The 51,079-nt window shown below is 72.3% G+C and carries 38 protein-coding genes, 1 tRNA gene, 1 CRISPR repeat array and 1 riboswitch (1 of these 41 only partly in view); of the genes, 24 read left to right on the forward strand and 15 right to left on the reverse strand.

The window, feature by feature from the left end; genetic code table 11:
* Positions 1-288, reverse strand: partial view of an acyl-CoA desaturase gene (locus IE217_RS30215; protein WP_190181140.1) — the start only. 720 nt of this gene lie to the left of the window's left edge; 288 of the gene's 1,008 nt are visible here — the first part of the coding sequence; its start codon is at positions 286-288; its stop codon lies beyond the left edge, outside the window.
* A gap of 346 nt (positions 289-634) precedes the next feature.
* Here IE217_RS30215 and ppc point away from each other — a divergent pair, with 346 nt between their 5' ends.
* Positions 635-3,364 carry a phosphoenolpyruvate carboxylase gene (ppc, locus tag IE217_RS30220; RefSeq protein ID WP_190181141.1) on the forward strand — a complete coding sequence of 910 codons (2,730 nt, stop codon included), beginning with the start codon at positions 635-637 and terminating at the stop codon, positions 3,362-3,364.
* 87 nt (positions 3,365-3,451) lie between these two features.
* Here ppc and IE217_RS30225 read toward each other — a convergent pair whose 3' ends face one another.
* The 5 genes from IE217_RS30225 to glmU form a co-directional block, all read right to left on the reverse strand.
* On the reverse strand, positions 3,452-3,979 hold the full coding sequence (locus IE217_RS30225) for a hypothetical protein (protein WP_190181142.1): 528 nt from the start codon (positions 3,977-3,979) through the stop codon (positions 3,452-3,454).
* 53 nt (positions 3,980-4,032) lie between these two features.
* Entirely contained in the window at positions 4,033-4,629 is a 597-nt protein-coding gene (gene pth / locus IE217_RS30230) for an aminoacyl-tRNA hydrolase (RefSeq protein ID WP_190181143.1), read from the reverse strand.
* A 274-nt stretch (positions 4,630-4,903) separates the two neighbouring features.
* Positions 4,904-5,500, reverse strand: a complete 597-nt coding sequence (locus tag IE217_RS30235) for a 50S ribosomal protein L25/general stress protein Ctc (protein ID WP_190181144.1) — start codon at positions 5,498-5,500, stop codon at positions 4,904-4,906.
* A 201-nt stretch (positions 5,501-5,701) separates the two neighbouring features.
* Positions 5,702-6,676, reverse strand: a complete 975-nt coding sequence (locus IE217_RS30240; protein ID WP_190181145.1) for a ribose-phosphate diphosphokinase — start codon at positions 6,674-6,676, stop codon at positions 5,702-5,704.
* A 149-nt stretch (positions 6,677-6,825) separates the two neighbouring features.
* The gene (glmU, locus tag IE217_RS30245) at positions 6,826-8,274 is read right to left on the reverse strand and encodes a bifunctional UDP-N-acetylglucosamine diphosphorylase/glucosamine-1-phosphate N-acetyltransferase GlmU (RefSeq protein WP_190181146.1); all 1,449 of its coding nucleotides are present in this window, start codon (positions 8,272-8,274) and stop codon (positions 6,826-6,828) included.
* 431 nt (positions 8,275-8,705) lie between these two features.
* Between glmU and IE217_RS30250 the strand changes: the two genes are divergently transcribed.
* The gene (locus IE217_RS30250; protein WP_190181147.1) at positions 8,706-10,040 is read left to right on the forward strand and encodes a sensor histidine kinase; all 1,335 of its coding nucleotides are present in this window, start codon (positions 8,706-8,708) and stop codon (positions 10,038-10,040) included.
* Between the two features lie 44 nt (positions 10,041-10,084).
* On the opposite strand, the gene IE217_RS30255 is transcribed toward IE217_RS30250, so the two are convergent.
* Both IE217_RS30255 and IE217_RS30260 read right to left on the reverse strand, forming a co-directional pair.
* Positions 10,085-10,579 (reverse strand): SUKH-3 domain-containing protein, encoded by a 495-nt coding sequence (locus IE217_RS30255; RefSeq protein WP_190181148.1) that lies wholly within the window; start codon positions 10,577-10,579, stop codon positions 10,085-10,087.
* A 70-nt stretch (positions 10,580-10,649) separates the two neighbouring features.
* Complete coding sequence (locus tag IE217_RS30260; RefSeq protein WP_190181149.1) at positions 10,650-11,165, reverse strand: YwqJ-related putative deaminase; 516 nt, start codon at positions 11,163-11,165, stop codon at positions 10,650-10,652.
* A gap of 334 nt (positions 11,166-11,499) precedes the next feature.
* Here IE217_RS30260 and IE217_RS30265 point away from each other — a divergent pair, with 334 nt between their 5' ends.
* From IE217_RS30265 to IE217_RS30275, 3 genes are all read left to right on the forward strand, one after another.
* Positions 11,500-12,528 (forward strand): SMI1/KNR4 family protein, encoded by a 1,029-nt coding sequence (locus tag IE217_RS30265; RefSeq protein WP_190181150.1) that lies wholly within the window; start codon positions 11,500-11,502, stop codon positions 12,526-12,528.
* Between the two features lie 10 nt (positions 12,529-12,538).
* Positions 12,539-15,820, forward strand: a complete 3,282-nt coding sequence (locus tag IE217_RS30270) for an SUKH-4 family immunity protein (protein ID WP_190181151.1) — start codon at positions 12,539-12,541, stop codon at positions 15,818-15,820.
* Between the two features lie 210 nt (positions 15,821-16,030).
* Entirely contained in the window at positions 16,031-16,918 is an 888-nt protein-coding gene (locus tag IE217_RS30275) for a cellulose-binding protein (protein ID WP_190181152.1), read from the forward strand.
* Positions 16,919-16,950: 32 nt separating this feature from the next.
* On the opposite strand, the gene IE217_RS30280 is transcribed toward IE217_RS30275, so the two are convergent.
* Together IE217_RS30280 and IE217_RS30285 are read right to left on the reverse strand one after the other, a co-directional pair.
* A complete protein-coding gene (locus tag IE217_RS30280) occupies positions 16,951-18,531 on the reverse strand; it encodes a sodium/solute symporter (protein WP_190181180.1) in 1,581 nt (526 codons plus the stop codon).
* A 29-nt stretch (positions 18,532-18,560) separates the two neighbouring features.
* A complete protein-coding gene (locus IE217_RS30285; protein ID WP_190181153.1) occupies positions 18,561-19,097 on the reverse strand; it encodes a DUF485 domain-containing protein in 537 nt (178 codons plus the stop codon).
* 507 nt (positions 19,098-19,604) lie between these two features.
* Here IE217_RS30285 and IE217_RS30290 point away from each other — a divergent pair.
* The 4 genes from IE217_RS30290 (at position 19,605) to IE217_RS30305 (ending at position 27,703) form a co-directional block, all read left to right on the forward strand.
* On the forward strand, positions 19,605-20,393 hold the full coding sequence (locus IE217_RS30290; RefSeq protein WP_190181154.1) for an ABC transporter ATP-binding protein: 789 nt from the start codon (positions 19,605-19,607) through the stop codon (positions 20,391-20,393).
* On the forward strand, positions 20,390-22,960 hold the full coding sequence (locus IE217_RS30295) for an ABC transporter permease (protein WP_190181155.1): 2,571 nt from the start codon (positions 20,390-20,392) through the stop codon (positions 22,958-22,960). The genes IE217_RS30290 and IE217_RS30295 overlap by 4 nt, the downstream gene beginning before the upstream one ends.
* Before the next feature lie 294 nt (positions 22,961-23,254).
* Positions 23,255-26,806: a transcription-repair coupling factor gene (gene mfd / locus IE217_RS30300; protein ID WP_190181156.1), complete on the forward strand. Its 3,552-nt coding sequence runs from the start codon at positions 23,255-23,257 to the stop codon at positions 26,804-26,806.
* A 132-nt stretch (positions 26,807-26,938) separates the two neighbouring features.
* Positions 26,939-27,703 carry an HNH endonuclease family protein gene (locus IE217_RS30305; protein ID WP_190181157.1) on the forward strand — a complete coding sequence of 255 codons (765 nt, stop codon included), beginning with the start codon at positions 26,939-26,941 and terminating at the stop codon, positions 27,701-27,703.
* Positions 27,704-27,705: 2 nt separating this feature from the next.
* On the opposite strand, the gene IE217_RS30310 is transcribed toward IE217_RS30305, so the two are convergent.
* The 3 genes from IE217_RS30310 to IE217_RS30320 form a co-directional block, all read right to left on the reverse strand.
* Entirely contained in the window at positions 27,706-28,149 is a 444-nt protein-coding gene (locus tag IE217_RS30310; protein WP_190181158.1) for a hypothetical protein, read from the reverse strand.
* 99 nt (positions 28,150-28,248) lie between these two features.
* Positions 28,249-28,620: a hypothetical protein gene (locus tag IE217_RS30315; RefSeq protein ID WP_190181159.1), complete on the reverse strand. Its 372-nt coding sequence runs from the start codon at positions 28,618-28,620 to the stop codon at positions 28,249-28,251.
* 151 nt (positions 28,621-28,771) lie between these two features.
* Positions 28,772-29,485: a hypothetical protein gene (locus IE217_RS30320; RefSeq protein ID WP_190181160.1), complete on the reverse strand. Its 714-nt coding sequence runs from the start codon at positions 29,483-29,485 to the stop codon at positions 28,772-28,774.
* A gap of 220 nt (positions 29,486-29,705) precedes the next feature.
* Between IE217_RS30320 and IE217_RS30325 the strand changes: the two genes are divergently transcribed.
* From IE217_RS30325 to IE217_RS30385, 13 genes are all read left to right on the forward strand, one after another.
* Entirely contained in the window at positions 29,706-30,533 is an 828-nt protein-coding gene (locus IE217_RS30325; protein WP_190181161.1) for a glycoside hydrolase domain-containing protein, read from the forward strand.
* Positions 30,534-30,676: 143 nt separating this feature from the next.
* Positions 30,677-31,324, forward strand: a complete 648-nt coding sequence (locus IE217_RS30330; RefSeq protein WP_190181162.1) for a SurA N-terminal domain-containing protein — start codon at positions 30,677-30,679, stop codon at positions 31,322-31,324.
* Between the two features lie 63 nt (positions 31,325-31,387).
* Complete coding sequence (locus IE217_RS30335; protein WP_190181163.1) at positions 31,388-32,389, forward strand: nucleoside triphosphate pyrophosphohydrolase; 1,002 nt, start codon at positions 31,388-31,390, stop codon at positions 32,387-32,389.
* Between the two features lie 633 nt (positions 32,390-33,022).
* Positions 33,023-34,312: a cytochrome P450 family protein gene (locus IE217_RS30340; protein ID WP_190181164.1), complete on the forward strand. Its 1,290-nt coding sequence runs from the start codon at positions 33,023-33,025 to the stop codon at positions 34,310-34,312.
* A gap of 210 nt (positions 34,313-34,522) precedes the next feature.
* Positions 34,523-35,632: a LysM peptidoglycan-binding domain-containing protein gene (locus IE217_RS30345; protein ID WP_190181165.1), complete on the forward strand. Its 1,110-nt coding sequence runs from the start codon at positions 34,523-34,525 to the stop codon at positions 35,630-35,632.
* Positions 35,633-35,814: 182 nt separating this feature from the next.
* Positions 35,815-35,982: riboswitch (cyclic di-AMP (ydaO/yuaA leader) on the forward strand.
* Between the two features lie 4 nt (positions 35,983-35,986).
* Positions 35,987-36,688 carry a LysM peptidoglycan-binding domain-containing protein gene (locus IE217_RS30350; RefSeq protein ID WP_190181166.1) on the forward strand — a complete coding sequence of 234 codons (702 nt, stop codon included), beginning with the start codon at positions 35,987-35,989 and terminating at the stop codon, positions 36,686-36,688.
* A 315-nt stretch (positions 36,689-37,003) separates the two neighbouring features.
* On the forward strand, positions 37,004-38,284 hold the full coding sequence (eno, locus tag IE217_RS30355; RefSeq protein ID WP_444545575.1) for a phosphopyruvate hydratase: 1,281 nt from the start codon (positions 37,004-37,006) through the stop codon (positions 38,282-38,284).
* A gap of 129 nt (positions 38,285-38,413) precedes the next feature.
* A complete protein-coding gene (locus tag IE217_RS30360; protein WP_190181168.1) occupies positions 38,414-38,890 on the forward strand; it encodes an FtsB family cell division protein in 477 nt (158 codons plus the stop codon).
* Positions 38,891-38,916: 26 nt separating this feature from the next.
* Positions 38,917-39,465, forward strand: a complete 549-nt coding sequence (locus tag IE217_RS30365; RefSeq protein WP_190181169.1) for a DUF501 domain-containing protein — start codon at positions 38,917-38,919, stop codon at positions 39,463-39,465.
* Positions 39,462-40,403, forward strand: a complete 942-nt coding sequence (locus tag IE217_RS30370) for a Ppx/GppA phosphatase family protein (protein ID WP_190181170.1) — start codon at positions 39,462-39,464, stop codon at positions 40,401-40,403. The genes IE217_RS30365 and IE217_RS30370 overlap by 4 nt, the downstream gene beginning before the upstream one ends.
* A 115-nt stretch (positions 40,404-40,518) precedes the next feature.
* The gene (locus tag IE217_RS30375) at positions 40,519-41,529 is read left to right on the forward strand and encodes a DUF2382 domain-containing protein (RefSeq protein WP_190181171.1); all 1,011 of its coding nucleotides are present in this window, start codon (positions 40,519-40,521) and stop codon (positions 41,527-41,529) included.
* A gap of 524 nt (positions 41,530-42,053) precedes the next feature.
* Positions 42,054-43,436: an NAD(P)/FAD-dependent oxidoreductase gene (locus IE217_RS30380; RefSeq protein WP_190181172.1), complete on the forward strand. Its 1,383-nt coding sequence runs from the start codon at positions 42,054-42,056 to the stop codon at positions 43,434-43,436.
* Between the two features lie 306 nt (positions 43,437-43,742).
* Positions 43,743-45,050, forward strand: coding sequence for an SAM-dependent methyltransferase (locus IE217_RS30385; RefSeq protein WP_190181181.1), 1,308 nt, complete (start codon positions 43,743-43,745; stop codon positions 45,048-45,050).
* 70 nt (positions 45,051-45,120) lie between these two features.
* Here the strand turns inward: IE217_RS30385 and IE217_RS30390 are convergent, their stop codons facing one another.
* Both IE217_RS30390 and IE217_RS30395 read right to left on the reverse strand, forming a co-directional pair.
* Complete coding sequence (locus tag IE217_RS30390) at positions 45,121-47,649, reverse strand: ABC transporter permease (RefSeq protein ID WP_190181173.1); 2,529 nt, start codon at positions 47,647-47,649, stop codon at positions 45,121-45,123.
* 132 nt (positions 47,650-47,781) lie between these two features.
* Entirely contained in the window at positions 47,782-48,552 is a 771-nt protein-coding gene (locus tag IE217_RS30395; protein WP_189708068.1) for an ABC transporter ATP-binding protein, read from the reverse strand.
* Positions 48,553-48,976: 424 nt separating this feature from the next.
* Between IE217_RS30395 and IE217_RS30400 the strand changes: the two genes are divergently transcribed.
* Both IE217_RS30400 and IE217_RS30405 read left to right on the forward strand, forming a co-directional pair.
* Positions 48,977-49,062, forward strand: a tRNA-Leu gene (locus IE217_RS30400).
* 806 nt (positions 49,063-49,868) lie between these two features.
* Positions 49,869-50,357 carry a hypothetical protein gene (locus tag IE217_RS30405; RefSeq protein WP_190181174.1) on the forward strand — a complete coding sequence of 163 codons (489 nt, stop codon included), beginning with the start codon at positions 49,869-49,871 and terminating at the stop codon, positions 50,355-50,357.
* Positions 50,358-50,420: 63 nt separating this feature from the next.
* A CRISPR array of direct repeats spans positions 50,421-51,007; the repeat unit is 29 nt; unit sequence GGGACCATCCCCGCGGGTGCGGGGAGCAG.
* Positions 51,008-51,079: the final 72 nt, after the last annotated feature.

Genomic DNA, 51,079 nt, shown 5'->3' on the forward strand with positions numbered 1-51,079 from the left:
CCGCCTGGCCTTGAACGAACCATGGGTGAAGTGCCGGTGGAAACCGATCGTGATGCCGTGACAGCCGAGGTAGTAGAAGAAGACCAGCAGGCCGAGGTCCAGCCAGCTCACTCCCCAGCCCCAGGCCAGCGGCACCGCCGCGAGCAGGGCGAGGAACGGGACGGTGATGAACAGCAGCAGCGTGATCTGTTCGATCGAACGCTTCTGCTCGCCACCCAGCGTGGCGGAGGGTGCAGCGGTGTCGGTCGCCTTCGGGGCGTCGTCGATCACATCGGAGCTTGTGGTCATGGGCGTCCCCTGTGGGGTCGAGGGTCGAGGCAGACGCCGCGGGTTCCGGAGACCGACCAGCTCCCTACGGTTCCGTAACCTACGGCGTCGTAAGTATGGCAGTGCGTCGCCGCGCGGCAAGAGCCCGTGGCCTGCGCGCGCCGCCCGCCACCTAGACTTGGTGTCGGTCGGACAGCGCGGTCCGCTGAAGAAGATTCCTTCCCGGATGCCCGGCCCGTATGCGGCAGCCGCCGCGCGGCACTCGTCCGGGTTCCCTCTCAGACGATCCCTACCCGTCGCCCGCCACGACCCTTCCAGGGAGACGCCGGCGCGACACACCTTCTGATCACTGCAAGGAGCCGCACCTGTGAGCAGTGCCGACGACCAGACGACGACCAGCAGCGAGCTGCGCGCCGACATCCGCCGACTGGGCGACCTCCTCGGGGAGACCCTGGTGAGGCAGGAGGGCCCCGAACTCCTCGACCTGGTCGAGAAGGTCCGCCGCCTCACCCGCGAGGACGGTGAGGCCGCCGCCGAACTCCTGCGCGGCACCGAACTGGAGACCGCGGCCAAGCTGGTCCGCGCCTTCTCCACCTACTTCCACCTCGCCAACGTCACCGAGCAGGTCCACCGCGGCCGCGAACTGCGCGCCCGCCGCGCCGCCGAGGGCGGCCTCATCTCCCGCACCGCCGACCGGCTCAAGGACGCCGACCCCGAGCACCTGCGCCAGACGGTCAGGCACCTCAACGTCCGCCCGGTCTTCACCGCCCACCCCACCGAGGCCGCCCGCCGCTCGGTCCTCAACAAGCTCCGGCGCATCGCCGCCCTGCTGGAGGCCCCGGTCATCGAGTCCGACCGCCGCCGCCACGACACCCGGCTCGCCGAGAACATCGACCTCGTCTGGCAGACCGACGAGCTGCGCGTCGTACGCCCCGAGCCCGCCGACGAGGCCCGCAACGCCATCTACTACCTCGACGAACTCCACGCCGGCGCCGTCGGCGACGTCCTGGAGGACCTGACCGCCGAGCTCGAGCGCGTCGGCGTGAAGCTGCCCGACGACACCCGCCCGGTCACCTTCGGCACCTGGATCGGCGGCGACCGCGACGGCAACCCCAACGTGACCCCGCAGGTCACCTGGGACGTGCTGATCCTCCAGCACGAGCACGGCATCAACGACGCCCTCGACATGATCGACGAGCTGCGCGGCTTCCTGTCGAACTCCATCCGCTACACCGGCGCGACCGACGAACTCCTCGCCTCCCTCCAGGCCGACCTCGACAAGCTCCCCGAGATCAGCCCGCGCTACAAGCGGCTCAACGCCGAGGAGCCCTACCGGCTCAAGGCCACCTGCATCCGGCAGAAGCTCGTCAACACCAAGCGGCGCCTGGCCACCGGCACCCCGCACGAGCCCGGCCACGACTACCTCGGCACCGCCGAACTCCTCGCCGACCTGCGGCTCGTGCAGGACTCCCTGCGCGCCCACCGCGGCGGGCTGTTCGCCGACGGACGGCTCAACCGCACCATCCGCACCCTGGCCGCCTTCGGCCTCCAGCTGGCCACCATGGACGTACGCGAACACGCCGACGCCCACCACCACGCCCTCGGCCAGCTGTTCGACCGGCTCGGCGAGGAGTCCTGGCGCTACGCCGACATGCCCCGCGAATACCGCGCCAAGCTGCTCGCCAAGGAGCTGAGGTCCAGAAGGCCGCTCGCCCCGACCCCCGCCCCCGTCGACGAGGCCGGCGCCAAGACCCTCGGCGTCTTCGAGACGGTGGGACGCGCCCTGAACGTCTTCGGGCCCGAGGTCATCGAGTCGTACATCATCTCCATGTGCCAGGGCGCCGACGACGTCTTCGCCGCCACCGTCCTCGCCCGCGAGGCCGGACTGCTCGACCTGCACGCCGGCTGGGCGAAGATCGGCATCGTGCCGCTGCTGGAGACCACCGACGAGCTCAAGGCCGCCGACACCATCCTCGAGGACATGCTCTCCGACCCGTCCTACCGGCGGCTCGTCGCCCTGCGCGGCGACGTGCAGGAGGTCATGCTCGGCTACTCCGACTCCTCCAAGTTCGGCGGCATCACCACCAGCCAGTGGGAGATCCACCGCGCCCAGCGCCGGCTGCGCGACGTCGCCCACCGCTACGGCGTACGGCTGCGCCTCTTCCACGGCCGCGGCGGCACCGTCGGCCGCGGCGGCGGCCCCACCCACGACGCGATCCTCGCCCAGCCGTGGGGCACCCTGGAGGGCGAGATCAAGGTCACCGAGCAGGGCGAGGTCATCTCCGACAAGTACCTCATCCCGTCCCTGGCCCGGGAGAACCTGGAACTGACCGTCGCGGCCACCCTCCAGGCCTCCGCCCTGCACACCGCGCCCCGCCAGTCCGGCGAGGCCCTCGCCCGCTGGGACGCGGCCATGGACGTCGTCTCCGAGGCCGCCCACACCGCCTACCGCAAGCTGGTGGAGGACCCCGACCTGCCGACGTACTTCCTGGCCTCCACGCCGGTCGACCAGCTCGCCGACCTGCACCTGGGCTCGCGGCCCTCCCGCCGCCCCGGCTCGGGCGTCTCGCTCGACGGACTGCGCGCCATCCCGTGGGTGTTCGGCTGGACCCAGTCGCGGCAGATCGTGCCCGGCTGGTTCGGCGTCGGCTCCGGCCTCAAGGCGCTGCGCGAGGCAGGCCTGGACACCGTGCTCGAAGAGATGCACCAGCAGTGGCACTTCTTCCGCAACTTCATCTCCAACGTCGAGATGACGCTCGCCAAGACCGACCTGCGCATCGCCCGGCACTACGTCGACACGCTCGTCCCGGACGACCTCAGGCACATCTTCGACACCATCCGCGCCGAGCACGAACTCACCGTCAGCGAGGTCCTGCGCGTCACCGGGGAGAGCGAACTCCTCGACGCCCAGCCGGTGCTGAAGCAGACGTTCGCGATCCGCGACGCCTACCTCGACCCGATCTCCTACCTCCAGGTCGCCCTGCTCAAGCGCCAGCGCGACGCGGTGGCCGCCGGTGAGGAGCCCGACCCGCTGCTCTCCCGCGCCCTGCTCCTCACGGTCAACGGCGTGGCGGCCGGCCTGCGCAACACCGGCTGACCGGACGGAACAAGGGTGCCCCCGGCCCAGTGGGAGATCACCGGTCTCCCACGGACCGGGGGCACCCCCGTGTCCCTTCCGGGCCGCTCACAGTGCCAGGAACGCGGCCGTCAGCAGGGCCAGTCCCGAGCCGGCGAGCGCCCACGCGGCCCGGGCGCGGCGCAGCCCGCCCGCCACCACCACCGAGGCCAGCAGCAGCGCGCCGCCCAGCGGGGCCCACGCGTACAGGATCCCGGCGGGGCCCGAGCGCAGCACCTCGTCGGTGCCGGGCTTGACGACCACGCTGTAGGTGCGCCCCTTCTTCACGGCCACCGTGTGCGCGATCACCACCCGGTCGCGGGCCGCCGACCCCGTCGTCACGGGGGTGTACGGACCCGTGCAGGTGTCCTCGCCGCAGCGCGTCACCACGACCGTGCCCTGCTCGCGGCCCTTGGTCAGCATCACGTAGGGCGCCCTCTCCCAGGACGCCCACACGCCCGCGACGACGATGAGCACGGCGACCGTCCCCATCAGCGCGACCCGTCCGAACCGGAGCGCGGCGGACGAGGCCTGGCGGGGCTGTCCCTTCCGGCGGGGGCGGCGGGCGGCGGCAGCGGCAGGCATGGCCGGGATCATTGGCCATACCCGCACAGCCGGTCAACTCGGCGGCCGTCCGGCCGGGCGACAAGTCAGGAGTTGTACGAGCTTTGCGCCCGCTCCAGCCCCTCCGCCAGCAGACACTCCACCGAGTCCGCGGCCCGGTCCACGAAGTAGTCGAGCTCCTTGCGCTCGGTGGGGGAGAAGTCCTTCAGCACGAAGTCCGCCACCTGCATACGGCCCGGCGGGCGCCCGATCCCGAAGCGCACCCGGTGGTAGTCCGGGCCCATCGCCTTCGTCATCGACTTCAGCCCGTTGTGCCCGTTGTCGCCGCCGCCCAGCTTCAGCCGCAGCACCCCGTAGTCGATGTCCAGTTCGTCGTGCACCGCCACGATGTTGGCGAGCGGCACCTTGTAGAAGTCGCGCAGCGCGTTCACCGGGCCGCCCGACAGGTTCATGTACGACATCGGCTTGACCAGCACCACCCGCCGGCTGTCCGGTCCGGGCGGGCCGATCCGCCCCTCCACCACCTGGGCCTGCGCCTTGCCCGCCCGCTTGAACCGGCCCCCGATCCGGTCGGCCAGCAGATCCACCACCATGAACCCGACGTTGTGCCGGTTCATGGCGTACTCCGGTCCGGGGTTGCCGAGGCCGACGATCAGCCAGGGGGCGTTCGCGGGGGTGCTCACGGCGGTGTCTCCTCGATGTCCTCGATACGCGCCGGCCGCCGCCCCCGTGCGTAGGGCCTGTCTGACCATTCGCGTCGTCGCCCGAAGGGCGGCCGCGTGGCGTCAGGTGCGTGCTCTCGGCGTGCCGGCTCCAGACCCTCGTACTGGACGTACTTGGGTCTGGGGCCGGTGCGGCGAGAGTGCGTGCATGGCGTCTCGTGGCAGACGGGAATGGTCAGACAGGCCCTGACACGGGGACAGCGGCCGGCGAAACGACGTACGGCAGATGCGGCGATCAGGCCTCGGCGGCCTCTTCGCCCTCGCCTTCCTCGCCCTCCGGGGCCTCCTCGGCCTGGGCGGCCAGGACCTGGAGGACGACCGCGTCCTCGTCGACGGCCAGCGAGATGCCGTTCGGCAGGGTGATGTCCTTGGCGTGGACCGAGGCGCCGGCCGCGAGACCCTCGACGGACACGGTGACCTGCTCCGGGATGTGGGTGGCCTCGGCCTCGACCGGCAGCGCGGCCAGGACGTGCTCCAGCAGGTTGCCGCCCGGGGCCAGCTCGCCCTCGGCGTGCACCGGGATCTCGACGGTGACCTTCTCGCCGCGCTTCACCAACTGCAGGTCGACGTGCTCCAGGAAGCCCTTCAGCGGGTCGCGCTGCACGGACTTCGGGATCGCCAGCTCGTTGGTCTTGCCGTCGATGTCCAGCGAGATCAGGACGTTCGGCGTACGCAGCGCCAGCAGCAGGTCGTGGCCCGGCAGGGTCAGGTGCAGCGGGTCCGAACCGTGGCCGTACAGCACACCGGGGACCTTGTTGTCACGGCGGATGCGGCGGGCGGCGCCCTTGCCGAACTCGGTGCGCGTCGCGGCGGCGATCTTCACCTCGGACATGCTCTTCACTCCTCGCAGTAGTAAGGGGACTGGTCACCCGGCCACACGAACGGCCTGCTACGAAGAGCGCGTCGATTACGGACCGCCGCATCCGTCCCCGAAAGAACGGCCACGGCCTCCCTCGCCGAGCAACTGGTGCAGTCTACTCGGCAGGGGAGGCCGAACCCAAAACGATCTACCTGGCGGCCGGAGCCCGTCCGCCTACTGCTCGTCGAACAGGCTCGTCACCGAGCCGTCCCGGAACACCTCGCGCACCGCGGACGCGATCGTCGGCGCGATCGACAGCACCGTGATCTTGTCCATCTCCAGCTCGCCCGGCGTCGGCAGCGTGTCCGTGAACACGAACTCGCTCACCTTGGAGTTCTTAAGCCGGTCCGCCGCCGGACCCGACAGCACACCGTGCGTCGCCGTCACGATGACGTCCTCCGCGCCGTGCGCGAACAGCGCGTCCGCGGCCGCGCAGATGGTGCCACCGGTGTCGATCATGTCGTCCACCAGGACGCAGATACGTCCCTTCACGTCACCGACGACCTCGTGCACCGTGACCTGGTTCGCCACGTCCTTGTCGCGCCGCTTGTGCACGATCGCCAGCGGGGCGCCCAGCCGGTCGCACCAGCGGTCCGCCACCCGCACCCGGCCGGCGTCCGGCGACACCACGGTCAGCTTGGCACGGTCCACCTTGCTGCCCACGTAGTCCGCGAGCAGCGGCAGCGCGAACAGGTGGTCCACCGGGCCGTCGAAGAAGCCCTGGATCTGGTCCGTGTGCAGATCCACCGCGAGGATCCGGTCCGCACCCGCCGTCTTCATCAGGTCCGCGATCAGACGCGCCGAGATGGGTTCACGGCCCCGGTGCTTCTTGTCCTGCCGCGCGTAACCGTAGAACGGCACGATGACCGTGATGGAGCGGGCCGACGCGCGCTTGAGCGCGTCGATCATGATCAGCTGCTCCATGATCCACTTGTTGATCGGAGCGGTGTGGCTCTGGATCAGGAAGCAGTCCGCGCCGCGGGCCGACTCCTGGTAGCGGACGTAGATCTCGCCGTTGGCGAAGTCGAAGGCCTTGGTCGGGACGACCCCGACACCCAGCTCGTGGGCGATCGCCTCGGCAAGCTCGGGGTGGGCGCGGCCGGAGAAGAACATCATCTTCTTCTCGCCGGTCGTCTTGATCCCGGTCACAGCACAGTCTCCTCAGAGGGGGTGTTCGCAGCTGGGTGTGGAGATGCCCCGCCAACCGCGCCAAAACCGGGCGCGCGAGGCCGTCTCAGCTGATGGGGTGCGGATGTGCACTTATCACGGTACGCCGTGTTCGGCGCACCCGTTTCCTGTCAGGCCTCCTCGCCCGGCTCCCGGGACGCCGCCTCGGCCGCCTTCGCCGCCGCGCTCCCCGGGCGCTTGCGAGCCACCCAGCCCTCGATATTCCGTTGCTGGCCGCGGGCCACGGCCAGCGAACCGGGCGGCACGTCACGCGTGATCACGGACCCGGCGGCGGTGTAGGCGCCGTCCCCGATCGTGACAGGAGCCACAAACATGTTGTCCGACCCCGTACGGCAGTGCGACCCCACCGTGGTGTGGTGCTTGTCCTTGCCGTCGTAGTTCACGAACACGCTCGCGGCGCCGATGTTGGAGTACTCGCCGATCGTCGCGTCGCCCACGTAGGACAGGTGCGGCACCTTCGTGCCCTCCCCGATCCGGGCGTTCTTCGTCTCGACGTACGTGCCCACCTTGGACTTCAGCCCGAGGCGCGTGCCCGGACGCAGATACGCGTACGGCCCCACGGACGCCTCCGGGCCCACCACGGCCCCGTTGGAGACGGTGTTGTCCACCCGCGCCCCGGCCCCGACCTTGGTGTCGGTCAGCCGGCTGTTGGGCCCGACCACACTGCCCTCGCCGAGATGCGTGGAGCCGTGCAGCTGCGTGCCCGGCAGGACGGTGGCGTCCTGCTCGAAGGTGACGGTCACGTCGACCCAGGTGGTCGCCGGGTCCACCACGGTCACGCCCGCGAGCATGGCGGCCGTCAGCAGCCGGTCGTTCAGGATCCGGCGCGCCTCGGCCAGCTGCACGCGGTTGTTGATCCCCGCGATCTCCCGGTGGTCGCCCGCCACGCACGCGCCCACCCGGTGCCCCGCCTCGCGCAGGATGCCGAGCACGTCGGTGAGGTACTCCTCGCCCTGGCTGTTGTCCGTGCGCACCTTGCCCAGCGCGTCCGTGAGCAGCCGGCCGTCGAAGGCGAACACCCCGGAGTTGATCTCCCGGATCGCCCGCTGCTCGTCGGTCGCGTCCTTGTGCTCCACGATCGCCGTCACGGCGCCGCTGGCCGGGTCCCGCACGATGCGCCCGTACCCGGTCGCGTCCGGCACCTCGGCGGTCAGCACGGTGACCGCGTTGCCGTCGTCCTGGTGCGTGGCGGCGAGCTTGCGCAGGGTGTCCCCGGTGAGCAGCGGGGTGTCACCGCAGACGACGACCACGGTCCCGTCCACGGAGCCGCCGAGCTCCTCGAGGCCCATGCGCACCGCGTGCCCGGTGCCCTTCTGCTTCTCCTGGACGGCCGTACGCACCTGGGAGTCGGTCTCCGCCAGGTGCGCGGTCACCTTCTCGCGTGCGTGCCCGACCACGACGACGAGGTTCTCGGGCTTCAACTCGCGCGCGGCGGCGAGCACATGACCGACGAGGGAGCGGCCACAGATCTCGTGCATGACCTTGGGTGTGGCCGACTTCATACGGGTGCCCTCACCCGCTGCGAGAACGACGACGGCTGCCGGGCGAATGGCGCTCACGGGATGCCCTTCGGCTTTTGGGTGGGGTGGACATCCGCAGGATACCGGGGCGGTTGTGGAGGGAGATGAGAGCGGCCCTGACCTCTGGGTCAGGGCCGGCGTCCCGCAGCTCCCCCATCAGGATTCGAACCTGAACTTAAGGGACCAAAACCCTCAGTGCTGCCTGGTTACACCATGGGGGAACAAGCCCGGCCGAACCGGACATCGACTCGGATCACCGGGTCGGATCACCGGGTCGGCACCCCACACTATGCCGCACCGCGACCCTTCGGTGCGACGGTACAGGTCCGCGCCCGCCGGGACTTCGCCCACCGGGCGTCACGCGCGGGGCGAATATGTCATCCGCATACCGTCCAGCCGGAATGCGCGGTGTGGGGCGGTAGCGGAAACTCGTCGGAAAAGGCGGGGTGAGCGCCCGTAGGCTGGAGGGCATGACCAGTACGGGGGAAGAACACCGGGCGGCCGGGGACGGGCCGTGGTGGTGGGCGCGGTGGCGCGGCGCGGTGCTCGACGGGAGCCTCGCGCTGGTGTCCGCGCTGGAGTGCGCCGCCGAGGGGATCCCCTTCGCGCGCGACGCCGGGGTGCCGTTGGCCGTCGGGGTGGTGTTCGGACTGCTGGCCGGCTCGGTGCTGCTGATCCGGCGGCGGTGGCCGATCGCGGTGGTGCTGGTGGCGATCGCCATCACACCGGCCCAGATGGGCTTCCTGATGGGCATCGTGGGCCTCTACACGCTGGCCTCGTGCGAGCTGCCGCGGCGGATCATCGCCGCGCTGGCCGGGATGTCCCTGTTCGGGACGATGATCGTGACGTTCGTGCGGGTGCGGCAGGACATGGCGCGGGGGGACCTGACCCTCGGGGACTGGTTCGTGCCGTTCGCCGCCGTCACCACCTCGCTGGGACTGACCGCGCCTCCTCTCCTCCTCGGCCTGTACGTGGGCGCCCGGCGGCGGCTGATGGAGTCGCTGCGCGAGCGGGCGGACAGCCTCGAGCGGGAGTTGCAGCTGCTCGCGGAGCGGGCCGAGGAGCGGGCCGAGTGGGCCCGCAACGAGGAGCGCACGCGGATCGCGCGGGAGATGCACGACGTGGTCGCGCACCGGGTGAGCCTGATGGTGGTGCACGCCGCCGCCCTCCAGGCCGTGGCCCGCAAGGATCCCGAGAAGGCGGTCAGGAACGCGGCTCTGGTCGGGGACATGGGGCGCCAGGCGCTGACGGAACTGCGGGAGATGCTCGGGGTGCTGCGCAGCGGGGAGGAGCGGCCGCCGGTGCCCGCGCCCCGGCCGGCCTCCGCCTCCCCGGTCCCCTCCGTGCCGTTGGCGGCGGTGGGGGCGGCGGTCGCCGCCGCGGCCTCGCGGGCCGTCGAGGGCGAGGGGCCGTCGCTGTCGGAGCTGGAGGAGCTGGTCGGGCAGTCGGCCGCGGCCGGGATGGTCGTGAACCTGTCCGTGGAGGGGGAGGCGCGGCCGTACGCCGCGGAGGTCGAGCAGACCGCGTACCGGGTGGTGCAGGAGGCGCTGACCAACGTGCACAAGCACGCGGCCGGCGCGAAGACGCATGTGCGGCTCGCGCACCGGGTCTCGGAGATCGCGATGCAGGTGGAGAACGAGCCGCCGCCGGAACTCGCCTCGGCGTCGGCGGCGCGGCTGCCGTCCGGAGGAAACGGTTTGCTCGGCATGCGCGAGCGGGTGACCGCGCTGGGCGGCGTGTTCGTCTCGGGGCCGACCGACGCGGGGGGCTTCCGGGTGTCGGCGGTGATCCCGGCGGCGACCTGAGGGGCGTCCGTCTCTTGGGCCGAGGGGGTGCGGGCGGGCCGGGGTCAGCCCGTGGTCAGGCGGAGGGGCTCGGCGCCGGAGAGCAGGGCGGACAGGGCCCGGTCGATGTCCGGGCCGAGGTACCAGTCGCCGGTGTGGTCGAGGGCGTAGACGCGGCCCTCGCTGTCGATGGCGAGCAGCGACTCGGTGCCGGTCTCGGAGCCCAGCGGGCACACCTCGGTGTCGAGGGCGCGGCCGAGGTCGCCGAGGGTGCGGGCCATGTGCAGGCCGTGCAGCGGGTCGAGGTGCAGGGCGGCGGGCGCGATCACGCGGCCGGGCCCGGTGGGGTGGACGCGCAGTCCGCCGAACTCGGCCCAGGCCTCGACGGCCGCGGGGAAGACGCAGTGGCGGTGCCCCGCGGGCGAGGTGTACTCGCGGAGGGTGTCGGCCCAGACCTCGGCCTGCTTTATGTCCCAGCGCCCGGGCTGCCATCCGGCGGCGCGCAGGGCGGCGTCGACGGGTACGGCGAAGCGGGTGGTTGAGGTGCGGTCGGTGTGCATCTGCCCTTCGTTCGTCGAGGCGGCGGTGGTCGTGCGGGGGTGAGGGAGGCCGGGCGCGGGGCGCCGGGCGTCAGTCGCCGTCGGCCGCCGGGTCGACGACGCGGACGCCGAAGTGGGCGCTGAGCGCGGCGCAGGCCCGGCAGGGCGCGGCGAAGCCGCCGTGCAGGGGGTCGCCGTCCTCGCGGATGTGGCGGGCGGTGAGCTTGGCCTGCTTGAGGGCCTTGCGCGCCTCGCCGTTGGTCATGGGTTTGCGCGCGGCGCGTTTGCTGCGGGCGGCGTCGGCGGCGGCGATGTGCCGGGAGATGAGGATGGTCTCGGCGCAGCGGCCGGTGAAGCGGTCGCGCTGGGCGCTGGTGAGGGTGTCGAGGAAGTCCTGCACGAGGGGGTGCAGGGCGGGCGGCTCCTCGCCCCGGGCGGCGGTGCCGGTGAGGGTGGCGCCGCGGACGGAGAGGGCGGCGGCGACGGTGGGGAGTATGCCGTCGCGGCGGTGGCGCAGGACCGGAGCGTGCGGCGCGTCGGTGCCGCTCCAGCCGATGCGCGGGTCGCCGCCTGTGCCGGTGTGCGGTCCCGTCTGCGTCGCGTTCATGATCGTTTTCCCCTCCCGGGCTTCCCCCGAAGGACACAGAGTGCCAAATGCCGTGGCTGGTGCGGAAGCTGGGGCGGCGCGACACGCCCGTGCGGGGCGGTGCGTCACGGCGGGGTGACGGCTGGTCACGGCGGGGGCGGGGGCGGCCCGCGGTGGGCGGGGCCGCGGAACCGGAGGCCCGGTGACCGGTGTCGGCGTACCGCATAGGCTGTCGGCAGCCGCGATGCGCGCGGCCGACGCGTTTGGAGAGAAGTAGTCGATACGGGCTTCGGTTCGCGGGGGCGGCAGCCCCTCTCGCCGAGGGCCGTACAGAGTGCCGCAGGGGGCAACCGCCATGACGACAGGTCGGCTCGGGCTCGGGGTTCCACCCGGCCGCCAGGCCGGGGGACAGGCCACGCCGCCGAACGCGGCCTATGCCGGGCAGGTCGTGCACTTCCCGGATCCGGTGCGCGCCTCCCGTCACCCGCGAGGGGTACGGGTGGACGAGCACGGTCACCCCGATTTCTCGCCGTACGCCCGGGCGGCGGCGCAGATCGCGGACCCGCCGGAGGGTTTCGGCGTCGACGAGTTGCGGCTGACGGACTACGTGTCGGCGAACGCGGCGCTCGCCGCCTCGGGGCACGAGCTGTGGGACACGGTGCCCGACGTGGCGACCCCGCACGGCTGGACGTGGCACCACGTGGCGGGCGGCCGGCGCCTGGAGCTGGTCCCGGTCGAGGTGAAGGCGCTGCTGCGCCACCACGGCGGGATCGCGACCGCGAACGTCGACCAGACGAAGCGGGGCACGCGGCCGCTCCAGGAGACGCGCCCCGCGCACTTCGGGCTGCCGAAGTCGGGCGTGGCGGTCACTGAGCAGCAAGTGCAGGGCGTCGAGGAGGAATTGGGGTACCGGCTGCCGGGCGCCTACCGCACGTTCCTGAAGGCGGCCGGCGGCTGCGCGCCCGTGGGGACCGCGCTGGACGCGGAGTTGGGGCTGCTGATCGACCAGCCCTTCTTCACGGTGCGCGAGGAGGCGGCGGTCAACGACCTGGTGTACGTCAACAAGTGCCTGCGCGACCATCTGACCAAGGACTACCTGGGCGTCGGGTTCGTGCAGGGCGGGCTGCTCGCGGTGAAGGTGAAGGGCGACCGGCTCGGCTCGGTGTGGTTCTGCGCCTACGACGACGTACGGGACGTGGATCCGTCGTGGTCGCAGGCCGAGCGGGTGGAGCGGCTGCTCCTGCCGTGCGGTGAGGACTTCGACGCGTTCCTGTCCCGGCTGGCGGGGTCTCCGCCGGAGCTGGAGACGGTGGCGAACCTGATGGTCGACGGCGGCTTCGCGAAGGCCGTCCCGGTCTCGTCCGGCTCGTCGGTGGGGGAGTGAGGTAGCGGCGATGGTGACGTTCGCGCAGGCGCAGGAGCGCGCCGAGGAGTGGGTCAACGGGGACGTGCCGGCGTACCAGCACCGTGAGGTGCGGGTACGTGAGTTCGGCCTCGGGTTCGTGGTGTGGGCGGAGGACCGCGAGGGCGGGCCGCGTTCGGAGGGCGGTGCCCAGCGGCTGGTCATCGCCCGCGACAGCGGGGAGGCCACGCTGTGGCCGGCGCTGCCGGTGGGCGAGGTGATCCGCCGGTACGAGGAGGAGTACGGCCGCGCGGAGGACGTCCAGGACGCGGTACCGGCGCCTCCGGCGCGCGTCGACCTCAACCAGACGTCGTTCCTGCTGAGCCCGCCGGAGTGGCTCCAGGAGGCGGCGGACAAGCTGGGCATCCCGGACCGGCGGCAGCCGGGTCCGGCCGCCGGTCCGGAGTCCGGGGCGGCTCGAGGCGGTTCGCTGCCGCAGACCCAGGCGGGCGTGCCGCTGGGGGCGTCCACGGGCACGCCGACCGGCGCCACCGGCCAGGCCGCGCCCGCGGGCGCCGGGGGCGCGCCCGCCGGTCCGCCGGCCGGGGCCGCCGGTCCGGTCGCGCCCGCCGGGCCCGCGGGGTCGCCCACCGCGCCTGGAGGGCCTTTCGGCTCACCGGCCGGGCCTGCCGGATCGTCCGCCGAGCCTGCCGGTGCCGCCGGTTGGGCGTCGCCCGCCGATTCGCCGACCGGGCCTGCCGGATCGTCCGCCGGGCCCGCCGGTCCGTCGGTCGGGGCCGGTGGTTCGTTCGCCGGGGCTGCCGGTTCGGCGGCTGAGGCTGGTGGTTCGTTCGCCGGGGCTGCCGGTGCCGCCGGTTGGGCGCCGCCTGCCGATTCGCCGGCCGGGCCTGCCGGATCGTCCGCCGGGCCCGCCGGTCCGTCGGTCGGGGCCGGTGGTTCGTTCGCCGGGGCTGCCGGTTCGGCGGCTGGGGCCGGTGGTTCGTTCGCCGGGGCTGCGGGTGCCGCCGGTTGGGCGCCGCCTGCCGATTCGCCGGCCGGGCCTGCCGGATCGTCCGCCGGGCCTGCCGGTTCGTCCGCCGGGGCTGCCGGTCCGTCGGTCGGGGCCGGTGGTTCGTCCGCCGGGGCTGCCGGTTCGGCGGCTGAGGCTGGTGGTTCGTTCGCCGGGGCTGCCGGTGCCGCTGGTTGGGCGCCGCCGGCCGATTCGCCTGCCGGGCCCGCAGGATCCGTGGGCGCGCCCGCCGGGTCTGCCGCTCCGGGCGGGGCCACCCCGTGGGCCGGGACCGACACCAACGCCGAGGGGGGCGAGGACCGTTCCGTGCCGCTGCCCGCGACGGTGTTCGCGCCGCAGCTCGGTGAGCCGGGTGACTCCGGCGACGGCACCCCTCCGCCCGCCGCCCCGGACGCCAAGACGGCGCTGATGGCGGGCGGCAGCCAACTCCCGCCGACCGCGATGGCACCGGCGGTGGGCGCCCCCCACAACCCCGCGGGGCCGGGTGCTCCGGGCGCACCCCAGGGCACGCTTCCGCCTCAGCCCCCGGCCGGTCCGCCGCCGTACGGCCGTCCGCAGGCACCGGGGACTCCGGCCGACGACGGGCGGCCCGCGCGGCCGCTCGCGTCCGACGCCGGTGACATCGCGGACGCGGCGACCAGCAAGGCTGCGCCTCCGCCGCGTCGCGGGCGCGGCGGTTCGACCACACCCCCGCCGCCCGGCGCCCCGGGCACGCCGGGCGCCCGGCCGGGTGCGGCCCCCGCCGTGCAGGCCGGCGCGGGCGGTTACGTGCCGACCCAGCTGGTCTCGTCGCTCGGCCACGGCGGTCCGGGCGGTCCGGACGCGCCCGAGGGCCCCGCCGGTCCCGTACCGCCGAACACGCCCGGTGGCACACCGCCCGGTGGTGTCCACCACGCGGCCACGATGCTTGCCGACCCGAACGCGCTCGGCGCGGGCGCGCCCCGGCCCCCGGCCGCACCTGGTGCGCAGGGTGCCCCCGGCCAGCCCGCCGCCCCCGGAATGCCGGGTACGCCCGGAGCCCCCGGTACCCCGCCCGGCGGTGTGCACCGTGCCGAGACCATGCTGGCCGCGCCCCCGTCCGGCGGGCCGGGCGCGCCCGTGCCGCCGCCGCAGGCCCCCGGTACGCCCCCGGGTCCCCCGCCGCCGCCCGGCGCGATGCCGCCGCCCGTGGGGCAGCAACCGCTGCCCCCGCACGCGGCTCCGCCGATGCCGCCCGGCGCGATGCCGCCGCCGGTTCCCGGTCAGGCCGTGCCCGGGCCGCCTCCGCCGCCGCCCGGGCACCCCGTCCCCGGGCAGCAGCCGCCGGCCTACGGCTACCCCCAGCAGGTGCAGCCCACCGTCGGCCCCGGGTACCAGGCCGTGCTGCGCTACCGCGCGCAGGACGGTTCCGAGCAGCAGTTGATCCGGCGGTCCGCGCCGGGCACCCCGCACCCGGAGTGGCAGATCTTCCACGAGCTGCGCGCCATGAACGTGCCGCCGGACCAGGTGCTGGAGCTGCACACGGAGCTGGAGTCCTGCCAGTTGCCGGGCGCTTACTGCGCGCGGATGATCCGCGAGCAGTGGCCGCAGGCGCGGATCACCTCGATCGCGCCGTACGGCACCGACCACGCGAGCCGGCAGCAGGGGATGCGGCAACTCCTCGCGCACCAGGGCGAGTTGCACCAGGTCGCGGACGGCCCCGCCCGTCCGGCCCCGGTGCGTGCTCCGCTCCCGCCGGTGCAGCCCGTGCCGCCGGTCCCGCCGGAGGCGATCGCGCAGGAGCTGGTGGGCGCGTTCGGGCCGGGGATCTTCCGGTTCGAGCAGGCGGCCGTCTCCCGCCAGGGCGTGCCCCCGGTCGTGGCGCACACGCTGGTGGTGGCCGGTCTGCCCACCGACATGGGCCCGTTCTTCTGGGCGCAGGCGCAGCCGGGCCGCCCGGTGCCGACGCTGGCGGAGCTGGCGGCCGAGCGTGGGGTGCAGCCGGCGCCGGACGCGGGCTCGTACCTGGTGATGGGCAGCGACTTCGGCAAGGCGCTCTGCGTCCAGTACGGCACGGCGAACATCGTGGCGGTGCCGGTGGAGGCGGGGCCGGGCGGTACGGCCGTACCCCCGCAGTTCGTGAACACCGGACTGCCGGAGTTCGCGCGCTGCCTGGCGCTGCTCGGGCGGATGTGGCGGCTGCGGTTCGGGCTGAACCAGGAGCAGGCGGGCCGCTGGACCGTCGACTTCCAGGCGCAGCTCGCCGCGCTCGACCCGGCGGCGCTCGGTTCGCCGGAGAGCTGGTGGTCGGTGCTGCTGGAGCAGATGTGGGACGGGCTGCTGTGAGTGCCTGAACGCCCCGGATCGGGGCCGGACCTGGTGCATGTGACCAGGTCCGGCCCCTTTTTGTGCGCTGTCGCTCCGTCACGCTTCGATGCCGATCGCATCATGCGCTCGGAGTGTCGCGTTATGAACATTTCCGCTCAATACCCCAAGATATGCGCGAAATCATCTTGTCGCGTCCGTTCGGCGGGACCTCGGCGGAGAGGGTTCGGGATGAGCAGCGCATCGAAGTCGCCCCACGGCTTCGCGGCCGTACGGGGACGCGGTTACCGCCCCCGGCAGGTGGACGCGTTCGTGCGGGAGCTCTCCGACGACCGCGACGCCGCCTGGGAGCGGGCCGCCCGGCTGACCGTTCTGGCCAGGCACATGGAGGCCGAACTCGCCGAGTTGCGGGAGACCGTCGCGCGACAGGGCGAGCAGACCTACGAGTCGCTCGGCGAGGGTGCCCGGCGGCTGTACCAGCTGGGCCGGCAGGAGGCGCAGGCCGTGCGCGAGGGCGCGCGGGCCGAGGCCGATCGCGTGGTCGAGGAGGCGCGCGCGTACGCGGACGAAGTGCTGCGGGCCGCGCGCGAACACGCCGACGCCGTACGGGCGGAGGCCGACGAACGCGCCCGGCACCGGCTGCTCGCCGCCCGAGCGGAGGCCGACGAACTGCGGATCTCCGTACGGCGCGAGGTGAAGGCGTGCCGCGGTGAGGCGCTGTCCGCGCTGCGTGAGGTGCGGCAGCGGACCTCCGGGATGCTCACCGAGCAGGCCCGCGAACACGCCGAGCGGCTCGCCGGGGCCGAGCGGGCGCAGGCCGAGTGGGAGGAAGCCGCCGAGGCGGACCTCCAGGCGCGGATCGCGGCGGCCGAGACGGCGCTGACCGAGGCGGCGCGGGCGCTCGCCGACGCGGAGGCCTTCGCGCGCCGGGCCCCGGACCTGGGCCGGGCCCGGGCGGCGGAGGTGCTGGCCGACGCCCGGCTGCGCGCGGAGCGGATCTCCCAGGAGACGGAGCGGGTGCTGCGGGAGCACGGCGAGATGTGGGACGACGTGCGCGAGCAGATGGACACGGTGCAGAGCAGCATCACCGCGCTGACCGGCCGCCCCTGGGCGCCGTAGGAAGGCACCCCGGGCGCTCGCCGTCGCCGTGCTCAGCCGCCCCTGCGCACCGCGCCCGCCAGGATCCAGCCCTCCACCGCCTCGTACTGGCGGCGCTGTTCCTCCGCCTTGCGCCGGCCGGAGGCGAGCGTGCCGAGCCAGCCGAGGAGGAAGCCGAGCGGGATGGTGACCAGGCCGGTGGTGGTGAAGGGGAAGTAGTTGAAGTCCAGGTCCGGGAAGGCGGCGACGGGGGAGCCGGAGACGAGGTTGGTGCCCGGCATCAGCAGCAGGACCGCCAGGGTGCCGCCGATCAGCGTGCTGAGCAGGCCGGTCCGGGTGTAGCGGCGCCAGAAGAGGCTGTAGACCAGGGCGGGCGCGATGGCGGAGGCGCCCAGGCAGAAGCTCAGCGTCACCAGCGGCTGGAGGCTGCGGTGCTGGACGAGGGTGGCCAGCGCGATGGTGGGGATGCCCACCGCCAGCGCCGACAGCCGGGCCAGCGTCATCTCGCGGGGCGCGGGCATGTCCTGCACCCGGGCGGCGAAGACGTCGTGGGCCAGGGAGTTGGCGCAGGCGAGGATCATCCCGGCGACGGAGGCGAGCAGCGTCAGGAACAGTGCGGTGGTGACCGTGGTGAACAGGAACGTCTCGCCCGTCGACACGTCCGCGCCGAAGGCCGCCCGCGAGCCCAGCAGGTAGGCCGTGTTGCCCTGCGGATCGGCCTGCGCGATCACCGACCGCCCGATCAGCGCGGTCGCCCCGAACCCGACCACCGTGACGACCAGCACGAACAGCGCCACGCCGGAGACCGCCCAGGACATCGACCTGCGCACCTGCCGGGCGCTGGAGGCGGTGTACGTGCGCATGGTGACGTGCGGCAGGCAGGCGCCGCCCAGCACCACCGTCAGCTCGGAGGTGATCATGTCGAGGCGGGGGCTGCGGCCACCGGCGAACTCCAGTCCCGAGTGCAGGAAGGCGGAGCCCACCCCGCTCTGCCGCGCCGCCGCGTCGAACAGCGTCCCCGGGTCCCAGTCGAAGCGGCGCAGGATGAGCAGGGCGACCACCGCGCCGGAGCCGAGCAGCATCACGATCTTCAGGATCTGGATGAGGGCCGTGCCCTTCATCCCGCCGATCGCCGCGTAGCTGATCATCAGTACGCCGAGGCCGATCACACAGCCGGTCTTCAGCGCGTCGCTGGAGAACCCGAGGATGAACGCCAGCAGTTGGCCGGTGCCGGCGAGCTGCACCAGCATCAGCGGCACCAGCGCCGCGATGGTCACCACGCAGGCCGTGACGCGGACCGCGCGGCCGGGCATCCGCCGGGCCAGTGCGTCGCCCATGGTGAACCGGCCCGCGTTGCGCAGGGGTTCGGCGAGCAGGAACATCATCAGCATCAGCGACAGCGCGGTGCTCAGCGCGAGCACGATCCCGTCGTAGCCGCACAGGGCGATCACCCCGCCGGTGCCCAGCACGCTCGCCGCCGAGATGTAGTCGCCCGCGATGGCCAGGCCGTTGCGCATCGGGGACAGGGAGCCGTAGCCGGTGTAGAACTCGTCGAGGTCGTCGCGGTCCGGGCCGGTCATCACGCACAGCAGCAGCGTGATGGTGGCGACGGACGTGAACGCCACCAGGGACATGGTCTGCGCCGACCCGCTGAACTGCGCGGTCACCGTGCCGCCTCCCGTTTGGCGTCGACCTCGGCCTGCTTGCGTATCCGGTCGGCGATGGGATCGACGCGCCGGCGCGCGGTGTACTCGTACAGCGCCGTCGCCAGCCAGGTGACCGGCAGCTGGACCAGGGCGAGCAGCAGCCCGGTGGGCAGTCCGTCGGCGACCTCGCCGGTCATGAAGGACGGGGCGAACGCGGACAGGACGAGGAACGTCGTGAAGTAGCCGAGGGCGGTGAGCGTGGCCACGCGCCGCTGCCGGCGGTAGGCGCCGCGCAGGATCCGCAGGTCGCTGTGGTGCCCGAGCGCGGACCGCCGCGGCGGACGCGGCCCGGCCTCGGACTCGGGCTCGGGCGGCTGCCAGGGGTAGGTGGCGTACGGCGGCGTCTGGTGGTGGGGGACGGGGTAGGGCGGTGACGCCTGGTGCTGGGGGACGGGGTACGGCGGTGGCGCCTGGTGCCGGGGAGCGGCGTACCGCGGCGGCGCGGGTGGGGGGTACTGGTAGGGCGGGTGTGACGAGAGCGGCTCGTACGACATCCCGGTCTCCTCGAGTGGCGGCTGCGGCAGTGACGTGGGGAGTGGGGGTGCGAGCCACGCACGCTACTCGGCGCCCCGGGGACGCGCGGCGTTTTCGCCAAACTGAGCGGTCGGTATGCGCTGACTCGTTGTGAGTCCTTGACCCTCCCGCGACGGAAGGGTGGAGGGTGAGTGGGCCGGTGGGTGGAGGCAACCCTGAGAAGGCATCCACCTGTCGGTGGACAGCCCCTAGGGGTTGCTCCGTACTGAGGGTCGGGGAGGGTTCGTCCCGGCGGAGGACGAGGAGGGGCCCCCGTCCTCCTTAACCTGGCTTTACGCCGCCGGGGGGCGGTGGACGTAACCGTCGGGGGTGGGGATTTCCCCAGCGGAAGACTGCGATGGGCACCAGCGCGCCGCGGGACTTCGCCGACCAGACTCGTCACCGGCAGCGCGTTGCAGGCAGCGCGTGACACACACCGCGCGCGGCAGTGCGCGGCTCATCCGCTCATCGACAGTAGGAGACGTACCGTGACATCGGCTGTGACCATTCCCAGGCACGGGGGTACTGGAGGGACTACGGCCGTTGCCGCGCGGGCGCGGCAGGTCGTGAAGGCCTACGGGGCCGGCGAGACCCGGGTCGTCGCGCTCGACCACGTCGACGTGGACATCGCCCGCGGTCAGTTCACCGCGATCATGGGCCCCTCCGGCTCCGGCAAGTCCACCCTGATGCACTGCCTCGCCGGCCTGGACACGGTGACCAGCGGTCAGATCTATCTCGACGAGACCGAGATCACCGGCCTGAAGGACAAGAAGCTCACGCAGCTGCGCCGGGACCGGATCGGCTTCATCTTCCAGGCGTTCAACCTGCTCCCGACGCTGAACGCGATCGAGAACATCACCCTGCCCATGGACATCGCGGGCCGCAAGCCCGACAAGGCGTGGCTGGACCGGGTGGTGGAGACGGTGGGCCTGGCCGACCGCCTCAAGCACCGCCCGAACCAGCTCTCCGGCGGCCAGCAGCAGCGCGTCGCCGTGGCCCGGGCGCTGGCCGCCCGCCCCGAGATCATCTTCGGTGACGAGCCCACCGGAAACCTCGACTCCCGCGCGGGCGCCGAGGTGCTGGGCTTCCTGCGCCGCTCGGTGGACGAGCTCGGCCAGACCATCGTGATGGTCACCCACGACCCGGTCGCCGCCTCCTACGCGAACCGGGTGCTCTACCTCGCCGACGGCCGGATCGTGGACGAGATGTTCAACCCGACCGCCGACCAGGTGCTGGACCGGATGAAGGACTTCGATGCCCGGGGACGGACGTCATGACCGTCCTGAAGACCTCCCTGCGCAACTTCTTCGCGCACAAGGGACGCATGGCGCTGTCCGCCGTGGCGGTGCTGCTGTCGGTGGCCTTCGTGTGCGGCACGCTGGTGTTCACCGACACCATGAACACCACGTTCGACAAGCTGTTCGCGGTGACCGCGTCCGACGTGACGGTCTCCCCGAAGGCCGCCAAGGTGGACGAGGCCTCGCGGGGCGGGGTGCCTGAGTCGCTGCCGGCCTCGGCGCTGGCCCGGGCCCGGCAGGCCGAGGGCGTCAAGTCCGCCGAGGGCGGCGTCAGTTCCACGAACGTCACCGTCGTCAACGGCGACAACAAGAACATGGGCTCCTCCACCGGCGCCCCGACCATCGCCGGCAACTGGAGCGACAACGAGCTGAAGTCGATGGAGCTCACCTCCGGTCACGCCCCGCGCGGGCCGGCCGAGATGCTCGTCGACGCCGACACCGCCGGCAAGCACCACCTCAAGATCGGTGACGAGCTGCGCACCATCGCGCAGACCGGTGACCTCAAGGCGCGCATCGTCGGCATCGCCACCTTCAAGGTGACCAACCCCGGCGCGGCCATCGTCTGGTTCGACACGCCCACCGCGCAGCGCGAACTGCTCGGCGCCACCGGCCGGTTCACCCAGATCGACATCACCGCCGCGTCCGGCGTCTCGGACGAGCAGCTCAAGCAGAACGTCACGCGGACGCTCGCCGGCACCGGCGCGTACAAGATCCAGACGGCCAAGGAGAACGCCGACGAGGGCCGCAAGAGCGTCGGCTCCTTCATGGACGTCATCAAGTACGCCATGCTCGGCTTCGCCGGGATCGCCTTCCTGGTCGGCATCTTCCTGATCATCAACACCTTCAGCATGCTGGTCGCCCAGCGCACCCGCGAGATCGGCCTGATGCGGGCCATCGGCTCCTCCCGCCGCCAGGTCAACCGGTCGGTTCTGGTCGAGGCGCTGCTGCTCGGCGTCGTCGGCTCGGTCCTCGGCATCGGCGCGGGCGTCGGCATCGCGGTCGGCCTGATGAAGCTCATGAGCGCGGCCGGCATGGACCTGTCCACGCGGGATCTGACGGTCAAGGCCACCACGCCCGTCGCCGGACTGGTGCTCGGTGTGGTCGTCACCGTTCTGGCCGCCTACCTGCCGGCCCGCCGCGCCGGCAAGGTCTCCCCGATGGCCGCCCTGCGCGACGCCGGCACGCCCGCCGACGGCAAGGCCGGCCGGGTGCGCGGTGTGATCGGACTGGTCCTCACCGCGGCCGGCGTCGCCGCCCTGTTCGCGGCGGCGTCCGCGAAGAAGGCGAGCGAGGGTTCGCTGGTCCTCGGCCTCGGCGTGGTGCTCACCCTGATCGGCTTCGTGGTCGTCGGCCCGCTGCTGGCGGGCGGGGTGGTCCGGGTGATCAGCGCGGTGCTGCTGCGCGCCTTCGGACCGGTGGGCCGCATGGCCGAGCGCAACGCCCTGCGCAACCCCCGGCGCACGGGCGCCACGGGCGCCGCCCTGATGATCGGCCTCGCGTTGGTGGCCTGCCTGTCGGTGGTCGGCTCCTCCATGGTCGCCTCGGCCACCTCCGAGCTCGACAAGTCGGTCGGCGCGGACTTCATCGTCGCGGGCAACCAGCGGATCTTCCCGCAGGCGGAGCGGGCCATGGAGAACAGCCCGGGCCTCGCGCACGTCACCCGCTACAAGGTGATCGACGCCACCCTGACCTCGCCCGACGGCAAGGCCGACGACAAGGGCGTCACCGCCGCCGACCCGACGTACGCCGACGACCTGCGCCGTACGACGACGGAGGGCACCCTGAAGGCCGCCTACGGCGACGACGCCATGTCGGTCGGCTCCGACTACGCCAAGAAGCACGGCGTGCACGTCGGCGACACGATCACCGTCGCCTTCAAGGGCGGGAAGACCGCCAGGCTCAAGGTCGCGGCCATCACCAGCGACGACTCCGCCCTCGACAAGGGCGCGCGCTACATGAGCCTGGCGACCATGGAGAAGTACGTCCCCAAGGACCGCGTCCCGCCGAACCAGATGATGTTCGCCAAGGCGAAGGACGGCCAGGAGAAGCAGGCCTACGCGGCCCTGAAGAAGTCGTTGGAGAGCTACCCGCAGTACCAGGTGCGCGACCAGACCGACTACAAGCAGGAGCTGAAGGACCAGGTCGGCCAGCTGCTCAACATGGTCTACGGCCTGCTCGCGCTGGCGATCATCGTCGCGGTCCTGGGCGTGGTGAACACCCTGGCCCTGTCGGTGGTCGAGCGGACCCGGGAGATCGGTCTGCTGCGCGCGATCGGCCTCTCCCGCCGGCAGCTGCGGCGCATGATCCGCATGGAGTCCGTGGTGATCGCCCTGTTCGGCGCCCTGCTGGGCCTCGGCCTGGGCATGGGCTGGGGCGCGACCGCGCAGAAGCTCCTCGCCCTGGAGGGCCTGAACGTCCTCCAGATCCCGTGGGGCACGATCATCGCCGTCTTCATCGGCTCGGCCTTCGTGGGCCTGTTCGCCGCGCTGATCCCGGCGTTCCGCGCGGGCCGCATGAACGTACTGAACGCGATCGCCACCGAGTAGCGGGCGCGAGCGGCCACCGCACACGGGGGTTGCGGGGGAAGGTCCGGGGTGCGGGAGTCGGAGGACTCCCGCACCCCGGACCCGTTTCCGCGGCCGCCCCGGACCCGTTTCCGCGGCCGCCCCGGACCCGGGCCGGTCACCGGTCCGGAGCCGGGCCGGTCACCCGGTCCGGCGCGCGGGACGTCGTCCACAGCCCCACCGGCCGTCCGCGCGCCGTCGTAGGCTGGAGGGACCCCCGGCCCGCGGCGCGCGTCGGGCCTGTCGTGTTGCCCGCCTACCACGGAAAGCCCCTCCATGAGCCTGCACGGTCTGCTCGACGCCGTCGTCAAGGACCCCGCCCTGACGGAAGCCGTCACCGCGGCGGCGGACGGCAACCGCATGCACGTCGACCTCGTCGGCCCGCCCGCCGCCCGCCCCTTCGCGATCGCCGCCCTGGCCCGCGAGGCCGGCCGCCCCGTCCTCGCGGTGACCGCGACCGGCCGCGAGGCCGAGGACCTGGCCGCCGCCCTGCGCTCGCTGCTGCCGCCCGAGGGCGTCGTGGAGTACCCCTCCTGGGAGACGCTGCCGCACGAGCGGCTCAGCCCGCGCAGCGACACCGTGGGCCGCCGCCTCGCCGTGCTGCGCAGGCTCTCCCACCCCCGCCCCGACGACCCCGGTACCGGCCCGGTCTCCGTCGTCGTCGCCCCCGTGCGCTCGGTGCTCCAGCCGCAGGTCAAGGGCCTGGGCGACCTGGAGCCCGTGGCGCTGCGAACCGGGCGGAGCGCCGACCTCGGGGAGGTCGTCCAGGCCCTCGCCGCCGCCGCGTACTCCCGCGTGGAGCTGGTGGAGAAGCGTGGCGAGTTCGCCGTGCGCGGCGGCATCCTGGACGTCTTCCCGCCCACCGAGGAACACCCCCTGCGCGTGGAGTTCTGGGGCGACGACGTCGAGGAGATCCGCTACTTCAAGGTCGCCGACCAGCGCTCCCTGGAGATCGCCGAGCACGGCCTGTGGGCCCCGCCCTGCCGCGAGCTGCTGCTCACCGAGGACGTACGCGCACGTGCCCGCGCCCTGGCCGAGCGCCACCCCGAGCTCGGCGAACTGCTCGGCAGGATCGCCGAGGGCATCGCCGTCGAGGGCATGGAGTCCCTCGCGCCGGTCCTGGTGGACGACATGGAGCTGCTGCTCGACGTGCTGCCCAAGGGCGCGATGGCCGTGGTGTGCGACCCGGAGCGGGTGCGCACCCGCGCGGCCGACCTGGTGGCGACCTCCCAGGAGTTCCTCCAGGCCTCCTGGGCGGCCACGGCGGGTGGCGGCGAGGCGCCCATCGACGTGGGCGCGGCCTCCCTGTGGTCCATCGCGGACGTACGGGAGCGGGCGCGCGAGCTGGACATGATGTGGTGGTCCGTCTCGCCCTTCGCCGCCGACGAGACGGCGTACGAGGGCGACGGGGACGCGGCGGACACCCTCAAGCTGGGCATGCACGCGCCGGAGACCTACCGCGGCGACACCGCCAAGGCCCTCGCCGACACCAAGGGCTGGCTCGCCGACGGCTGGCGCGCGGTGTTCGTCACCGAGGGCCACGGCCCGGCCGCCCGCACGGTGGAGGTGCTCGGCGGGGAGGGCATCGCAGCCCGCCTGGACGCCGACCTCGGGGCGCTGTCGCCGTCCGTGGTGCACGTGGCGTGCGGCTGCATCGACCAGGGCTTCGTCGACCCCGCCCTGAAGCTGGCCGTGCTCACCGAGACCGACCTGTCCGGCCAGCGCACGGCCACCCGGGACGGCGCGCGGATGCCGGCCCGCCGCCGCAAGACCATCGACCCGCTGACCCTGGAGGCCGGCGACTACATCGTCCACGAGCAGCACGGCGTCGGCCGCTACATCGAGATGGTGCAGCGCACCGTGCAGGGCGCGACCCGCGAGTACCTCGTGGTGGAGTACGCCCCGGCCAAGCGCGGCCAGCCCGGCGACCGCCTCTACATCCCCACCGACCAGCTGGAGCAGATCACCAAGTACGTCGGCGGTGAGGCGCCCACCCTGCACCGGCTCGGCGGCGCGGACTGGACGAAGACCAAGGCGCGCGCGAAGAAGGCGGTCAAGGAGATCGCCGCCGACCTGATCCGGCTGTACTCGGCGCGCATGGCGGCCCCCGGGCACGCCTTCGGCGCCGACACCCCCTGGCAGCGGGAGCTGGAGGACGCCTTCCCCTACGCCGAGACCCCCGACCAGCTCACCACGATCGCCGAGGTCAAGGAGGACATGGAGAAGTCCGTCCCGATGGACCGCCTGATCTGCGGCGACGTCGGCTACGGCAAGACGGAGATCGCGGTGCGCGCCGCCTTCAAGGCCGTCCAGGACGGCAAGCAGGTCGCGGTGCTGGTCCCGACGACGCTGCTGGTGCAGCAGCACTTCGGCACGTTCTCCGAGCGGTACGCGCAGTTCCCGGTGAACGTCCGCGCGCTGTCCCGCTTCCAGACCGACACCGAGGCCAAGGCGGTCCTCGAGGGCCTGCGCGACGGCTCGGTGGACGTGGTCATCGGCACCCACCGGCTGTTCTCCTCCGAGACCAAGTTCAAGGACCTCGGCCTGGTCGTCGTCGACGAGGAGCAGCGCTTCGGCGTCGAGCACAAGGAGCAGCTGAAGAAGCTGCGCGCCAACGTGGACGTGCTGACGATGTCCGCGACGCCGATCCCGCGCACCCTGGAGATGGCGGTGACGGGCATCCGCGAGATGTCCACGATCACCACGCCGCCCGAGGAGCGGCACCCGGTGCTGACCTTCGTCGGCCCCTACGAGGAGAAGCAGATCGGCGCCGCGATCCGGCGCGAACTGCTGCGCGAGGGCCAGGTCTTCTACATCCACAACCGGGTGGAGTCCATCGACCGGGCCGCGGCCCGGCTGCGCGAGATCGTCCCCGAGGCGCGCATCGCCACCGCCCACGGGCAGATGTCCGAGCAGGCGCTGGAACAGGTGGTCGTGGACTTCTGGGAGAAGAAGTCCGACGTGCTGGTCTCCACGACGATCGTGGAGTCGGGCATCGACATCTCCAACGCCAACACCCTGATCGTGGAGCGCGGCGACAACTTCGGCCTCTCCCAGCTGCACCAGCTGCGCGGCCGGGTGGGCCGCGGCCGCGAGCGCGGTTACGCCTACTTCCTCTACCCGCCGGAGAAGCCGCTCACCGAGACCGCCCACGAGCGCCTGGCGACCATCGCCCAGCACACCGAGATGGGCGCGGGCATGTACGTGGCGATGAAGGACCTGGAGATCCGCGGCGCGGGCAACCTGCTGGGCGGCGAGCAGTCCGGGCACATCGCGGGCGTCGGCTTCGACCTGTACGTGCGCATGGTCGGCGAGGCCGTCGCCGACTACCGGCGGCAGCTGGAGACCGGGGAGATCGAGGAGGAGCCGCCGCTCGAGGTCAAGATCGAGCTTCCGGTCGACGCGCACGTCCCGCACGACTACGCGCCCGGCGAGCGGCTGCGCCTCCAGGCCTACCGGTCGATCGCCGCGGCCAACTCCGAGGACGACATCAAGGCCGTACGCGAGGAACTGACCGACCGCTACGGCAAGTTGCCCGAACCGGTGGAGAACCTGCTGCTGGTGGCCGGGCTGCGGATGCTGGCGCGGGCCTGCGGTGTCGGCGAGGTCGTGCTCCAGGGCGCCAACATCCGTTTCGCGCCGGTGGAGTTGCGCGAGTCGCAGGAGCTGCGCCTCAAGCGCCTGTACCCGGGCTCGGTCGTCAAGCCGGCCGCCCACCAGGTCCTCGTGCCGCGCCCCAAGACCGCCAAGGTCGGCGGCAAGCCGCTGATCGGCCGTGAACTGCTCGGCTGGGTGGGGGAGTTCCTCGCCTCGGTCCTGGGGTCGTAGTCACGGCGCAGACGCCTCACCGCGAGTACACCCTCCGCGCCGCCCGCGCCGCACATCTTCCCCGCTACCGTGGGCACCAGCTAGACATGCCCGCGTCACAGGACGGGCCAGGCGAGCAGGGGAGTAGCACAGGTGAGGCGTCTGAGGGGCGGGGCGACGGCAGCGGTCGTACTGGCGTTGGCGGTGGCGGGGTGCAAGGGCGGCGCTACGCCCGCGGACGGCGGACCCTCGGGTTCCGCCGTCCCGACGTCCGGCGACGCGCGGGCCGTGAGCCCGCTGGACAATCCCGACGGCACCAAGCCCGGCCTGGCGCCCGTCACTTCCGCCGCGGACAAGGCGAGGGCGCGGTCCGTGATCGCCAAGGTGGCGACCAAGGGCCGCGGGCCGAAGACGGGTTACGCGCGCGACGAGTTCGGCTACGCCTGGACGGACTCGGCCCCGGGCGGCATCCCGTTCTCCCACAACGGCTGCGACTCGCGGAACGACCTCCTCAAGCGCGACGGTGAGAACGTCCGCTTCCGGTCCGGCTCCAACTGCGTCGTCACCTCCATGACGCTGCACGACCCGTACACCGGCAAGACCATCGGCTGGTCCAAGTCCCACGCCACGACGGTGCAGATAGACCACGTCATGCCGCTCTCCTACGACTGGCAGATGGGCGCCTCGCGCTGGACCAAGGGCAAGCGCGAGGACATCGCCAACGACCCGCTGAACCTGATCCCCGTCGACGGCCCCACCAACGGCGCCAAGAGCGACTCCGGCCCCGCCACCTGGCTTCCGCCGAACAAGCAGATCCGCTGCTCCTACGCCCTGCGCTTCGCCCAGGTCTCCCTCAAGTACGCCCTCCCTGTGACCCCCGCCGACAAGCAGACGATGCTGAACCAGTGCGGGGGCTGACGTCAGGCGCTGACGGGGAGGGCGGCCGCGAAGCGGGGCCCGTCCGCGCGGTGCTGGACCGGGAAGGTGATCTTCAGGGCCTTCTCCTGGCCGGGCACCGTCAGGTGGGTGACGTACTGCAGGCCCAGGAAGGCCTTCTTCGAGCCGGTCGCCGTGACGTACTGCAGGGGCAGCTCCAGTACCAGGGCGCCCGGCTTGCCGCCCCGGTTGCCGTCGAGGAACAGCACGCGGCGGTCGGTCAGGACGATGTACATCGGGCGGGGCGTGACCGTGGCGATCACGGTGCCCGCGCTGAGCGCGCCGACCACCGCGGCGGTGACGGCGCGCCTGCGCACGGAGACCGAGCCGACACCCGCCAGGGTGGCCAGCCGTATCTCCTCGCCCTGGGCGAGCGAGGGAGCGGTGGCGTCGAGCAGCTGGCGGGCGCGCCGGGCGTTGAGGGACATGGACTCGGGACTCCTTGGAAGTGGTGGAGCGGGTGAAGCGGGAGGAGTGACCGGGCGGCCCCGGGCCGGCGCGACGGCGGGACGTTCCAGGACGCGCGGTCAGCGTCCGTACGGGTAGCCGTACGGGCCCTGCTGCGGTGCCATCGGCGCCGCCCCGTAGGGAACGGCCGGCCTCGGCAGCCGCCGGTCGAACATGGCGAACAGCAGCATCGCCGTCGCCCCCAGCAGGCACAGGATGATGACGATGCCGAGGACGGCACTGGAGTCGCCGTCGTCCGGCAGGACGGAAAGTCCCGTCACGGTCGCCACCTCGTACACCATGAACGCGGCGAACGCGCCCCAGTCCGATCCCCGGCCGCGGCGGATCGCCACGTACAGGAACGGCACCCACACCAGCAGGCCCAGCGAGAACCAGACCAGGACCGACCAGGCGATCCGCTGGAACCAGCCGGCCTCCAGCCGCTTTTCCATCTCCACCCCCCACAGGCGCCCCGCCGCACCGGCGGAGTCGTAGCAGGGGGAAAGATTAAGCCACCGCGTGCCGCGCGGAAGCCGGGGCGGGAGGGAGCGCGCGCCGTCGTCTTCGCGCGCCGGTGTGAAGGGCGTGTCCGCGTGCGGTGGTTCAGGACGTCGAGTGCAGCGCCCCGACGAGCCGTTCGGCCAGCTTCCGCGCCGTCGCGGCGCCGTTGTCGTGGCCGTCCGTCGACAGCACGCTGACGACGTCGGTGCCGGACCGGGCCGCGATCAGCGTGGTGCCGTTCTCCCAGGCGGGGTCGGTGAGGGTCAGCGTGTAGGCGCCGTCGCCCAGGCCGGACACGGCACGGCCGGTGACCTTCACCCTGGAGTGGGTCTGGGAGTCCGTGAAGCCGTGGCAGGCCCCGGCCGTCTTCTCGACCGCCTTGAGGACGTCGGCCGCCGTCGTACCCCGGTAGGCGTCGATCTCCTGGCCGATGTCCTCGGAGGTGTTCTTGTTCACGTAGTCGTTCTGCGCGAACGACACCCCGGTGACGCCGGTGATCCCGATCCAGCCGGTCCCGTCCAGCTTCGCGCAGTCCGGCTTGGCGGCGGGCGCCGTCGACGGGGGCGCGTAGGTGTCGCCGGAGTCCCGGGCCGCGCTCGGGTCCACCGCGAAGCCCGGGTGGAAGAACGAGGCCGGCGCGAGCGCCTTCTTCAGCTGGGCGCCCGTGAGCAGCCCGGCGTTCGGGTCCTTCGACGGGGCGGCCGAGGACTTGGCGTCACCGGACTGTCCGGAGGAGCCGGAGGAGCCGCAGGCCGCGAGGGCCAGGGGAAGGGCCGCCAGCGCGAGAGCGCGGGCGGCACGGGACGGGAGGCGCATGTGAATCCTTGGACTGGGCCACTGAGGGGGGCGGCCAGCGGACCCTACGGCACACAGCGGGCGCACGGTGCGTGCAGAGGGCAAGTATTGAAGGAATTTGCCGCCGCTTGGTCTTGTATTGCACATGGCAAGAGTTTGCGATGGGTGCTCCTTGGCCGCGCGCCGGTACCGTGCGGTCTCCGTGCGCCGGCACTCGGCGCACCCGAGGACAGGGGTGGGAATGGCCGAGCACCGGCAGTCGAAGAAGCGCAGGTACCTGACCTGGACCGTGGCCGGCGCCGCGGTCGTCGCGGGCGCCGGGATCGCCGCGCAGACCTCCATGGCGGCCACCACCTGGCCGGCCCAGAAGACCTTCACGGGCCACGCCTTCGACACCTGCGCCGCGCCCTCCCTCAACGCCATGAAGGCCTGGCACACCGGCTTCTACGGCGCCGCCGCCGTCTACGTCGGCGGCAGGAACCGCGGCTGCGCCCAGCCCAACCTCACCGCCTCCTGGGTGAAGTCCGTCAGCTCCCTCGGCTACAAGCTCATCCCGATCTACGTCGGCGCCCAGCCGCCCTGCCAGAGCGGCTCCAACCCCGAGCAGCTCACCGCGTCCACCGCCGCGTCCCTCGGCACGAGCGACGCGAGCGACGCGGTCGCCAAGGCCGCCGCACTCGGCATGAAGGCCGGCAGCCCGGTCTACCTCGACATGGAGCCGTACGACATCACCAACAAGTCGTGCAACGACGCCGTGCTGACCTACGTGCGCGCCTTCGACAAGCAGCTGCACGCCAAGACCTACCGGGCCGGCTTCTACGGCTTCACCAGCTCCAGCGCCAAGGCCGTCGCCACCGCCGCCGACAAGACGGACCTGCCCGGCAACCTCTGGTACGCCCTGTGGGACAAGCAGTACACGACCACCGCCGACTGGCCCTGGGGGTCGGGCCAGTACACCAACCACAGCCGCGGTCACCAGTACATGGTCAACAGCAAGGAGACCCGCAACGGCTACACCATCACCGTCGACCGCGACGCCTGGGACGGCCCGGTCGCCATCACGGGCTGAACCCGGGGCCGCGGTCGGGCGCGGCGGTGCCCGAACTCCTGGTGAATCGTTGGTCCAATGGGTTGGCCGGAGCCCGGCCGCTGCCTAACATCGATCACCGCAGGACCTTGTGCCGTCGCACAATCTCTTCCCGGGAGGTCTCCTTGCACCGCCGCCGTCGCACCGCGTTCGTCCTGTCCGCCGCGATCGCCGCGACGGCCCCGCTCCTGGCCGCCTGCGGAAGCCAGGCGCACCCGGGCGCGGCCGCCGTGGTCGGCGGACAGCGGATCACCGTCGCCGAGCTGCAGAGCCGGGTGGGCGAGGTGCGCCAGGCGCAGCGGGCCGCGATCCCCGACACCGCGCAGTACGAGCAGGTCGTCGCCAAGACCGGCACGCTCACCCGGGACACCCTGCACCAGATGGTCCTGGACCGGGTCCTCGACCGCGCCGCGCGGGACGCGGGCGTCGGCGTCAGCCGGCGCGAGGTGCAGGAGATGCGCTCGGGTCTGGAGCGGCAGGCGGGCGGCGCCAAGGCGCTCCAGACCGCCTGGCTCCAGCAGTACGGGGTGGCGCCGCGGCGCCTCGACGACAACCTGCGCCTCCAGCTCGAGGCCCAGAAGCTCGCCTCCCGGCTCGGCACCGACACCAGCCAGCCGGCCTTCTGGAAGGCCCTGTCCACGGCCTCCGGCGAGCTGAACATCGACCTCAACCCGCGCTACGGCAGCTGGGACGTGCAGAAGAGCAGCCGCGTGGAGGCCAGGACGCCGTGGCTGCGGGACGTCTCGACGGGGGCGGCGCGGCAGCAGGCGTAGGCGGCCGGGCGCCCGCCTGTGGACAACTCGGGCGGTGTCGCCGCGGTGCGTTACGTTCGGAGCGTGAACACCACCAGCGCCCACGCCTCCCGCTCCGGGGCCCCCGCCCCCGGCCGTGTCGTCCTGCTCACCACCAGCCACCGGGTGGCCCCCGGACTGCTGTCGTGGCCGGCCTGGCAGGCACTGCGCGAGGCCGACCTGGTGCTGTGCGCGGACGGGGCCCATCCGCAGCTGCCGTATCTACGCGAGGCGGGCATAGCCGTCGAGGAGGCGGCGCCGAGCGCCGAGGAGGTCCTGGACGCCTGCGCCGGCGGGCGCACGGTGGTGGTCGTGGCCACCGGCGAGGGCGAGCCGGCCCTGACCGACGGCCTCGCCCGCCTCGCCGGCTCCGGACGCGTGACGATGCCCGAGCTGGAGCTGCTGCCCGCCTCCTACGACCTGCCGGGCGCCCGGCTGCTCGACCTCGTGCAGGTCATGGACCGCATCCGCGCCGAGTGTCCCTGGTCCTCCCGGCAGACCCACGAGGGCCTGGCGAAGTACGCCATCGAGGAGGCGTACGAGCTGGTGGAGTCGATCGAGGACGGAGACCGGGACGAGCTGCGCGAGGAACTGGGGGACGTGCTGCTCCAGGTCGTCTTCCACGCCCGGATCGCCGAGGAGGACCCCGAGGAGCCCTTCTCCGTCGACGACGTGGCCGGCGGCATCGTCGCCAAGCTGATCCACCGCCACCCGCACGTGTTCGGCGACGAGACCGCCACCACCCCCGAGGAGGTCAAGGCGCACTGGCTGCGCACCAAGGCCGAGGAGAAGCGCCGCGTCTCCGTGACCGACGGCGTCCCGCTCGGCCAGCCCGGCCTCGCCCTCGCCGCGAAGCTGGCCTCCCGGGTGCGCACGGCGGGCCTCGACGTCCCCTTCCCCAAGGGTGAGGGCATCGGCTACGAGCTGCTGGCCCTGGCCGCCCGGGCCGAGGCGCGGGGCGTGGACCCGGAGGCGGCCCTGAGAGCGGCGGCCCGCACCTACCGGGACGCGATCAGGACCGCGGAGGGCGTCCCGGAACGGACCTGACATCCCGGCGTGACCCGCAGGGCAGGGGCCCGCGGGTCGACCGGGCGGGTCCGGAGACGGTCGGGCAGGCCCCGGGGCTGGTCGGGCAGGCCCAGGGTCGGCTGGGGAGGTCCCGGGTTGGTCGGGCAGGGCAGGACCGGGGTCGGCAGGGCGGTCGGGCAGGTCCCCCGGGGCGGCCGGGCAGGTACAGGGTTGGTCGCGGGCAAGTCCCGGAGTCGGCCGCGCAGGCCCCAGGGTTGATCGGGCAAGTCCCGGGGTCGGCCGCGCAGGCCCAAGGTTGGCCGGGCAGGTCCCGGGGTCGGCCGGGCAGGCCCAGGGTCGGCTGGGGAGGTCCCGGGTTGGTCGGGCAGGGCAGGACCGGGGTCGGCAGGGCGATCGGGCAGGCCCCGGGGCTGGTCGGGCAGGTTCCGGGGTCGGCCGTGCAGGCCCAGGGTTGGTCTCGGGCAGGTCCCGAGATCGGCCGCGCAGGCCCAAGCTTGGTCGGGCAGGTTCCGGGGTCGGCCGTGCAGGCCCAAGGTTGGCCGGGCAGGTCCCGGGCTCGGCCGGGCAGGCCCGAGGGGGCAGGCGGGTCCCAGGGTTGCAGGGAGCCGGGCAGGTCCCAAGGGCGGTCGCGCAGGCCCTAGGGTCGGTCGCATGCACGACCAGCCTGCCTCCACCCCTGCCCCGGACCCCGGCCGGAGCACGCCGCCCGAGCTCTTCACCTGGGAGTTCGCGAGCGACCCCTACCCGGCCTACGCCTGGCTGCGCGAGCACGCCCCCGTGCACCGCACCCGCCTGCCGAGCGGCGTGGAGGCCTGGCTGGTGACCCGTTACGCCGACGCCCGGCAGGCCCTCGCCGACCAGCGGCTCAGCAAGAACCCCGCGCACCACGACGAGCCCGCCCACGCGAAGGGCAAGACGGGCATCCCGGGCGAGCGCAAGGCCGAGCTGATGACGCATCTGCTCAACATCGACCCGCCCGACCACACGCGCCTGCGCCGGCTGGTCAGCAAGGCGTTCACGCCCCGCCGGGTCGCCGAGTTCGCGCCCCGCGTGCAGGAGCTGGCCGACGGCCTCATCGACGGCTTCGCCGGGCGCGGCACCGCCGACCTGATCCACGAGTTCGCCTTCCCGCTGCCCATCTACGCCATCTGCGACCTGCTCGGTGTCCCGCGCGAGGACCAGGACGACTTCCGCGACTGGGCGGGCATGATGATCCGGCACGGCAAGGGCCCGCGAGGCGGCGTCGCCCGCTCGGTGAAGAAGATGCGCGGCTACCTCGCCGAGCTCATCCACCGCAAGCGCGCCGCGCTCCCCGCCGAACCCGCGCCCGGCGAGGACCTCATCTCGGGCCTGATCCGCGCCTCCGACCACGGCGAGCACCTCACCGAGAACGAGGCCGCGGCGATGGCCTTCATCCTCCTGTTCGCGGGCTTCGAGACCACGGTCAACCTCATCGGCAACGGCACGTACGCCCTGCTCACCCACCCCGGCCAGCGCGAGCGGCTCCAGGCCTCCCTCGCGGCCGGGGAGCGCGGCCTGCTGGAGACCGGCGTGGAGGAACTCCTGCGCTACGACGGGCCGGTGGAGCTCGCCACCTGGCGGTTCGCCACCGAGCCGCTCGCCATCGGCGGCCAGGACATCGCCCCCGGCGACCCGGTCCTCGTCGTCCTCGCCGCCGCCGACCGGGACCCGGCGCGGTTCCCCGGTCCGGACACCCTCGACCTCGCCCGCAGGGACAACCAGCACCTGGGGTACGGGCACGGCATCCACTACTGCCTAGGCGCCCCGCTCGCCCGTCTGGAGGGCCAGACCGCGCTCGCCACCCTCCTCACCCGGCTGCCCGACCTGCGACTCGACGCCGACCCGGCGGAGTTGCGCTGGCGCGGCGGGCTCATCATGCGCGGGCTGCGGACGCTGCCGGTCCGGTTCGCCCCCAGGTGAACCGGTTCCTGGCGGATGGCGCGCTCGGCGCTCCTGACGACACCTCTCTGACGAGCGCAAACATGACGCACGTTCAACTATGTGATCTTCACGTGATCTGCGCGGCATTAACTTGTGACAAGTGATCGGCAGCCGATACCTTCACGCATCAGCGTGGCGCGGAGTACCTCCCGCCGCGCGGGTCACCGCTGTCGTACGAAAGGCCTCCGCATGCTCTCCGGGAACGGTCGTCACCGTCGCCCCCGTCAGGCTCCGGCCCTCCTCGTCGCCGCCGGAGTGACCGGCTCCGCCATCGCCATCCCGCTGCTGGGCGCGAGCGGCGCGAGCGCGGCCGACGGCACCACGTGGGACAAGGTGGCGGAGTGCGAGACCGGCGGCTCCTGGAGCGCCGACAACGGCAACGGCTACTACGGCGGCCTTCAGTTGACCCAGGACGACTGGGAGAAGTACGGCGGCCTCTCCTTCGCGCCGAGCGCGGACCAGGCCAGCAGGTCCCAGCAGATAGCCGTGGCCGAGAAGATACTCGCCGACCGCGGTCCGGGCGCCTGGCCGACCTGCGGTCTGCTCTCCGGGCTCACCAAGGACTCCGGTGCGGCGAACGTCGACACCGGCGTGGCCGGCTCGTCCTCCGGTTCGTCCAACTCGTCCAACTCGTCCGGCTCGTCCGGCCGCTCCGGGGCGAGTGACCACGGTCTGTCCGACTCCACCCAGGGTTCCGCCGACTCGACCGGTTCCTCCGGTTCGTCCGGTTCGCCCAGCCCCTCGGCCAAGCCCTCCGACTCGTCCGGCTCGTCCAGCTCGTCCGGTTCATCCGCGAAGCCGGGATCGTCCACCGGGTCCCCCTCGAAGCCCTCGACTTCGGCCCCCACTTCCGGCGAGACGGACCAACCGGCCAAGTCCGGCACGGCTTCCGGTGCCGGCGGCTCCGGCACTCCCTCCGCCTCGCCCTCCCCGAGCACCGAACCGGGCGAGTCGGACAACTATGTCCAGAGTGCCGGTTCTTCGGCCCTCGTGGACACCGGAGCCCTCGGCGGCGGCCGGCACCGCGGCGGCAGCGCCGCCGAGGGCCCGGACGCCGACGGCGCGGCGGCCTCCTCCGGCCGGCACGCCTCGCGCGGCGGCGAGGACGTCCGCACCCTCGCCGGCACCACCTACACCGTCCGCTCCGGTGACTCCCTCGCGTCCATCGCCGACTCCCTTTCCGTCAGCGGCGGATGGCGCGCGCTCTACGCCGCCAACGAGCAGGCCATCGGCGCCGACCCGGACCACATCGTCGCCGGTCAAAGCCTGGATGTCCCGGTCGAAAACGCCCAGAAGTAGCGGGAGTTCGCGTCACACTTCGCACTGAATGTCCCTTTCGGTGAAAGTGTGGGATGAGTCTCAGAAGCCCTGATCGTCTTTGAAATTCGGCGGATCACGTGTCTACGGTCGTGACCGCTCGCCACCGCGAGCCCCGGCGGCCGCAACGCCGAATCCTGCCAGCGGCCGTACGGGAACAGTCGTCGCGTCAAGCGCCGTCGGCAGGAGCGGGGGACCCAAGGTAAGTGCCGCGCCGGGCAGTTCGCCGGAGCGGCTAGGGGTGAAGCCGTGCCTCACAAAAGGGGCACGGCCGGGCAACTCAACCGGCCCGAACCCGACAGCTCACCTCGCAGGCGTCGGTGAGGGGATCCATCCATGCTGTTCTCCAGCAAGGGCAAGCACCGCCGTCCGTCCAAGGCCACCCGCGTCATCGCGCTCGCCGGTGTCACCGGCGCCGCCGTCGCCGCCCCGCTGATGGCGGCCGGCAACGCCTCCGCCGCCACCGCCTCCGAGTGGGACGCGGTCGCCCAGTGCGAGTCCGGCGGCAACTGGTCCATCAACACCGGCAACGGCTTCTACGGCGGCCTGCAGTTCACCAACTCCACCTGGGCCGCGTACGGCGGCACCGCCTACGCCTCGCGCGCCGACCTCGCCTCCAAGTCGCAGCAGATAGCCGTGGCCGAGAAGGTCCTCGCGGGCCAGGGCAAGGGCGCCTGGCCGGTCTGCGGCAAGGGCCTGTCCGGCGCCGGCTACACCGGCAGCGCCCCCTCCTCGTCGAACAGCGGCTCCTCGAGCGGCAACTCGACGAAGAGCACCACCACGAGCCGCTCCACCGAGCAGCAGGCCGCCAACCGCTCGGCGACGCGTCCGGCCCCGAAGAAGACCGTCACCACCCCGACCGGCAAGAAGGTCAAGAAGGGTGACGGCGAGTACAAGGTGGTCACCGGCGACACCCTCAGCTCCATCGCCGCCAAGCACCACGTCAAGGGCGGCTGGGAGAAGCTGTTCCAGCTGAACAAGGACATCGTCGACAACGCCGACCTCATCTACCCGGGCCAGCAGCTGCACCTGAAGTGACAGCCCGCCCAGGGCCCGGTCGCACGCCCCGCACAGGCGCGGCGCGCATGACCGAGGCCTCGTGGGGCTGACCCCCACGGCCCCACGAAACCCCCCGTCCCGGTGCGTTCTCCCCCGTACGCGCCGGGACGGGGCTTTTCCGTTCCCGGCTACGGCCCTGCCACCTCGCCCTTTGTTCCGCGAGGGAACAATGTGTACCGTCACCCTGTCCACGGGACGGTCGGTCGGTCGCCGGGCGGCCCGCGGCGGTTAGGCTCTAGTCGCAAGGCACTCCAGCCGCGCACCTCAAGCGTCACATCCCAGAAGGAGATGCTCGTGCCGTCCATCGACGTCGTCGTAGCCCGGGAAATCCTGGACTCCCGAGGCAACCCCACGGTCGAGGTCGAGGTCGGCCTCGACGACGGCAGCACCGGCCGTGCCGCCGTCCCGTCCGGCGCCTCCACGGGCGCCTTCGAGGCCATCGAGCTCCGCGACGGTGACCCGGACCGCTACCAGGGCAAGGGCGTCGAGAAGGCCGTCCTCGCCGTCATCGAGCAGATCGGCCCGGAGCTGGTCGGCTACGACGCCACCGAGCAGCGCCTGATCGACCAGGCCATGTTCGACCTGGACGCCACCGACAACAAGGGCTCGCTCGGCGCCAACGCCATCCTCGGCGTCTCGCTCGCCGTCGCCCACGCCGCCTCCGAGGCCAGCGACCTCCCCCTCTTCCGCTACCTGGGCGGCCCCAACGCGCACCTGCTGCCGGTGCCGATGATGAACATCCTGAACGGCGGCTCGCACGCCGACTCCAACGTGGACATCCAGGAGTTCATGATCGCCCCGATCGGCGCGGAGTCCTTCTCCGAGGCCCTGCGCTGGGGCGCCGAGGTCTACCACACCCTGAAGAAGGTCCTGAAGAGCAAGGGCCTGGCCACCGGCCTCGGCGACGAGGGCGGCTTCGCCCCCAACCTCGGCTCCAACCGCGAGGCCCTCGACCTCATCCTCGAGGCGATCAAGGAGGCCGGGTACGCGCCCGGCGAGCAGATCGCCCTCGCCCTCGACGTCGCCGCCTCCGAGTTCTACAAGGACGGCAAGTACCTCTTCGAGGGCAAGGAGCGCTCCGCCGCCGAGATGACGGAGTACTACGAGGAGCTCGTCGCGGCCTACCCGCTCGTCTCCATCGAGGACCCGCTGTTCGAGGACGACTGGGCCGGCTGGAAGGTCATCACCGACAAGCTCGGCGACAAGGTCCAGCTCGTCGGCGACGACCTGTTCGTCACCAACCCCGAGCGCCTGGCCCGCGGCATCGAGGAGGGCACCGCCAACGCCCTGCTGGTCAAGGTGAACCAGATCGGCTCGCTCACCGAGACCCTCGACGCCGTCGAGCTCGCCCAGCGCAACGGCTTCAAGTGCATGATGTCCCACCGCTCCGGCGAGACCGAGGACGTCACCATCGCCGACCTGGCCGTCGCCACCAACTGCGGCCAGATCAAGACCGGCGCCCCGGCCCGCTCCGAGCGCGTGGCCAAGTACAACCAGCTGCTGCGCATCGAGGAGATCCTCGACGACGCCGCGGTGTACGCCGGCCGCTCGGCCTTCCCCCGCTTCAAGGGCTGAACCGCTGAGCCGTTGAGGGTCAAGCCTTAGCCAGTCGTACGTACGTCCCCGTACCGGTCCCGTACCGTGTCCGGGGACGTACGCGCGTACGCGCGCGGGCCGTGAGGCGCACGAACGGGAGGCGGGACAATGGCCGTGAAGGACCGGGACCGGTTCTCCACCGCGACCAGGCTGAGGCTGCTCGGGGAGCAGACCGCGGCCCGGGTCTACCGCTCCCAGACCCGGCGGCAGGCCCGCCGCTCCCGGCTGACCGGCCGCGCCGCGCTGCTCGCGCTCGTGGTGTGCTCGATGGTGGTCGCGCTGGCCTACCCGATGCGCCAGTACGTCTCCCAGCGCGCCGAGGTCGCCGACCTGCAACGGCAGAAGCGGCAGGCGCGGGAGCGGGTCGAGCAGCTGCGCGACCTCAAGGCCCGCTGGCAGGACGACTCCTACGCCGAGCAGCAGATCCGGCAGCGGCTGCACTACGTGCTGCCCGGGGAGACCGGCTACACCGTGGTCGACCCCGGCGCCGCCAAGCGGTCCCGCGCCGAGCAGGGGACGGCCCGCCGCCCCTGGTACACGAACGTCTGGTACGGCGTCGACAAGTCCGACGCCGCCCACCGGTGAACCGACAGAGAGATCTTCGTACAGGCATGCACACCCCTCCGCCGCCCACCCCGCGCACCGAACCCACCGACGCGGACGTCGAGGCCTTCAAGCAGCAGCTCGGGCGGCCGCCGCGCGGGCTGCGCGCGATCGCACACCGGTGCCCCTGCGGGCAGCCGGACGTCGTCGAGACCGCCCCGCGGCTGCCCGACGGCACGCCCTTCCCGACGCTGTACTACCTGACCTGCCCGCGCGCGGCGTCGGCCATCGGCACTCTGGAGGCCGAGGGCGTGATGAAGGAGATGACGGAGCGGCTGGCCGCCGACCCGGAACTCGCCGCGGCCTACCGCGCCGCGCACGAGGACTACATCCGGCGGCGGGACGAGATCGAGGAGCTGACCGGCTTCCCGAGCGCGGGCGGCATGCCCGACCGGGTCAAGTGCCTGCACGTGCTGGTCGCCCACTCGCTGGCCGCGGGACCCGGTGTGAACCCGCTGGGCGACGAGGCGATCGCCCTGCTGCCCGAGTGGTGGCGCAAGGGCCCGTGCGTGACGGTGCCGGACGCGTGCGAGAAGGACGAGGAGGAGGGCCGGTGACCCGGGTCGCCGCCGTCGACTGCGGTACGAACTCCATCCGCCTGCTCGTCGCGGACGTGAACCCCGAGACGGGCGAACTGGTCGATCTGGACCGGCGTATGACCATCGTGCGGCTCGGCCAGGGCGTCGACCGCACCGGCCGGCTCGCCCCCGAGGCGCTGGCCCGCACCTTCGCGGCCTGCCGCGAGTACGCCGAGGCCATCAGGGAGCACGGCGCCGAGCGCCTGCGCTTCGTGGCCACCTCCGCCTCCCGGGACGCCGAGAACCGCGACGAGTTCGTGCGCGGGGTGGTGGACATCCTGGGCGTCGAGCCCGAGGTCATCACCGGCGACCAGGAGGCGGAGTTCTCCTTCACGGGCGCCACGCGGGAACTGACGGGGCGTGCGGATCTGCCCCGGCCGTTCCTGGTGGTGGACATCGGAGGCGGCTCCACGGAGTTCGTGGTGGGCGACGACCACGCGCGCGCCGCCCGCTCGGTGGACGTGGGCTGCGTCCGTATGACGGAGCGTCACCTGGTGCGGGACGGCGTGGTGAGCGACCCGCCCACCGAGAAGCAGATCGCCGCCATACGGGCCGACATCGAGGCCGCCCTCGACCTCGCCGAGGAGACGGTCCCGCTGCGCGAGGCGCACACGCTGGTGGGCCTGGCCGGTTCGGTGACCACCGTGTCGGCGATCGCGCAGGAACTGCCCGAGTACGACTCGTCGGTCATCCACCACTCCCGCGTCTCCCACGACCGCGTCCGCGAGATCACCGAGGCTCTGCTCCACTCCACGCACGCCGAGCGGTCCGCCATCCCGTCCCTGCACCCGGGCCGGGTCGACGTGATCGGCGCGGGCGCCCTGGTGCTGCTGGCGGTCATGGAGCGGATCGGCGCCCAGGAGGTCGTCGTCAGCGAACACGACATCCTCGACGGCATCGCGTGGTCCTTGGCGTGAGCGTCTCGGCGGGCGCTGTGTGAAAGAGGGTGTGCTTTGTTTCGTATGTTCCGTTTTGGGGCTGGTGGGGCGGAGAACCGGGAGGTGAACAGCTCCGAAGAAGGGTGAAACGCGCATGATCACCAGAGAGCAGCTTCCGGCCGTCCTGGACCACCCGGTCCTCGACGAGGGCGGGAAGAAGATCGGCGACGCCAAGCACATCTTCCTCGACGACGCCACGGGACGCCCGGAGTGGGTGTCCGTCAAGACGGGCCTGTTCGGCACCAGCGAGTCCTTCGTGCCCCTGCGCGACGCCGACCTGGTGGGCGACCACATGGAGGTCCCGTACACCAAGGGCAAGGTCAAGGACGCCCCGCACGTCGACATCGACTCGGGCGGCCACCTCTCGCAGGACGAGGAGCACCAGCTCTACGACTACTACGGCATCGACTGGGACGAGGCCTGGTCGAGGGCCAACCGTCCCGGCGAGGGCGGCTGGGCGCACGGCGCCGGCGGAGCCGCGGCGGGCGGCGCGGCCGCGGGAGGCGCCGCGGGTGCGGCGGGTGCCGCCGGGCGGACGGCCCCGAAGCCCGGCCCGGGCCCAACCGCTCGCGACACGGCGGCCACCGGGCGCCCGCAGGCCGCGGCCGGCGGCCGCAGCGAGGCCGCCACCGGCCGCCGTACGCCCGCGACGGGCGCCCAGGGACGCACGCGCGAGGGCGACGACGCCATGACGCTCTCCGAGGAGCGCATGCACGTGGGCGTGGAGCGCCGTGAGGTGGGCCGTGCGCGGCTGCGCAAGTACGTGGTGACCGAGGAGGTCGAGAAGACCGTCCCGGTGCGGCACGAGGAGGTCCGCGTCGAGCGCGAGCCCATCACCGACGCCAACCGCGACGCCGCCCTGTCGGGGCCCGAGATCAGCGAGGCCGAGCACGAGGTCGTGCTGCACGAGGAGCGCCCGGTGGTGGAGACGGAGGCCGTGCCGGTGGAACGGGTGCGGCTGACCACCGAGGAGCACACCGAGCAGGAGACCGTCCGCGGGCGGGTGCGCAAGGAGCGCATCAAGGGCGAGGCCGAGCCCGTCGCCGACGAGACCGGCGAGACCGGCGACATCGACGACACGGGGCGGGGCCGCAGGCGCCCGTGACCCGTTGGTCCGCGGTCCCTCACGAGCGCGGCCCGGCACCCCGGACGACCCGGGCCGCGCGTCACCGCGGGGGCGTGAGCCCCGTCTCTTCGCGGCCCCGGTGCTACTGATCGGTAGCCTCGCCTGAGCGGTTTGGGTAACGTGTGAGCGAGGTTCCGGGCCGCTCCGGTGGCCTGCGACGACACCCCGCCGGAAAACTTCGTGAAGTTCTTCACAAGGATTTCGGCCGACCCGGAGGATTCAAGGACCCTCGTTGCCCCGTCCGGGGACTCAAGGGCCCTTGACGGGAGCTCAAGAGAGTGCCTCCCGCCTCCCGTCCGGGCATCGCGCCCGACCCTCCCGGAGGGCCGCCGAGGTGCCAAGTGGCAGCTCACGCGCCCTTGACAACGGTCGGAACCGGACACCGACGCCCATGGGCCGTCCCGCCCCCGGCCAGGCGGGCCGCGGAGTCTAACACAGGGCATGTCCGAGCTTGTGAAGGGGCGCACGAGCGACCCCCCTGAGGCAGGTGGATACTCGATCCCATGAGCACCACGGAGCGTCCCAGGATCCTCGTAGTAGGCGGTGGGTACGTAGGCCTGTACGCAGCTCGGCGCATTCTCAAGAAGATGCGCTACGGCGAGGCGACCGTCACGGTCGTCGACCCCCGGTCGTACATGACCTACCAGCCCTTCCTCCCCGAAGCCGCCGCCGGCAGCATCTCCCCGCGTCACGTCGTCGTCCCGCTGCGGCGCGTGCTTCCCAAGGCGGAGGTCCTCACCGGCCGGGTCACCACCATCGACCAGGACCGCAAGGTCGCCACGATCGCGCCGCTCGTCGGCGAGGCGTACGAGCTGCCGTTCGACTACCTGGTCATCGCGATGGGCGCGGTCTCCCGCACCTTCCCGATCCCCGGCCTCGCCGAGCAGGGCATCGGCATGAAGGGCATCGAGGAGTCCATCGGCCTGCGCAACCACGTTCTGGAGCAGCTCGACAAGGCCGACTCCACCACCGACGAGGAGATCCGCCGCAGGGCGCTCACCTTCGTGTTCGTCGGCGGCGGCTTCGCCGGCGCCGAGACCATCGGTGAGGTCGAGGACATGGCCCGGGACGCGGCCAAGTACTACAACAACGTGTCCCGCGAGGACATGCGCTTCATCCTCGTCGACGCCGCCGACAAGATCCTCCCCGAGGTCGGCCCGAAGCTCGGCCAGTACGGCAAGGAGCACCTCGAGGGCCGCGGCGTCGAGGTCTACCTGTCCACCTCCATGGACTCCTGCGTCGACGGCCACGTGGTGCTGAAGAACGGCCTCGAGGTCGACTCCAACACCATCGTGTGGACCGCCGGCGTCAAGCCGAACCCGGCCCTGGCCCGCTTCGGCCTGCCGCTGGGCCCGCGCGGTCACGTCGACTGCGAGCCCACCCTCCAGGTCAAGGGCACCGACTACATCTGGGCCGCCGGCGACAACGCGCAGGTGCCCGACCTCGTCGGCCGCAAGGCGGGCAACGAGAACGCCTGGTGCCCGCCCAACGCCCAGCACGCGCTGCGTCAGGCCAAGGTCCTCGGCGACAACGTGGTCTCCGGCATGCGGGGCTTCCCGCAGAAGGAGTACAGCCACGCCAACAAGGGCGCGGTCGCGGGCCTCGGCCTGCACAAGGGCGTGGCGATGATCGTCATGGGCAAGATGAAGATCAAGCTGCGCGGCCGCCTGGCCTGGTACATGCACCGCGGCTACCACGGCCTGGCGATGCCCACCTGGAACCGCAAGATCCGCGTCTTCGCCGACTGGACCCTGGCCATGTTCCTCAAGCGCGAGGTCGTGTCCCTGGGCGCCATGGAGAACCCCCGCGAGGAGTTCTACGAGGCCGCCAAGCCCGCGCCGGTCGCCGCCGCGAGCTCGACCGGCGAGAAGGCCAAGGCCTCCTGACGCCCTGTCGGTGACCGTCCCGAACGCGACGGCCGTCCCGAACGCGACGGCCGTCCCGAAGGGCACCACCGTTCCGTAGGGACCACCGTCCCGTAGGGAACCTCCCGAAGGGGCCGCCCGCCATCCGTGGTGCGGGCGGCCCCTTCGGCGTGTCCGGGCTCGCCCGCGCGGCCCCGCGAGCCCGGATAGGTGGTCTCTGCAAGCGCTTTGCCCAGTCGTAACCCCATTGCGGGACTGCGCGGTGGGCCCGTTGGTGTTTACGTGGTGGATGACATTCCGGCGTTCGTCGTCACGGAGGTGTGCACCATGCCCGACGCCGCGCTGCGGCTCACGCGACTGCTCGAACAGTTGATGGGAACACCGATCCCGGTGCGCCTGCGCGCCTGGGACGGCTCCGAGGCCGGCCCGCCCGGGGCGCCGACGCTCGTCGTACGCAACCGCCGCGCGCTGCGGCGGCTGCTGTTCAAACCGGGCGAACTCGGCCTCGCCCGCGCCTGGGTGGCCGGCGACCTGACCGTCGAGGGCGACCTGTACCGCGCCCTCGAACTGCTCTCCGGCCTCGTCTGGGAGCGCGGCGAGGACACCCGCGGCCTCGCCCAGGCGCTGCGCGACCCGGAGTTCCGCGCCGCCGTCCGCGGCCTGGTGAAGCTGGCCGGCCCGCCGCTGCCGCCCGCCCCGCCCCCCGAGGAGGTCCGCCGCCCCGGCCACCTCCACACCCGGCGCAGCGACAAGCGCGCCATCAGCCACCACTACGACGTCGGCAACGACTTCTACGAACTCGTCCTGGGCCCGTCCATGGTGTACTCCTGCGCCTACTGGCCGGCCCCGGAACCCGCCGCCACCCTCGAGGAGGCCCAGCGCGACAAGCTCGAACTCGTCTGCCGCAAGCTCGACCTGAAACCCGGTCAGCGTCTCCTCGACGTCGGCTGCGGCTGGGGCTCGATGGCCGTCCACGCGGCCCGCGAGCACGGCGTGAGCGTCGTCGGCGTCACCCTCTCCCAGGAGCAGGCCGCCTACGCCCGCAAGCGCGTCGCCGACCAGGGCCTCACCGACAAGGTCGAGATCCGCGTCCAGGACTACCGGGACGTGACCGACGGACCCTACGACGCCATCTCCTCCATCGGCATGGCCGAACACGTCGGCGCCGCCCGCTACCTGGAGTACACCCGGACCCTGCACGCGCTGCTCAAGCCCGGCGGACGGCTGCTCAACCACCAGATCGGCCGCCGCCCGCACCACGACGAGTCGGCGTACCACGTGGACGAGTTCATCGACGCCTACGTCTTCCCCGACGGCGAACTCGCCCCCATCGGCACCACCGTCACCCAGCTCGAACGCGCGGGCTTCGAGGTGCGCGACGTGGAGTCCCTGCGCGAGCACTACGACCTGCCCCTGCGCCGCTGGGTCGCCAACCTGGAGGCGGACTGGGCACGCGCGGTGCAGCTCACCAGCCCCGGCCGGGCCCGCGTCTGGAAGCTCTACATGGCGGCCTCCGCGCTCGCCTTCGAGCGCAACCGCATCGGAGTCAACCAGGTGCTGGCGGTGCGGACCCCGGAGTCCGGCGACTCCGGGATGCCGCTGCGCGCCCGCACGTGGGGAGCGCCGGCCGTATAACCGAATACGCGAACGGGCCCCGTTCCGCGGCGGATGCTCGCGGCGGAACGGGGCCCGAAGTCGCCTGCGACTACTCCGACTTGATGGCCTGGAGCATGTTCAGCCGGGCCGCGCGCCGGACCGGCCACAGCGCCGCGAGCACACCGACCGCGGCCGCCAGCAGCAGGAACACCGCCATCCGCGCCCAGGGCAGCACCAGTTCGTACGTCGCCATCCTGGTGCCGAGCAGCTCACCGGCCGCCCAGCCGAAGAACACCCCGAGCCCGATCCCGAGCACCCCGCCGAACAGGGAGATCACCAGGGACTCCAGGCGCACCATCCGCTTGATGCCCCGGCGGTCCAGACCGATGGCACGGAGCATGCCGATCTCCTGGGAGCGCTCGAACACCGACATCGCCAGCGTGTTGATGACCCCGAGGACCGCGACGATCACCGCCATGGCGAGCAGGCCGTAGAGCATGTTCAGCATCAGCGTGAACATCTGCGCGATGCTGTTGGAGATGTCCTTCTTGTCCTGCACCTTGATGGCCGGGTTGGAGCCGAGGGCCTCGGTCAGCCGGTCCTTGGCCGCGCTCGAGGCGCCGCCGGCCGTCTTGACCATGACCTGCATGTCGGCCGGGTCCTTGACGTGCGGGGTGAGGGTGGCGTTGTCGAGCATGATCCCGCGGATCATCTCGTTGCCCTCGTACACCCCGGCGACGGTCAGGCGCTGCCTGCGGCCGTCCTCGTAGGAGACGGTGAAGGCCGAACCGGCCTTCCAGCCGTGCGACTTGGCGGTCTTGTCGTCCACGGCCACCCGGCTGCCGGCGACCGTGAAGGCGCCCTCGTCGACCTTCAGGTCGGTGAGCTTCGCGATCGCCGAGCCGTCGACACCGGTGAGGTACTCGGTCTCGCCGCCGATCCGGGAGGGGGCGTTGCGCAGCGGGCTGGTCGCGGTGACGCCCTCGGTGGCGGCGAGCTTCCTGCCGACCTCGGGAGAGAGGGAGTTGCCGTTCGCCATCGACACCACGTAGTCCGCGCGGATCGCGGCCGAGGCCATCTTGTCGATCGAGCGCTGGAGGCTGCCCGCCATCACCGTCATGCCGGTGATCAGGGTCAGGCCGATCATCAGGGCCGAGGCCGTGGCCGCCGTACGGCGCGGGTTGCGCACCGAGTTCTGGCGGGCCAGCCGGCCCGACACCCCGAAGGCGCGCAGCAGCGGGGCCGCGGCCGCGATCAGCGGGCGGGACAGCAGCGGGGTCAGGATGAACACGCCGATGATGAGCAGGACCGCGCCCACACCCATCGGGGCCTGCCCGTCGGAGCCGTCCATCGTGGTGGCCGCCAGGACCACGGCCACACCGGCCGCCGAGAACAGCGCGCCCAAGGTGTTGCGCAGCACCAGCGACTTGGTGGTCGCCTTGGCGTGCACACTGCTCATCGCCGCGACCGGCGGGATCCTGGCGGCCCGGCGGCCGGGCAGCCACGCGGCCAGCATGGTCACGAGGACACCGACCGCGAGCGCGGTGGCGACCGTGCCGGGCGTGATGGCCAGCGGCCCGTCGGGCACGGTCGCGCCCAGCGAGCCCATGAGGGACCTCAGTCCGGCGCCGATGCCGACGCCCGCGACCAGGCCGGTCACCGCGGCGACCGCGCCCACCACGAACGCCTCGATCAGCACCGACCGCGTGACCTGCCGGCGGGAGGCGCCGACCGCGCGCAGCAGCGCCAGTTCCCTGGTGCGCTGCGCGACCAGCATGGTGAAGGTGTTGGCGATGATGAACGTGCCCACGAAGAGCGCGATCCCCGCGAAGACGAGCAGCCCCTGCCGCAGGCCGCTCATCGAGGCGGAGATCATCCGCGCCTGGTCGTCGGCGAGCTGACGCCCGGTCGTCGTCTCCGTCTTCCCCGCGGGAAGCGCGCGGTCCAGTTGCGCCTTGAGCGCGGCCTGGCTCGTGCCCGCCTTCGCCCGCACGTCGATCTCGTCGTACGTGCCCGGCTTGCCGAACAGCTTCTGGGCGGTGGCCGTGTCGAACAGGGCGAGGCTGCCGCCGGCGGCGACGTTGCCGTCGTCGGTGGTGAAGACGCCGGTGACCTTCGGGGTCAGGACGGGCCCGTCGACGGAGAGGCGCAGGGTGTCGCCGACCTTGTACCCGGTGCGCCGGGCGGTCTCGGAATCGATGGCGACCTGGTCCCGCCCGTGCGGGGCGGCGCCCTCCTTCAGCGGGTAGCGCGGGTCGTCCGTCCCCCAGTAGTTGCCGCCCTGCGACTGGAAGCCGTCACCGATCAGCTTGCCGTCCTTGCCGGCGATCGCGGTGAAGCCCCTGACGACGCCGATCGCGGAGGCGGCCCCGGGCACGTGCGCGCTCCTGTCGAGCTCCGCCCGGGTCAGCTCGGGCGTCCTGCCGAGCCGGTCGCCCTTGCTCTCCTGGTACTTGGCCTCCACGGCCACGTCGACCTGGTCGAAACCCTTGGCGGAACTCCTCTGGTAGGCGTCGGAGATGGTGTTGGTGAAGACCAGGGTCCCCGACACGAAGGCGACGCCGAGCATCACGGCGAGCACGGTCATGAGGAGCCGGGCCTTGTGCGCGAGTACGTTGCGCAAGGCGGTGCGGAACATGGGAGGTCTCAGTCCAGGTCTACGAGGTGGTGGTGGGGGCCGGGCGTAGGCGGCGGCGGGAGGGGCGGTACGCGGACGCCCGGGCGGAGGCGGTGGACGCTGGACCGGGCGGGTCCGGCCGCCACCGCCGGGTCAGCTGGTGCGCCCCTTGGCGTCGAACTGCTTCATCCGGTCCAGGACCGACTCCGCCGTGGGCCCGTACACCTCGTCCACGATCCGGCCGTCGGCGAGGAACACCACGCGGTCCGCGTACGCGGCGGCCACCGGGTCGTGGGTCACCATCACCACGGTCTGGCCCAGTTCGCGTACGGAGTTGCGCAGGAACCCGAGCACTTCGGCGCCGGAGCGGGAGTCGAGGTTTCCGGTCGGCTCGTCGCCGAAGACGATGTCCGGCCGGGAGGCGAGCGCACGGGCGACGGCCACGCGCTGCTGCTGGCCGCCGGAGAGCTGGGAGGGCCGGTGGCCGAGCCGGTCGGCGAGCCCGACCATGCGGATCACGGTGTCCAGCCACTGCTTGTCCGGCTTGCGGCCGGCGATGTCCATGGGGAGCGTGATGTTCTCCAGGGCCGTCAGCGTCGGCAGCAGGTTGAACGCCTGGAAGATGAAGCCGATCTTGTCCCGGCGCAGCCTGGTGAGCTGCTTGTCCTTCAGCGAGCCGAGCTCGGTGTCGCCGACCCGGACCGACCCGGAGGAGAAGGTGTCGAGACCGGCCACGCAGTGCATCAGCGTGGACTTGCCGGACCCGGACGGTCCCATGATCGCGGTGAACTCGCCCTGCGCGAAGTCGACGGAGACCCGGTCGAGGGCGACCACCTGGGTCTCGCCCTGTCCGTAGATCTTCGACAGATCCGTGGCGCGCGCGGCCACTGCGGTGGTCCGGCCGGCGATGGAAGAGGTGGTCACGGCGGGGGGCTCCTGACGGTACGGGAAACGGTGGGACGGCCTTTTCGAAGACCTGTCCATCGTCTCCGCCGCCCGGCCCGCTGGAGTCAGCCGCTGTTCCGGTTCCGGGGGCCGACTCGGGACGGACGGCACCGGCCGCCGTCATACCTAGGGATGACGGGCCTCCCTGAGAGCCGCCGGGGCGCGTCCCCTGGAAGGGGGACATCGGGAACAGGTGGAGCCCCCTGGTCGGGACGGTGAAATTCCGTCATTCCGTGCGTGCCGCGGGGCCCGGTCCGCAACGCTGGTGGCGAGTGCCGATGGGCGCGCACGAGGTCTGATGCTCCCTCACATGTCAATAAAACAAGACAACATGAGTACACCCAGCCACTGAACGGGGGGTCCGTCCCGATAGGCTCGGAACCGCAGTGCGAGCCCATGGCCTGCCCGGATGGTGGAATGCAGACACGGCGAGCTTAAACCTCGCTGCCCCTCGCGGGCGTACCGGTTCAAGTCCGGTTCCGGGCACCACTCCGCCTGCGACGCGGGGCGAGGGCCACCCCTGGGGGGGGGCCTCAACGGTGACCCGCTGGTTGCATCTGATTGCAATTGCAGTTTCCGCAGCGCCCCGCCGAGCCGTTTCGCGGCGTCCTTCGTCAGATTGCGCACTGCTGATTCAGCGACGCTTAGTGACAGACAGGGGCAGTCGCTCCCACGGTGCGCCGGGGCGTACCGCGCAGCTACAGGTCCTGTCCGGGGTGATGGCGGCCCCGCTCGGCCTGGGCTGCATGCCCCAGGGAGCGCCGACCGCTACTGGGTTCGCCATGATCTGCACTCATGGTCTCAATCGGGCTCGTCTCCGGGTGCATGCGCCGGCCCGGCTGACACTTCCACCGCCCGTATGTCCCTGCTGCCGCCGGCACCCGCCTCGCCGGAGGAACTGACTCGCTTCCACAGTGCCAGCACACGGCGAGACCGCGCCCGCGGGGATGGTCCCATGGGCTGGCGGCCAAACGGCCCACCCCAATAGTGCCCCGCGCCTGCGGGGAAGGCCCCTGTTCGGTGAGTTGATCTTCGTCTTCTGTTGACGCGACTGAACGGTCTACTCGAGTCGGCCAGCCCGCTGGTGGAGCGTGGCCTCAATGGAGCAATGCCGCAACCGCAGTCGGAGAGCCCCGCGTCGTGACGGTCTCGGGTTGGCGGCCGTCGGGCGAAGCTCACGACTAGATCACGACTGGGACGTACGTGTAGATCACATGTATGCCTAGTGCATACTCTGTGCCGCCCGACTCCCCGTGCACCACGTAGTTGCCGGTCAGGGCTTGAAGGAGCTTGCGGTGGAGAACACGTCGCCCCGTACCCCGGACCTCCCACCACGCCCGGCCAGTGCTCCCACCGCGCACCTGGCGATCGGCTCGGATGCGGTCCCGCACGGTTGGCGGGACGAGTGGGAGAGCGATCCGGAGTATCGGAAAATCCTTGCCAGGATGGAGATGCCCCGGTGGAAGCGACCGGTGGTCCTGTGGAGCGGGGTTGTCGCCGTTGCGGTCGCTTCATTCTTTCTGGGCGGTGCAGTCCTGGGCTCCGGTGGAGGTTCCGGCACCTCTTCCCCAGATCCCTGGGTACAGGGGCAGGGAGACCAGTCGCAGAACGACCAGCAGCAGAACAACCAGCCTGTCGGGCTCACTCCTGCCCAGAAGAGTCAGATTCTGACCAAGTACTGCAAGCAGCAGGCTGGCGGTCCGTACAACGTGTCGGAGGCTGGGCTCCTGGAGTGCCTGCAGAGCTACGAGGTGACGGACCAGGGAATGGTCATGCCGAAGTAGCTCGGCATCCCTCGCGTCACGCAGCGGGCACCAGTGTGCGCTTGACCCCGTCTACTCGTCGGAGGGACCATCCCCGCGGGTTCGGGGAGCAGGGCGCACAGGGTGCCCTCCCCAACAAGGACGCGGCCGCCCCGGGACCATCCCCGCGGGTGCGGGGAGCAGAGACCCCCGTCCGGGAGGCGAAGGGAGTGGACGGGACCATCCCCGCGGGTGCGGGGAGCAGACGAGGGACTCGCTGGTGCAGGCCGGCGAGCAGGGACCATCCCCGCGGGTGCGGGGAGCAGAAGTACGGCCCGGAGGGCGCGGCGGCGATGTGGGGACCATCCCCGCGGGTGCGGGGAGCAGATGGTGACGTCGCGCATCGTGACGTTCTGGATGGGACCATCCCCGCGGGTGCGGGGAGCAGTTGTCCCGGTACAGGCCCACCGGCGGGTGGCAGGGACCATCCCCGCGGGTGCGGGGAGCAGGGGCGCTGGAGCACGGAGCCGATGACGCGCCGGGGACCATCCCCGCGGGTGCGGGGAGCAGTGGCCGACTCGGGACGTGGACGTCGTGAAGAAGGGACCATCCCCGCGGGTGCGGGGAGCAGCCGCCACTTGCGGGCCTGCTTGTCATAGGTGCGGGACCATCCCCGCGGGTGCGGGGAGCAGCGCTCCGGGGGGGCCTCTATGTCCTTCGTCAAGCGAGCTGTGGGGTTCGGGGTTCGTAGAAGGTTCCGTCGC

The organism is Streptomyces naganishii JCM 4654 (assembly GCF_014650575.1).
In the GTDB taxonomy this organism is placed as follows: Bacteria; Actinomycetota; Actinomycetes; order Streptomycetales; family Streptomycetaceae; genus Streptomyces; species Streptomyces naganishii.

Bases quoted from the DNA above. Each gene is read 5' to 3' on its own strand.
- IE217_RS30225 (WP_190181142.1), bottom strand. From the start codon at position 3,979: ATGATCCCGGCCATGCCTGCCGCTGCCGCCGCCCGCCGCCCCCGCCGG.
- IE217_RS30235 (WP_190181144.1), bottom strand. From the start codon at position 5,500: ATGTCCGAGGTGAAGATCGCCGCCGCGACGCGCACCGAGTTCGGCAAG.
- IE217_RS30250 (WP_190181147.1), top strand. From the start codon at position 8,706: ATGACCAGTACGGGGGAAGAACACCGGGCGGCCGGGGACGGGCCGTGG.
- IE217_RS30255 (WP_190181148.1), bottom strand. From the start codon at position 10,579: ATGCACACCGACCGCACCTCAACCACCCGCTTCGCCGTACCCGTCGAC.
- IE217_RS30260 (WP_190181149.1), bottom strand. From the start codon at position 11,165: ATGAACGCGACGCAGACGGGACCGCACACCGGCACAGGCGGCGACCCG.
- IE217_RS30265 (WP_190181150.1), top strand. From the start codon at position 11,500: ATGACGACAGGTCGGCTCGGGCTCGGGGTTCCACCCGGCCGCCAGGCC.
- IE217_RS30270 (WP_190181151.1), top strand. From the start codon at position 12,539: ATGGTGACGTTCGCGCAGGCGCAGGAGCGCGCCGAGGAGTGGGTCAAC.
- IE217_RS30275 (WP_190181152.1), top strand. From the start codon at position 16,031: ATGAGCAGCGCATCGAAGTCGCCCCACGGCTTCGCGGCCGTACGGGGA.
- IE217_RS30280 (WP_190181180.1), bottom strand. From the start codon at position 18,531: ATGTCCCTGGTGGCGTTCACGTCCGTCGCCACCATCACGCTGCTGCTG.
- IE217_RS30285 (WP_190181153.1), bottom strand. From the start codon at position 19,097: ATGTCGTACGAGCCGCTCTCGTCACACCCGCCCTACCAGTACCCCCCA.
- IE217_RS30295 (WP_190181155.1), top strand. From the start codon at position 20,390: ATGACCGTCCTGAAGACCTCCCTGCGCAACTTCTTCGCGCACAAGGGA.
- mfd (WP_190181156.1), top strand. From the start codon at position 23,255: ATGAGCCTGCACGGTCTGCTCGACGCCGTCGTCAAGGACCCCGCCCTG.
- IE217_RS30310 (WP_190181158.1), bottom strand. From the start codon at position 28,149: ATGTCCCTCAACGCCCGGCGCGCCCGCCAGCTGCTCGACGCCACCGCT.
- IE217_RS30315 (WP_190181159.1), bottom strand. From the start codon at position 28,620: ATGGAAAAGCGGCTGGAGGCCGGCTGGTTCCAGCGGATCGCCTGGTCG.
- IE217_RS30320 (WP_190181160.1), bottom strand. From the start codon at position 29,485: ATGCGCCTCCCGTCCCGTGCCGCCCGCGCTCTCGCGCTGGCGGCCCTT.
- IE217_RS30325 (WP_190181161.1), top strand. From the start codon at position 29,706: ATGGCCGAGCACCGGCAGTCGAAGAAGCGCAGGTACCTGACCTGGACC.
- IE217_RS30340 (WP_190181164.1), top strand. From the start codon at position 33,023: ATGCACGACCAGCCTGCCTCCACCCCTGCCCCGGACCCCGGCCGGAGC.
- IE217_RS30345 (WP_190181165.1), top strand. From the start codon at position 34,523: ATGCTCTCCGGGAACGGTCGTCACCGTCGCCCCCGTCAGGCTCCGGCC.
- IE217_RS30350 (WP_190181166.1), top strand. From the start codon at position 35,987: ATGCTGTTCTCCAGCAAGGGCAAGCACCGCCGTCCGTCCAAGGCCACC.
- IE217_RS30360 (WP_190181168.1), top strand. From the start codon at position 38,414: ATGGCCGTGAAGGACCGGGACCGGTTCTCCACCGCGACCAGGCTGAGG.
- IE217_RS30365 (WP_190181169.1), top strand. From the start codon at position 38,917: ATGCACACCCCTCCGCCGCCCACCCCGCGCACCGAACCCACCGACGCG.
- IE217_RS30375 (WP_190181171.1), top strand. From the start codon at position 40,519: ATGATCACCAGAGAGCAGCTTCCGGCCGTCCTGGACCACCCGGTCCTC.
- IE217_RS30380 (WP_190181172.1), top strand. From the start codon at position 42,054: ATGAGCACCACGGAGCGTCCCAGGATCCTCGTAGTAGGCGGTGGGTAC.
- IE217_RS30385 (WP_190181181.1), top strand. From the start codon at position 43,743: ATGCCCGACGCCGCGCTGCGGCTCACGCGACTGCTCGAACAGTTGATG.
- IE217_RS30390 (WP_190181173.1), bottom strand. From the start codon at position 47,649: ATGTTCCGCACCGCCTTGCGCAACGTACTCGCGCACAAGGCCCGGCTC.